44 protein-coding genes and 1 pseudogene (1 of these 45 running past the window's edge) are annotated in these 57671 nt (G+C 72.0%); 16 read left to right on the forward strand and 29 right to left on the reverse strand.

What is annotated here, in order from left to right; genetic code table 11:
- The 3 genes from IIE03_RS24085 to IIE03_RS24095 all read right to left on the reverse strand — a co-directional run.
- A partial coding sequence (locus IIE03_RS24085) for a DUF1684 domain-containing protein (RefSeq protein ID WP_192863259.1) occupies window positions 1-801 on the reverse strand: 801 nt, incomplete at its 3' end.
- A gap of 131 nt (window positions 802-932) precedes the next feature.
- A complete protein-coding gene (locus tag IIE03_RS24090) occupies window positions 933-2342 on the reverse strand; it encodes an MFS transporter (protein WP_192865343.1) in 1410 nt (469 codons plus the stop codon).
- 231 nt (window positions 2343-2573) lie between these two features.
- Complete coding sequence (locus IIE03_RS24095) at window positions 2574-3425, reverse strand: oxidoreductase (protein ID WP_192865344.1); 852 nt, start codon at window positions 3423-3425, stop codon at window positions 2574-2576.
- Window positions 3426-3576: 151 nt separating this feature from the next.
- Here IIE03_RS24095 and IIE03_RS24100 point away from each other — a divergent pair, with 151 nt between their 5' ends.
- Window positions 3577-4494 (forward strand): helix-turn-helix transcriptional regulator, encoded by a 918-nt coding sequence (locus IIE03_RS24100; RefSeq protein ID WP_192865345.1) that lies wholly within the window; start codon window positions 3577-3579, stop codon window positions 4492-4494.
- Window positions 4495-4522: 28 nt separating this feature from the next.
- On the opposite strand, the gene IIE03_RS24105 is transcribed toward IIE03_RS24100, so the two are convergent.
- The 4 genes from IIE03_RS24105 to IIE03_RS24120 form a co-directional block, all read right to left on the reverse strand.
- Complete coding sequence (locus tag IIE03_RS24105) at window positions 4523-5938, reverse strand: FAD-binding oxidoreductase (protein WP_192865346.1); 1416 nt, start codon at window positions 5936-5938, stop codon at window positions 4523-4525.
- Complete coding sequence (locus IIE03_RS24110) at window positions 5935-6867, reverse strand: class I SAM-dependent methyltransferase (RefSeq protein ID WP_192865347.1); 933 nt, start codon at window positions 6865-6867, stop codon at window positions 5935-5937. Before IIE03_RS24110 ends, IIE03_RS24105 begins: the two co-directional genes overlap by 4 nt.
- Before the next feature lie 35 nt (window positions 6868-6902).
- A complete protein-coding gene (locus tag IIE03_RS24115) occupies window positions 6903-7073 on the reverse strand; it encodes a hypothetical protein (protein ID WP_192865348.1) in 171 nt (56 codons plus the stop codon).
- A 167-nt stretch (window positions 7074-7240) separates the two neighbouring features.
- Window positions 7241-8209 carry a LysR family transcriptional regulator gene (locus tag IIE03_RS24120; RefSeq protein WP_192865349.1) on the reverse strand — a complete coding sequence of 323 codons (969 nt, stop codon included), beginning with the start codon at window positions 8207-8209 and terminating at the stop codon, window positions 7241-7243.
- A gap of 448 nt (window positions 8210-8657) precedes the next feature.
- Here IIE03_RS24120 and IIE03_RS24125 point away from each other — a divergent pair, with 448 nt between their 5' ends.
- Window positions 8658-9596 (forward strand): LysR family transcriptional regulator, encoded by a 939-nt coding sequence (locus tag IIE03_RS24125; protein ID WP_192865350.1) that lies wholly within the window; start codon window positions 8658-8660, stop codon window positions 9594-9596.
- Here IIE03_RS24125 and vanX read toward each other — a convergent pair.
- The 4 genes from vanX to IIE03_RS24145 form a co-directional block, all read right to left on the reverse strand.
- Window positions 9530-10168 (reverse strand): D-Ala-D-Ala dipeptidase VanX, encoded by a 639-nt coding sequence (gene vanX / locus IIE03_RS24130; protein ID WP_192865351.1) that lies wholly within the window; start codon window positions 10166-10168, stop codon window positions 9530-9532. The two genes, IIE03_RS24125 and vanX, sit on opposite strands and share 67 nt — an antisense overlap.
- Window positions 10158-11201 (reverse strand): D-alanine--(R)-lactate ligase, encoded by a 1044-nt coding sequence (gene vanA, locus IIE03_RS24135; protein WP_192865352.1) that lies wholly within the window; start codon window positions 11199-11201, stop codon window positions 10158-10160. Before vanA ends, vanX begins: the two co-directional genes overlap by 11 nt.
- A complete protein-coding gene (locus IIE03_RS24140; RefSeq protein WP_192865353.1) occupies window positions 11189-12154 on the reverse strand; it encodes an NAD(P)-dependent oxidoreductase in 966 nt (321 codons plus the stop codon). The genes vanA and IIE03_RS24140 overlap by 13 nt, the downstream gene beginning before the upstream one ends.
- A 286-nt stretch (window positions 12155-12440) precedes the next feature.
- Window positions 12441-12875 carry a nuclear transport factor 2 family protein gene (locus IIE03_RS24145; RefSeq protein WP_192865354.1) on the reverse strand — a complete coding sequence of 145 codons (435 nt, stop codon included), beginning with the start codon at window positions 12873-12875 and terminating at the stop codon, window positions 12441-12443.
- 118 nt (window positions 12876-12993) lie between these two features.
- On the opposite strand from IIE03_RS24145, the gene IIE03_RS24150 reads away from it, so the two are divergent.
- Window positions 12994-13545, forward strand: coding sequence for a TetR/AcrR family transcriptional regulator (locus IIE03_RS24150; protein ID WP_192865355.1), 552 nt, complete (start codon window positions 12994-12996; stop codon window positions 13543-13545).
- 161 nt (window positions 13546-13706) lie between these two features.
- Window positions 13707-14342 carry a DUF6518 family protein gene (locus tag IIE03_RS24155; protein WP_192865356.1) on the forward strand — a complete coding sequence of 212 codons (636 nt, stop codon included), beginning with the start codon at window positions 13707-13709 and terminating at the stop codon, window positions 14340-14342.
- Window positions 14343-14481: 139 nt separating this feature from the next.
- On the opposite strand, the gene IIE03_RS24160 is transcribed toward IIE03_RS24155, so the two are convergent.
- Window positions 14482-14952, reverse strand: coding sequence for a MarR family winged helix-turn-helix transcriptional regulator (locus IIE03_RS24160; RefSeq protein WP_192865357.1), 471 nt, complete (start codon window positions 14950-14952; stop codon window positions 14482-14484).
- A gap of 166 nt (window positions 14953-15118) precedes the next feature.
- On the opposite strand from IIE03_RS24160, the gene IIE03_RS24165 reads away from it, so the two are divergent.
- The 4 genes from IIE03_RS24165 (at window position 15119) to IIE03_RS24180 (ending at window position 19006) form a co-directional block, all read left to right on the forward strand.
- The gene (locus IIE03_RS24165; RefSeq protein ID WP_192865358.1) at window positions 15119-16222 is read left to right on the forward strand and encodes an LLM class flavin-dependent oxidoreductase; all 1104 of its coding nucleotides are present in this window, start codon (window positions 15119-15121) and stop codon (window positions 16220-16222) included.
- Window positions 16219-16863 (forward strand): NAD(P)H-dependent oxidoreductase, encoded by a 645-nt coding sequence (locus IIE03_RS24170; protein ID WP_192865359.1) that lies wholly within the window; start codon window positions 16219-16221, stop codon window positions 16861-16863. The genes IIE03_RS24165 and IIE03_RS24170 overlap by 4 nt, the downstream gene beginning before the upstream one ends.
- Before the next feature lie 116 nt (window positions 16864-16979).
- Complete coding sequence (locus tag IIE03_RS24175) at window positions 16980-18128, forward strand: epoxide hydrolase family protein (RefSeq protein WP_192865360.1); 1149 nt, start codon at window positions 16980-16982, stop codon at window positions 18126-18128.
- A 176-nt stretch (window positions 18129-18304) separates the two neighbouring features.
- On the forward strand, window positions 18305-19006 hold the full coding sequence (locus IIE03_RS24180) for an alpha/beta hydrolase (protein WP_192865361.1): 702 nt from the start codon (window positions 18305-18307) through the stop codon (window positions 19004-19006).
- A 70-nt stretch (window positions 19007-19076) separates the two neighbouring features.
- Here IIE03_RS24180 and IIE03_RS24185 read toward each other — a convergent pair whose 3' ends face one another.
- The 6 genes from IIE03_RS24185 to IIE03_RS24210 form a co-directional block, all read right to left on the reverse strand.
- A complete protein-coding gene (locus IIE03_RS24185; RefSeq protein WP_192865362.1) occupies window positions 19077-19319 on the reverse strand; it encodes a helix-turn-helix domain-containing protein in 243 nt (80 codons plus the stop codon).
- Window positions 19319-19816 carry a DUF2975 domain-containing protein gene (locus IIE03_RS24190; RefSeq protein WP_192865363.1) on the reverse strand — a complete coding sequence of 166 codons (498 nt, stop codon included), beginning with the start codon at window positions 19814-19816 and terminating at the stop codon, window positions 19319-19321. The genes IIE03_RS24185 and IIE03_RS24190 overlap by 1 nt, the downstream gene beginning before the upstream one ends.
- A 172-nt stretch (window positions 19817-19988) precedes the next feature.
- Complete coding sequence (locus tag IIE03_RS24195; protein WP_192865364.1) at window positions 19989-20747, reverse strand: SDR family oxidoreductase; 759 nt, start codon at window positions 20745-20747, stop codon at window positions 19989-19991.
- 92 nt (window positions 20748-20839) lie between these two features.
- Window positions 20840-21529, reverse strand: coding sequence for an Atu4866 domain-containing protein (locus IIE03_RS24200; RefSeq protein WP_192865365.1), 690 nt, complete (start codon window positions 21527-21529; stop codon window positions 20840-20842).
- 351 nt (window positions 21530-21880) lie between these two features.
- A complete protein-coding gene (locus IIE03_RS24205; protein ID WP_192865366.1) occupies window positions 21881-26011 on the reverse strand; it encodes a S8 family serine peptidase in 4131 nt (1376 codons plus the stop codon).
- Window positions 26012-26374: 363 nt separating this feature from the next.
- A complete protein-coding gene (locus IIE03_RS24210; RefSeq protein WP_192865367.1) occupies window positions 26375-27151 on the reverse strand; it encodes an SDR family NAD(P)-dependent oxidoreductase in 777 nt (258 codons plus the stop codon).
- A 144-nt stretch (window positions 27152-27295) separates the two neighbouring features.
- Between IIE03_RS24210 and IIE03_RS24215 the strand changes: the two genes are divergently transcribed.
- Entirely contained in the window at window positions 27296-28195 is a 900-nt protein-coding gene (locus IIE03_RS24215; protein ID WP_192865368.1) for a helix-turn-helix domain-containing protein, read from the forward strand.
- A 156-nt stretch (window positions 28196-28351) separates the two neighbouring features.
- On the opposite strand, the gene IIE03_RS24220 is transcribed toward IIE03_RS24215, so the two are convergent.
- Window positions 28352-28765, reverse strand: a complete 414-nt coding sequence (locus IIE03_RS24220; RefSeq protein ID WP_192865369.1) for a winged helix-turn-helix transcriptional regulator — start codon at window positions 28763-28765, stop codon at window positions 28352-28354.
- Between the two features lie 112 nt (window positions 28766-28877).
- On the opposite strand from IIE03_RS24220, the gene IIE03_RS24225 reads away from it, so the two are divergent.
- On the forward strand, window positions 28878-29558 hold the full coding sequence (locus IIE03_RS24225; RefSeq protein WP_192865370.1) for an SDR family NAD(P)-dependent oxidoreductase: 681 nt from the start codon (window positions 28878-28880) through the stop codon (window positions 29556-29558).
- Window positions 29559-29783: 225 nt separating this feature from the next.
- On the opposite strand, the gene IIE03_RS24230 is transcribed toward IIE03_RS24225, so the two are convergent.
- Complete coding sequence (locus IIE03_RS24230) at window positions 29784-31031, reverse strand: multidrug effflux MFS transporter (RefSeq protein WP_192865371.1); 1248 nt, start codon at window positions 31029-31031, stop codon at window positions 29784-29786.
- A 74-nt stretch (window positions 31032-31105) separates the two neighbouring features.
- Between IIE03_RS24230 and IIE03_RS24235 the strand changes: the two genes are divergently transcribed.
- Window positions 31106-32056, forward strand: coding sequence for a helix-turn-helix transcriptional regulator (locus IIE03_RS24235; protein ID WP_192865372.1), 951 nt, complete (start codon window positions 31106-31108; stop codon window positions 32054-32056).
- 74 nt (window positions 32057-32130) lie between these two features.
- Here IIE03_RS24235 and IIE03_RS24240 read toward each other — a convergent pair whose 3' ends face one another.
- On the reverse strand, window positions 32131-33069 hold the full coding sequence (locus tag IIE03_RS24240; RefSeq protein WP_225998278.1) for an AraC family transcriptional regulator: 939 nt from the start codon (window positions 33067-33069) through the stop codon (window positions 32131-32133).
- A 122-nt stretch (window positions 33070-33191) separates the two neighbouring features.
- Between IIE03_RS24240 and IIE03_RS24245 the strand changes: the two genes are divergently transcribed.
- Window positions 33192-34166 carry an SDR family NAD(P)-dependent oxidoreductase gene (locus IIE03_RS24245; RefSeq protein ID WP_192865373.1) on the forward strand — a complete coding sequence of 325 codons (975 nt, stop codon included), beginning with the start codon at window positions 33192-33194 and terminating at the stop codon, window positions 34164-34166.
- Between the two features lie 103 nt (window positions 34167-34269).
- Window positions 34270-34404 (forward strand): hypothetical protein, encoded by a 135-nt coding sequence (locus IIE03_RS26525; RefSeq protein WP_264158635.1) that lies wholly within the window; start codon window positions 34270-34272, stop codon window positions 34402-34404.
- 176 nt (window positions 34405-34580) lie between these two features.
- Here the strand turns inward: IIE03_RS26525 and IIE03_RS24250 are convergent, their stop codons facing one another.
- The 5 genes and pseudogenes from IIE03_RS24250 to IIE03_RS24270 all read right to left on the reverse strand — a co-directional run bounded on the left by IIE03_RS24250 (window position 34581) and on the right by IIE03_RS24270 (window position 47428).
- A complete protein-coding gene (locus tag IIE03_RS24250) occupies window positions 34581-38024 on the reverse strand; it encodes a S8 family peptidase (protein ID WP_192865374.1) in 3444 nt (1147 codons plus the stop codon).
- A 65-nt stretch (window positions 38025-38089) separates the two neighbouring features.
- Window positions 38090-41077, reverse strand: coding sequence for a M4 family metallopeptidase (locus IIE03_RS24255; protein ID WP_192865375.1), 2988 nt, complete (start codon window positions 41075-41077; stop codon window positions 38090-38092).
- 382 nt (window positions 41078-41459) lie between these two features.
- Window positions 41460-46148: a S8 family serine peptidase gene (locus IIE03_RS24260; RefSeq protein ID WP_192865376.1), complete on the reverse strand. Its 4689-nt coding sequence runs from the start codon at window positions 46146-46148 to the stop codon at window positions 41460-41462.
- A gap of 274 nt (window positions 46149-46422) precedes the next feature.
- Window positions 46423-46568 (reverse strand): annotated as a pseudogene (locus IIE03_RS27100) (helix-turn-helix domain-containing protein); the annotation flags it as partial.
- Window positions 46529-47428: a LysR family transcriptional regulator gene (locus IIE03_RS24270; protein ID WP_192865377.1), complete on the reverse strand. Its 900-nt coding sequence runs from the start codon at window positions 47426-47428 to the stop codon at window positions 46529-46531. The gene IIE03_RS24270 and the pseudogene IIE03_RS27100, both read right to left, overlap by 40 nt.
- Before the next feature lie 394 nt (window positions 47429-47822).
- On the opposite strand from IIE03_RS24270, the gene IIE03_RS24275 reads away from it, so the two are divergent.
- Entirely contained in the window at window positions 47823-48842 is a 1020-nt protein-coding gene (locus IIE03_RS24275) for an MDR family NADP-dependent oxidoreductase (RefSeq protein WP_192865378.1), read from the forward strand.
- 239 nt (window positions 48843-49081) lie between these two features.
- Here the strand turns inward: IIE03_RS24275 and IIE03_RS24280 are convergent, their stop codons facing one another.
- Both IIE03_RS24280 and IIE03_RS24285 read right to left on the reverse strand, forming a co-directional pair.
- Window positions 49082-55369, reverse strand: coding sequence for a carboxypeptidase regulatory-like domain-containing protein (locus tag IIE03_RS24280; protein WP_318843154.1), 6288 nt, complete (start codon window positions 55367-55369; stop codon window positions 49082-49084).
- Window positions 55370-55553: 184 nt separating this feature from the next.
- Window positions 55554-56270, reverse strand: a complete 717-nt coding sequence (locus IIE03_RS24285; protein ID WP_192865379.1) for an SDR family oxidoreductase — start codon at window positions 56268-56270, stop codon at window positions 55554-55556.
- Window positions 56271-56358: 88 nt separating this feature from the next.
- On the opposite strand from IIE03_RS24285, the gene IIE03_RS24290 reads away from it, so the two are divergent.
- The gene (locus IIE03_RS24290) at window positions 56359-56736 is read left to right on the forward strand and encodes a winged helix-turn-helix transcriptional regulator (protein WP_318843155.1); all 378 of its coding nucleotides are present in this window, start codon (window positions 56359-56361) and stop codon (window positions 56734-56736) included.
- A 119-nt stretch (window positions 56737-56855) separates the two neighbouring features.
- Here the strand turns inward: IIE03_RS24290 and IIE03_RS24295 are convergent, their stop codons facing one another.
- Entirely contained in the window at window positions 56856-57266 is a 411-nt protein-coding gene (locus IIE03_RS24295; protein WP_192865381.1) for a RidA family protein, read from the reverse strand.
- A gap of 118 nt (window positions 57267-57384) precedes the next feature.
- Here IIE03_RS24295 and IIE03_RS24300 point away from each other — a divergent pair, with 118 nt between their 5' ends.
- Window positions 57385-57671, forward strand: the 5' portion of a protein-coding gene (locus IIE03_RS24300) for a winged helix-turn-helix transcriptional regulator (RefSeq protein ID WP_192865382.1). It continues 100 nt past the right edge of the window; 287 of the gene's 387 nt are visible here — the first part of the coding sequence; its start codon is at window positions 57385-57387; the stop codon falls past the right edge of the window.

Genomic DNA, 57671 nt, shown 5'->3' on the forward strand with positions numbered 1-57671 from the left:
CTTGCGCGGGGTCTTTTCGCCGGCTTCGATGCGGAAGGGGTAGCGGTTGCCGGCCGGTGGCGTGGGGCAGATCGGGAAGTAGTCTGCGAACGCGCAGGGCAGGTTCAGCGCCCGGTTGAAGTCGAGCGTGACGGTGCCGTCCGCGGCGGGCGCGGGGACGTCGAGGGACCGGCCGGCCGGGTAGGTGGTGTCGCCGCTGGTACCGTCGGTGAAGACGGTGGTGTACCGGCCGGCGGCGACGATGACCTGCATCCGGTAGGCGGCGCCGTCGTGCTCGAAGTGCACGACGCCGGGCGAGAGGTACTCGTGCTCGCGCCAGCCCACCGTGTCCAGCGCGAGGGACCGCTCACCGTCGTGCGCCTCGAACCTTCCCGTGACGATCCAGGCGGGATCCGGATCGTGGACCGGCACGCCGTCGAACACCGCCCGGGCGGGTGCCGCCGGGTCGTAGACGTTGATGTGGTAGCCGTCGCGGTAGGTGATCCCGATCTCCAGGTCGCCGACGGCGATCCGGCGGTCATCGGGGCCCTCGGCCAGGTCCAGGGCGGCCACCTGGGCGAGCTCGGCGCCCTCGAAGGTCATGGTGGCGCCGTCGAGATCGATCATCAGGGTCTCGCCGCTCTGCCACCAGCGGCCGGGCACGCCGTCGTAGCTGCGGGGCGTGTCGTCGAGCCAGTGCACGGCCACGGCGGCCAGCCAGCCGTGGGGCTGGGCGAGCCACTGCTGCCAGCCCGCTCGCCAGGCCCTCCACTCGGCCTCGTAGACGTTCCGGCCGGTAGCGTCGGTCACGGGGTGTGTCATGGCGTACTCCTCGGGGTATCGGGCGTCCGGAACGGACGCATGTCAGGTCGCGCGGGACGCAGGGCCGCCCAGCATGCGGAACCGTGCCCGGCGGGACGGCACGGGACGGCCGTCCCGCCGGGTGTGGCAGCTCAGTCCGGGGTGATCGGGCGGGCCCAGACGCTGAACAGCACCAGGGCGACAAGGGGGAAGCCGACCGCCGCGGTGAGTGCCGTCGAGATGCCGGCCGCGGTGCCCGACGTGGCGGCCGTGGCGGCGAAGATCGTGGACAGGACGGCCAGGCCGACGGCCCCGCCGAGCTGCTGCATGGCCTGGTTCAGGCTGGAGGCGGCGCCGACGTGCTCGGATGGCGCGCTGTGCATGATCACCGCCGTGAGCGGCGCGACGGTGAGGCCCGCGCCCACGCCCAGCAGCAGGAACGGCCCGAACAGTCCGTCGAGGTAGCCGGACTCCGGTGTGAGGCGCGACATCCACAGCAGCCCGGCAAGCAGGCCGGTCATGCCGGCCGACCCGACGACGCGCTCGCCGAACCTCGGCACGAGCCGGCCGGTCAGCAGGTTGCTGGTGATCATGCCCGCCGTGAACGGCAGGACCGACAGTCCGGTCTCCAGCGGCGTGAAGCCGAGCACGTCCTGGGTGTACAGGGCGGCGAAGTACAGGAACCCGAACTGGCCGGCGGGGATGAGCATCATGGCCAGCAGCGGTGCGGCGCCGGACGGGCGAGCGAAGAAGCCGAGCGGGACCACCGGCGAGACGTGCCGCCGTTCGAGCACGACGAGTGCGGTCAGCCCGGCGGCGGCCAGCGCGAAGGACCCGACGACGGCGGGACTCGTCCAGCTCTCATCGGCGGCGACCGTCAGGCCGTAGACGAGTGCCGACATGCCCACCGTCGACGCCGTCGCGCCACCGAGGTCGAGCCGGGCGGTGTGCCGCTCGGTCTCCGTGATCAGTGCCCGGACGCCGAAGAACACGACGGCACCGATGGGCACGTTGACGAACATCACCCACTCCCATCCGAGTCCGGTGGTCAGCACCCCGCCGAGGAAGAGACCGAGCCCCGCGCCGAGCCCGATCGACAGCACGAACAGCGACATCGCGCGGGCTCGCTGCGGGCCGGGCCGCGTGATCGACATCAGCAGCACCAGCGTGCTGGGGGCGGCGAGCGCCGCGCCGACGCCCTGCACGACGCGGGCCCCGACCAGCATCTCCGGCGTGACGGCGAATCCACCGAACGCGGAGGCGGCGACGAAGATCGCGATGCCGATCAGCAGCGCGCGACGCGGGCCGATGATCGCCCCGATCTTTCCGCTGACCAGGACCAGGCCCCCGAACACCAGGGCGTAGGAGGTGACGACCCAGGACAGCCCTGCCGGTGTGAAGCCGAGCTCACGCTGGATCTCGGGCAGCGCCACGTTGACCACGCTGTTGTCGATGACGAGCGTCACCTGCATCAGGGTGAGCACCAGCACCGGCAGGTAGCGCAGCCGAGGGACCTCGGCGGGTGGTGCGTCCGCGATCGCGGGCGCGGGCTGTGCGGTCATCGTCGTTCCTCTCTCGTTCCCCGCCGGGGGCGGGCCTCGGAGAGGGTCAACCGCGCGGCACCGGGATCGATCCGGAAGTTGCCGATGTCGCAAGTTCGCCGCGTTCGGCCCTCCGGCGGCCGGGCACGAGCCGGCTGCCGGAGAGCTGACGGCGGGCCGCCCCGGTGGCGGGGCCCCGCCACCGGCCGGCGGAGGTCCGGAGGGCCGTCGCGTGGGGCGACGGCCGCCCGGCTAGGCCTGAGCCGCCCCCTGGGCGCGCTCCGTCAGTTCGGCCCAGTCCGACCACTCGGCGAGCCGCCGCTCGTAGGTGTCCCGGGCGATCTCGGTGACCGACCTGCCGAACAGGGTGCCGAGCAGGATGCGCAACGGTGGCTTCTCGGCGTCGACGATCTCCAGCAGCGCCTGCGCGGCCGCCGCGGGGTCGCCGGGGACACCCGCGCCGCGCCGGGCGGCCATCTCGGTGCGCATCGGGTCGTACGCGGCGAGCGGGTCACTGCGCCGGGCGGACGATCCCGCCCAGTCGGTGCCGTACCCGCCGGGCTCGACGAGCGTCACGTGGATGCCGAACCGCCCGACCTCGGCGGCCAACGACTCGCCGAGGGCCTCCACGGCGAACTTGGACGCGCAGTAGGCGCCCAGGTTCGGGGCGGCGAAGACGCCGCCGATCGACGACACGTGCAGGACGTGCCCGCGGCCCCGCTCGCGCATGCCCGGCAGGACCGCGCGGGTGACGTAATGCACGCCCAGGACGTTGGTCTCGAGCTGGTCGCGCAGTTCGTCGTCGGTCGTCTCCTCGACGGCGCCGAAGTGCCCGTACCCCGCGTTGTTGACGACGACGTCGAGCCCGCCGAGGGCCCGCTCGGCCTCCGCGACCCGGGCGCGGACGGCCGCGGCGTCGGTCACGTCGAGCGTGAGCGGCACGAACGTGTCGGGATACGCGCCGCGGAGGTCGTCGAGCGTCGTGACGTCGCGGGCGGTCGCGGCGACGCGGTCGCCGCGGGCGAGGGCCGCCCCGGCGAACTCGCGGCCGAAACCCCGCGAGGCGCCGGTGATGAACCACGTCTTGGTGGTGTTGTCGGTCATGGTCTCTTCCTTCTCTGATCCGAGGAACGCCGGCTCGGGAGAACCCGGCCGCCTCCGATCACACGCCACGGCGCGCGCCCCGGGGAGTCCCCGCTCTTCCAGGCACTGGCAGACCCTCCCTGCGTCGTACCCGTGCGCCTACCGTGGGGCCATGGACGAGAAGGCCGAGGTCCGGGAGTTCCTCACCACGCGCCGGTCGCGCATCGGCCCGGCGGCCGCGGGCCTGCCGGCCTACGGAGGCAACCGCCGGGTGCCCGGACTGCGCCGCGAGGAGGTCGCGATGCTCGCGGGCGTGAGCGTCGACTACTACACGCGCCTGGAGCGGGGAAACCTCGCGGGGGTCTCGGAGAGCGTGCTGACGAACGTCTCCCGCGCGCTCCAGCTCGACGACGCCGAGCACGAGCACCTGTTCGACCTCGCCCGCCGCGCCAACTCCGGTGCCGCGCCACGCCGGCGGCCGCCCAGGGGCGGGGTGCCGTCGTCGATCCAGCAGGTGCTGGACGCGATGGACAACGCCCCGGCCTGGGTGCGCAACGGCCGGCACGACGTGCTCGCCACGAACCGGCTGGGACGCGCCCTGCTCGCACCCCTCCTCGCCGGCTCGGAGCCGGTTCCCGGACGGACCGGTGCGCAGGCCGCGGCCGCCCGGCGCCCCGCGAACAGCGCGCGATTCATCTACCTGGACCCCGCGTCCCGGGAGTTCTGGGGGAACTGGGAGCGCGCCGCCGACGACACGGCCGCCTATCTGCGCACCGAGGCCGCCCGCAACCCCCACGACAAGGAACTCGTCGAGCTCATCGGCGAGCTGTCCACGCTCAGCGAGGAGTTCCGCCGCCGCTGGGCGAAGCACGACGTCCGCTTCCATCGCACGGGCACCAAGGTCATCAACCACCCTGTCGTCGGAGCCGTGGAGCTGAGCTTCCAGGCGATGGCGTTTCCCGCCGATCCCGGGCTCGTCATGGTCGTCTACACCGCCGCGCCGGGCAGCCTTGCGGCGGACAGCCTGAAGGTCCTGGCGTCCTGGGCCGCCACGCAGGACGCGCACGAGGCCGGTCGCCTCACGAGCTGAACCCGCCCCGGCACTCGACCCCTGTGCTTCACAGCCCCTTCGGATCGCGGACGTCCAGGCGGAACAGGCCCCGCGGGTCCACGTCGCGCCGCACGTTCTCCACGTACGCCTCGGTCTCCAGGCCGAACGTTCGCCGAGGGATGCCCGGGTCGTCGATCATGGTCGGCACGGTGCGGTTGGTGATCCATCGGCGCAGGTCGCCCCGGATCCGCAGCAGGTCGCCCCGGGACGCGTCCGTCGCCGCCGGCGAGCTCGCCGAGCCGGCGTTGAACGCGGCCAAGGGCTCGGCCACCGCGCCGAACGCCCCGGCGAACACGGGATCGTCGGCGAACGCCCCGCCGAGCTGCCGCAGCTCCGCGACGACCAGCTCGCTGCCGGAGGCGGGCCCGGCCGATTCCACCCAGCGATCGATCATGTCGTGGCCGCCCTCGCGGAGGAGGAAGGCGTCGGTGACGGTGCGGCCCCGTCCCCGCGGATCCACGCGGGTCGTCGTTGTCGCGGTGAGGCCGTCGAGACGCCACGTGTCGAGGATCGGCTCGGCCAGCCGCCGCAGCGGCTCGAGCATCCGGCGGGCGACGGACCGGGCGCGATCGACGTCGTTGCCGTAGGGCAGCACCGCGCCGTCGAGGGCGAGCACCTGGCGTCCGACCATCGGCTCGGGGACCCCGGGCAGATCCGGCAGGTCGAGCAGCCGCAACGACGTCGTCGCCTCGCGCGGCGCGGTCCTCGTCCACTCCCACCAGGCCCGGGCGACACCCGCTCCCGCGGCGTCCGCGTCCCAGACCGTCATGCCGGTCATGACGCCGGTCGCGGGGACCGCCAGCAGCTCGACGGCAAGGACCACGCCGAGCCCTCCCCCGCCGCCTCGCAGCGCCCAGAAGAGGTCCGGGTCGTGCTCGCTGTCGACCGTTCTGACGGACCCGTCCGCGAGGGCGACCGTCGCCGAGACGACATTGTTCGCCGCGACACCGAACAGGCGGCCGTAGGGGCTGAGCCCTCCGCCGAGCAGGTACCCGACGGCGCCGACGGACGGGCTCGACGCGTGCGGGACGGCCAGGCCCACCGCACTGGTCACCTCGACGACGTCGGCCCACCGCGCGCCGGCGGGGATCCTGACGAGGCCGCGAGCGGGGTCCACCGTGACCGGCTCGTCGAGCGCGACCCTCAGGGCGTAGGCGTCCTCGGCGACCGGCGCGATCATGCCGGCCGAGTGGCCGGTCGACAGCACGAGGAGGGGACGGCCCGACCTGACGGCCTCGGCGATCGCCTGCCGGACCTCCGCGGCGGTCCGCGCGGTGGCCGCGGCGGCCGGTCGCAGAGTGGTGGCCGCGAGATCGGACGAGCGCGCGGCCTCGGCGTAGGCGGGGTCGTCGGGACCGGCGAAGATTCCCCTCGCAGCGGCGATTCCGGACCGGCGTTCCCCGTGTGCGCCGACGACCGTCACGTGGTCCACCGGCCGGCGGCCGCGGAGCGCAGCCGGCTGGTCGTCGCCACGAAGTCGCTACCGTGGTCGTGCTCGGCGTGACGGGCGGTGACCGTCCAGGTGCCGGCGCCGAGCCGGACGCCGTCGGCCGACGCCCGGGAGGAGAGCAGGGCGGTCAACGCCGTACGCACGGCGGACCTCTCCCCCGGGGTCAGCGTCTCGAGCAATGCCCGGGCCGGGACCATGCCCAGGACGAACTCCGCGGCGTCGTCGGGTTCGTGTCCCATCCAGAACGTCGCCGCCGAGTCCACGACCTCGACGTCCGCGAAGCCCGCGGCGGCGAGAAAACCGCGGATCCCGTCCGGTTCGGCGAGGAAGGCCGGACCCGACTCGTCCGGACCGTCCAGCTCGGGGACGTCCCGGTCGCCCAGGACGGTCGCCACGGCGGACCGGAGCAGCACGAGGTACTCGCTGGACGCCAGGTCATGGAAGCAACTGAAGGCGAGGCGCCCGCCCGGGCGCAGCGTTCGCGCGACGTTGGCCCAAGCGCGGCCCGGATCCTCGGGGAACGTCATCCCGAACCTGCTCAGCACGACGTCGAAACCGGCGGCGGGAAGCCGGTGCACCTGGACGTCGGCGTTCTCGAACCGCACGTTGGCCGCCCCGGCGTCCCTGGCTCGCTCCGCGGCCACGGCGAGGAGCGGCGCGGAGATGTCGGCACCCACGACCGACCCCGATCCCACACGACGGGCGGCCGCCAGCGCCGTGGCGCCCGCCCCGCATCCGACGTCGAGCACCAGGTCACCGTCGCCGAGCCGCGCGGCGACGACGAGTTCCTCCGTGATCTCGGCGAACATCAGGTCATGCCGGTCGACGCGCGACGCCCACGCCGCTCCCCCGCTGCCGTCGGCGGCGCCCGGCACCGCGGTCCCGGACCATCCGTCGTCCACGGTAGGGCCGCCGCCGGCCCTCGTACCCGCCCCGCTCACCGTGCTCGCGCCGATGCGCTGCCTGTCGCCGCTGCCCCGCCCGGCAGCGGCCGGAGCCCGCGGATCCCCGGGTCGCCGTCGTGGACGGGCTCGTGCCGGCCGGAGAGGACGTCCCGCAAGAGCGAGGTGCCGGACACGGCCTGACTGACGACGACGGACGTGGGCATCGTGTGCTCCTTCACGAATGTTCGGGGCAGGCGGCCCCAGCGACGACCCATTCGAACAAGGCTCCCGGCGCGCGGGAACTACCCGTCGGGCATCGCGTCCATGCCCGCTCGGCATGGCCGGCGCCGCGCCCCGTCGCGGACGACAGCGCTGGCAGCCATGGTCGGCGTCAGCTCGCACGCGCTGACGGCTCCATCGGCGCCCGGCCCGTGCCGGCGGACAGGGCGTTGTTCGGTTCAGGACTGCCGGTGTCACGCAGTGCGTCCTCCGCGTGGGCCACCAGGCGCGCGAGGTGGGGCGACGTCGACGCCCGGTTCCACACCACGGACAGGGGCGACGGCGAGAGCCCGTCCACCGGCCGGCCGACGAGCCCCGGGAACATTCCGCCGGGGCCGAGTTCGGCCCTGCTGACGAAGGCCACCGCCTGCCCGAGCCGCACCACGGCCATCACGTCGGTGGGGTTCGACACCTCGGGCCCGTACCGCCAGCCGTGCCCGTCCAGGTCGGCGCCGGCCCAGTGCCGCGCCTCCGCGTCGTTCATCCACGAGTACCGGGGAACCGGGTCGTCGTGCAGGTCGGCCACGGTGATCCGGGGCACCCTCGCCAACCGGTGCTCGGTCGGCAGCAGAACGATCCGGGGCTCGCTCCGGACGACCTGGTGATCGACACCGGTGTCATCGAACGGGCCGCGGACCAGAGCGACACCCGAGGTCTCCGCGCGGGCCGCCCGCGCCGCGGAGCTCGAGTCGTCGGGAACGATCTCGATCTCGGTCCGGTCATCGGGATGGGCGCGGCGGAACGACGCGACGAGGTCGACGGCGGTCGGCACGTCACAGGTCCGGACCGTCAGGGTGATCCTCGCCCTCCCCCGCGCGGCCTCCCGGGTGTCCGCCACCGCCGCAGCGGCCCGCACCTCCAGGTCCCGCGCCGACCTGAGCAGCACCTGTCCGGCCGGCGTGAGGTCGACCCGGTGGGGCAGGCGCACCAGGAGCTCCACGCCGATGGCACGCTCCAGCGAGCGGATCGCCCGCGACAGCGCCGGCTGGGTCATCGTGAGCCGGGCGGCGGCCTTGGTGATGCTGCCCTCCTCGGCCACGGCCACGAAGTATCGCAGCAGCCGAAGCTCGACGTTCGACATGGTTTCCACGTTCACTCTCCGATCCGATGGACCTGTCCGGCGTCGCACGCCGCATCACGACCCAGCAACCCGTACGACGTATTGCGGGCCACGACGGTTGTGGTGAATCACGCGACGCCTGCCGCTCGGGAGGACCGCCTGCCGCTCGGGAGCACTCGCACGGGATCCGGCCGCCGTTCCGTCGGCGCCCGCTGCCGGCGGACCGGACGGGCCCGCACCCGGACACGGCGTCATCGTGGCCGTGACGGTCGGCCGCGACAAAGCGGAAGCGGGCATTTCTGTGATCGCCGTCGTCGATATATCGCGCGGACGCGCCGATCCCGGAGGGGCGGCCCGGCCGAGGGTAGGTGTATCAGTACCACCCTGGGGCAACTCACAGCCTCCACACTGGTGACCTGCTGTCGGACCCCCGGCCGCCCCAGGAACGTCCTCCGCGATTGGCGCGAGCATGGATATCCACCGTCTTCAGTACTTCGTCGCGGTCGCGGACGAAGGCGGGTTCACCCCTGCCGCCCATCGCCTGCGCACCTCCCAATCCACCGTCTCCGCCGGAGTCCGGGCACTCGAGCGCGAGCTGGGCACACGGCTCTTCGTTCGTACCACGCGTCACGTCGAACTCTCGGTCGCAGGTGCCTCGGCTCTCCCCGCCGCCCGGGCAGCCCTCAGGGCCGCAGCCCAGGTCAGGGACGCCGCCAGATCGGCCACCGGGCTACAGGGCCGACTCCGGCTCGGCGTCTTCGGCGCCTCGCCGCTCGTCGACGTGCCCGCCTTCGCCGGGCGGTTCCACGCGCGTTACCCCGCGGTGTCGCTGATCGTGGAGTCGTCTCCCACGGGTTTCGCCGGCCTTGCCGACGACGTGAGATCGGGACGGCTCGACCTCGCGTTCACGGGCCTGCCCGTCGCGGACCTGGAGGGACTCAGGTACAGGGAGCTGGTCGTCGACGAGTTCGTCGCGATCCTGCCGCCCGGCCACGACCTCGAGCATCACGAGGCCGTCGGTCTCGAGGACCTGGTCCGCCATCCGTTCGTGGACAACCCGGCCGGGTTCGGCAACCGCCTGGTCCTGGAACGCGAGCTCGCCGCCCGCGCCCTGTGGCGCGACGTCGTGGTGGAGGTTCCCGAGACCGAGTCCGTCCTGCGGTTCGTCGGCGCGGGACTGGGGGTGGCGGCACTCCCGCGCTCCGCCGCCGGCGCGATGCCCGGGACGAGCCGCCGCCCGCTCACCGAGCGCCTTCCCTTCGCGTCCGCCGTCGTCAGCCGGTCCGAGCCGACCCGGCTGGTCGGCGCCGCCCTGCGGCTCCTGGAGACGTCGGTGAGGCCTCAGGAGGCACCGCCGAGCACGCCGACGACCGAACCGACCGGGACGTCGAAGTACGTGTCCGGGTAGGGCTCGTCCTTCAGGGTGTAGTGCCACCACTCCCGCTCGTACGCGACGAAACCGCTCGACTCCATGATCCGGCGCAGGTGCTGCCGGTTGGCGGTGGCACGCGGCGAGATGCCCTCGGCCCCGTGGTGCGAGACCGGGTCCATGAGGTCGTGGTGGCCCCCCATCGACACCAGCTCTCCGGTGGACACGTGATAGAGCGTGAGGTCGACGGTGCTGCCCCGGCTGTGACCGGACCTGGTGGCGACGTAGCCGTGCTCGAACATCTGGGCCCGGTCGATGTGCGGATGGTGGCGCTCCTTCGCCAGCCCGTCCTCCGGTTCCCGCGACCAGCGCACGAAGTGGTCGACGGCGCGCTGCGGCCGGTAGCCGTCCCAGAGCAGCAGGCCGTACCCGAGGCTCGCCGCGCCGTCGCGCGCCTCCTCCAGGGCCGCGCACAGCGCTGTCGTGCCGACGATACGGTTCACGAGATAGCCGTCCACGGGCCCGCGGGTGAAGTTGTCCCAGGTGGCGTACTTCGCGTCCCAGCGGATCCCGGTGACGTGCTCGTCGACGAAGACCAGGTCATCCGTCATGGCTGCCTCCGGCCAGCGCTGCCGACACCGTCCGGTCGATCACGTCCCCGAGCGTCAGCCCCGCGGCGGCCATCATCCGCGGGTAGCGGCTGTAGGACGTCATGCCGGGGAAGGTGTTCACCTCGTTGAGCACGACCTGCCCGTCCTCGGTCAGGAACATGTCCACCCGGGACAGGCCACGGCACCCGAGGGCGCGGTACAGCCGCTTCGCCGTCTCCTGGACCAGCGCGCGCGACGTGGCCGGGATGTCCGCGGGCACGGTGACCGTCGAGTTGTCGGACCCGCTCTCGGGCGTCTCCTCCTGGTGGATCCTGAAGAAGCCGTGCGACAGGCTGATCTGGTCGACCTCTCCCACGATCAGGTCCTCGCCGTGTCCCAGGACCGCGCAGCCGATCTCGCTACCCGTCACGGCCTCTTCGACGAGCACCTTCGAGTCGTACTTCCGCGCCGCCTCCACCGCGTCGCGCAGGTCCTCCTTGCCGCGGACCTTGTTCACGCCGAACGAGGAACCGGAGCGCGCGGGCTTCACGAAGACGGGATACGTGAACTCGTCCGGATCGATCGCCTCACCGGCCGAGAAGCTCCAGAACCTCGGGGTCGGGACGCCCGCGGCCTGTGCGACGAGGTACGCGAGGGACTTGTCCATGCACAGCGCCGAGCTCTGCACGTCGCAGCCGACGTAGGGGATCCCGGAGAGCTCCAGGAGGCCCTGGATCGCGCCGTCCTCGCCGAGCGTGCCGTGCAGCACGGGAATCACGACGTCCAGCCTGACGGTCGTGTACCCCTCCTGCTCCAGGACCATCAGGCCGTGCACGCTCCGGTCGGGCGACAGCAGCACCGGGACGCCGGTCTCCAGCCACGGCCCGTCCGGCTGGTCGCAGAGCCGCCACTCACCACCCGGGGTGATCCCGACGTAGTACGGCTCGTACTTCGCGGGGTCGAGGTTCTTCGCGACCTCGGTCGCGGATTTCACGGAGATCGGATGCTCCTCGGAGGCACCTCCGAAGACGATCCCGACTTTCAGCCTGTCCATTCTTCCTCGCTCTCGAACTTCAGACAGTTGACGATGGAGTGCTCGACGGTGTCGCTGAGCGCACGTTCCGTGTAGTACGCGGTGTGCGGGCTGATCAGCACGTTCGGCAGTCGGTGCAACCTCGACAGCAGGTCGCTGCCGGCCGTCCCGGCACTGTGATCGGCGTAGAAGATTCCCTTCTCGTCCTCGAGGACGTCGAGCGCCGCGCCACCGAGGCGACCGGCCTCCAGGGCCGCGACGAGGGCCTTGGTGTCCACGAGCCCGCCCCGTCCCGTGTTGACGATGATCGCGCCCTGCTTCATCCGGCCGATGCGTTCGGCGTCCAGCAGGTGGTACGTCTCGGGATCGAGCGGCGTGTGGAGCGTGACGACGTCGCTCCGCCGGAGCACCTCGTCGAGCGAGACGTGACCGGTACCGGCGCCGACCCGCCTCCCGTGGGTCAGCACCTGGCAGCCGAAGCCCCGCAGCCGCTCGATCACCGCGGAGCCGATGCGTCCGGTCCCGACGACCCCGACGACCAGGTCCCGCAGGTCGCGCCCGCGCGTGGGGTTCAACCGGTAGTCCTGGACGTCCGCCCTGCTGATCACCGAGCGCGCGTCGCGCACGACCATCAGCAGGAGCATCACCGTGTAGTCCGCGACGCCGTCGGGCGAGTAGTCGACGTTCCCCACGGAGATGCCGAGGCTCTCCGCGTGATCCACGTCGATGTGGTCGTACCCCACGCTGCGGGTGGAGATGTACCGCACCCCCGCACGACTGAGCGCGAGCAGGGTCGAACCGGCGATCTCGGCCTTGTGGCCGACGCTGATGCAACGGTTTCCCTGCGACAGGTCGGCATTCGCCGTCGACGCCGGCAGCCCGGTGACGACGGGCCGGACGCCGTAGCGTGGTGCCAGTTCGTGGAACAGAGCGGCTTCGTCGTGCTCACAGCCGTACACGGTGATTCCGGTCATGCCGCCGTCCGGACGTCACGGGCAGGAACGACATCGACGATCGGGCCGCGTGTCGGATATTCGGTGCTCACGTCGCAACTTCCTTGGCAGGCTTCTCGTCGCCCGTTTCGCGACGAGAGGGGGCATGATGCCGATCTCACCATCTCGGTCTTACGGCGCGAACTGCCCGTCAGGCATGCCTCCCATAGCAGACACGCATGGCCTGCTCGGCCCCCTCGCCGACCGGCCCGCCCGCCCGGCGCCGCGAGGCGCCCCCGGGGGACCGCAGCGGCGTGCGGGCGCCGCCTCAGGGGTTCACCAGTGCGGCGCAGAGGGCCTCGATCGTGTTGGTGGCGCGTGCGAGTCCGAGGTGGTCGACGTAGTCCCGGGACTCGACGATCAGCCCGTCGCGGATCCGGAAGACGACGATGCACGGGGCTTCCCAGTCTGGGTCGCCGCGATAGGTGAACTCGCCGATGACCACTTCTGGGTCGGCTGTCCGGTGGACGCGGACGTCCTCGACACGCACGCCGGCCAGGCCCGACCGGCCCGCGGCCGCGAAGTGCCGGCGGAGTGATTCACGGCCGTGCAGCGGCACGTCGCCGAGCGGAGCCATCGGGTGCCGCACGTCGGCGTCCTCGGCGTAGAACTCGGCCAGCTTGTCGATCCAGCTGCGGTCGCCGTTCTGGAGCCGGCGGGCGCCGTCGAGCATGGCGTGGAAGGTCTCTTCGGGGGTTCGCATCGCACTTGCCTCTCTAAGCGGAGTGATTGACTCCGCATCATACGGAGTCGGCACTCCGGAACGCAAGACGGGTGTCCGCAGCAGCCCGGCCCGGCGATCCAGGAGGGAGAATGGCGGGATGCGAAGTGACGCGCAGGCGAATCGGGAGAAGGTGCTGGCAGCGGCTGAAGAGGTCTTCGGCGAGACCGGAAGCACCGGTTCGACGGAGGAGATCGCGCGTCGGGCCGGCGTGGGGATCGGCACCGTGTTCCGGCACTTCCCGACCAAGCAACTGCTGGTCGAGGCCGCGGTCGTAGGGCACCTCACGCGGCTCACCGACACGGTGCGAGAGCGCATCGGGGGCGGTGAGCCCGGAACGGCCTTCCGCGCGACGTTCCGCGAGATGGTCTCGGACGCACCGGCGAAGCTCGCGCTGGTCGCGCTGCTGGAGGAGCCCGCCGACCCGACGGACGCGCCCGATGACGCGGAGGCCGCCGCTTCCGCGTTGCGAGACGCCGTCGGGGCGTTGCTGTCCCAGGGACAGGACGCCGGTGAGGTGCGCGCCGACGCGACGGTGGACGACGTCTACGTGCTGATCGGCGCGCTGGTCAGCGCCCAGGCGGACCGAACCCTCGTGGACCGGGCGGTCGACATCGTGCTGGACGGGTTGTCTCCGAGACGCTCCGAGTGACACGACTCGCGGGGCCGCGGCGCGTTCATACGGCGCCACCGCACTCTGCGGCGATCCTGTACCCCGGGCGGGCGAGGTGGTCCTCCGGGAGGACGGCAGCGGCGTGCGGGTCAGACCGTGGGACGACGCGCACCGTCGCGGAGCTGCGATGTCATGGCGTCATGACCGACACCGTGACCGTTGGCCATCCCCGCACGCCCGTCTCGTCGTGGCTCATGGCGACCTCGAGCCTGATCGCTGCCTTCTGGCTCGGCGTGCTGACGGAATGGGCACAGGGCGTCCTGCGGGACCCGTTCGCCATGCTCGCCAACTCGGTCGCCTGGTGGGTCGTCGTCGCCTTCGCGGCGGGCGCCCTGGTGCGGCGCCGGGCCGCGGCGGTCGCCACCGGCATCGGGGTGGAGCTGCTGCTGGTCGCCGGCTACTACGTCGCCCGGACCGTCGGCGGCGTGCCGTCCGCCCCGGCCACTCTCCTGGTCTGGCTGGGGGCGGCCGTGGTCGGCGGCGCCGCCTTCGGCCTGGCCGGGTCGTGGTGGCGCGAGGGCGCCACCTGGCAACGGGTCGTCGCCCTCGCGACCCTCGGCGGTGCCTTCGTGTCGGAGGGCGCCGTCCGGTGGGTGAGCATGCCGTGGCAGGGCGCCACCGGCGCGGTTCAGGTCGCGGTCGGCGTCACGGTGACGATCGGGTTGGCGCGCGGATGGCGGCAGCGGTTGCTGGTCGCGGGAGCCCTCGCGGTCGCCACCGGCCTGGGCTTCGTCGGCACCTGGGCCGTCAACGAGCTGCTGGCCGCCGAGGTCTGAGCACGCGGCGGCGGACCAGGTCGCCGGCAGCCGTTGCGCTTTCAAGGCCGTCATCACCAACGGCGGCACCACTCGGACCAAGGGGGACGTCCATGTCGTCCCCATCACGCATCTCGCCCCCTGAACGCCGGCCGCTCTCTCAGCCTCGGCCACCATCGATCGGGTCCTCGTGGTCCGGGTCGAGCTTCGTCCAGATGCGCGCCAGGTCGCGCAGGTCGTCGTCGTCCAGGCGGTCGAGGAACAGCGTCCGCAGGTCGCCGTACTGCTGCTGCCACGCCTTGCGCAGTACCGCGCGCCCCTCCCCCGTCAGCACCGCCACGTATCCGCGCCCGTCCTCGGCGGCCCGGCGGCGCTCGATGAGTCCCCGGCGCTCGAGCCGGTCCGCCATCCGGGTGAAGCCTCCCGTGGACATCACCCGGCGCCTGGCGAGCTCGGACATCCGCATCCCAGTGCGCCCCGCCCGGGCCAGCAGCGACATGACGCTGTACTCGGCCATGCTCACGCCCAGGGGCGCCAGGCCGGCCTCGATCTCGCGCCAGATCCGGTCGTGCGCGTACAGGAAGCCCTGCCACGCGTCGTCCTCGAGCGTCGTGAGGCGCGGTGTCGTCATACGGCGAACCGTATCTCTCCGACGAGGACCGACCAACCGCTGAGGATGCCTGCGCAGGCAGCGGATCACCGGGAATATTTGCATGTGCAGACAGTTTTAATCGATCGAGGCGCTCCGGCGAGGGCTCGTCCGAGCCCCACCCGGCGCCTCGGAAGGGAAATCCACCATGAGTGACAGCAACGTCTCCACGGAACAGACCCCGGGCCGCTCGTCGTTCGAGATCGGCCACATGACCTTCGTCGAGATCACGGAGGACCCCCGCACCGGGCGGCTCCCCTCGGCGCACCAGCGGTCCCGGGAGACCATCGAGCAGGCCCGGCTCGCCGACCAGGTCGGCCTGGACCTGTTCGCCGTCGGCGAGCACCACCGGACCGACTTCGTCGGGTCCGCTCCGGCGATGGTGCTCGCGGCCGCCGCCGAGGCCACCGAGAACATCCGCCTGACCAGCTCGGTCACGGTACTCAGCTCCGAGGACCCGGTCCGCGTGTGGGAGCAGTTCGCCACCCTGGACCAGTTCTCCGGCGGCCGTGCGGAGATCATCGCCGGCCGCGGCTCCTACACCGAGTCGTTCCCCCTGTTCGGCTACGACCTGGCCGACTACGCGGACCTCTTCCGCGAGAAGCTCGACCTGCTCCTGAAGATCCGCTCCCGGAACCCGCTCACCTGGAGCGGCCGGTTCCGCCCCGCGCTCGACCACGCCGACATCGGCCCGCGCGCCGTCCAGGACGAGTTGCCGATCTGGGTCGGGGTGGGGGGCACACCGGCCTCGGCCGTCAGCACGGGACGGCTCGGCCTGCCCATGGCCATGGCGCTGCTGATGGGGCCGATCACGTCCCACGAGCAGACGATCGAGATGTACCGCGCCGCCGCGGAGCAGGCCGGGCACGATCCGGCCGCCCTGCGCACCAGCATCAACCTGCACGGCTACGTCGGCCGCACCAGCCAGGGCGCACGCGACACCATGTACCCCTACTTCGCCAGGGGCATGATGGACAACAACCACCAGCGTGGGCAGGGTTTCCAGCTGCCGCGTGCCGCGTTCGACGCCCAGACGTCCCCGAATGCCGGCCTCGTCGTCGGCAGTGCGCAGGAGGTCATCGACAAGCTCCTCGCCTACCACGAGATCTACGGGCTGGACCGCGCCCTCATCCAGATCGGGTTCGGCGGCATGCCCCAGAAGGACGTGCTCGAGTCCATCGAGATCCTGGGCACCGAGGTGGCCCCGGTCGTGCGGCGAGAGGTCGCCGCCCGGAAGGAGAAGGCGGCATGACCACCCGGACCGACACCCTGGCAGACGTACCCGAAGCCCTCGCCCGCCCGGCGGACACCTCCCCGCGCACGTTGCGCGTCGCCGTCGTCAACGGCAGCCCCAGCGAGAGGTCCAAGACCATGGGCCTGGTCGACGTCGTCCTGCGGACCCTGCGGACCGCGCTCACCCGCGAGGGGATCGAGGTCGAGGAGAACCGGGTGGACGTGTACCGGCTGGGCCCGGAGTTCACCGGGGCCCTCGAACGGGAGGGCGTCGCCCCCGGCGTCGAGCACGCGTTGCGGGTGGTCGAGCAGTCGGACGTGCTGATCGCGGCCACGCCCGTGTTCCGCGGGTCGTACACCGGGATGTTCAAGCACTTCTTCGACCTGATCGACCAGTACGCGCTCGCGAACAAGCCGGTGTTCCTCGCCGCGACGGGCGGCGGCGACCACCACGCGCTCGTCCTGGAGCACGCGCTGCGGCCGTTGTTCGGCTTCTTCCAGGCGATGACCTTCCCGGTCGCGGTGTTCGCGTCGTCGGGCGACTTCGACGGCACCACCCTGCTCAACCCCCGCGTCCACGGACGCATCGAGATGGCCGTCACGGACGTCACGGACCTCCTCGTGACGCGAGCCACGAGCAGACCGCAGCCACCGCGCTGAACACCGCGCAAGAAGGCCGGTCGTTCCGCGACGAACGGCGAGGAACGACCGGCCCACGGCCAACCATGAGAACCTGCACCGAGACCGGTGCGGCGGTCCCCGAGAGGAGAAACGAGATGGCGAATCGGAAGTCCCTGCCGGTCGTGACCGACAAGGAGCTCGCGGACCTCCGGGCACGGCTCGGCGCCACCCGCTGGCCGGAGCCGTGGCCGGATCAGGTCCCCTGGGAGGCGGGAGTCGACCCGCGCGAGCTGCGCCGCCTGGTCGAGTACTGGGCGGACGGGTACGACTGGCGCGCCCACGAGGCCGCGATCGGCCGGCTGCCCCACCACGAGGCGGACGTGGACGGCACGCCCGTCCACTACCTGCGGTTCGACGGCGAACACCCCGGCGCCCTGCCGATCGTCCTGACCCACGGATGGCCCAGCACGTTCCTCGAGCTCGTCACCCTCGCCCGCCACCTCGCGGAGCCGTCCCGCCACGGCGGGGAGCCCGCCGACGCGTTCACGGTCATCGTCCCCTCGCTGCCCGGCTACCCGTACTCACCGCAGCGCCCCGAGCTGCCCCCGGCCGGCCAGACCCACGAGCTCTGGCACCGCCTCATGACGGACCACCTCGGCTTCGACCGGTACGCCGCCCAGGGCGGCGACCTCGGCGCCGGCGTCACCTCCCGCCTGGGCGAGGCCTACCCCGACGCGCTCGCCGGCATCCACCTGCTCGCCGTCGCCGCGCCCGCCCAGCACGACACGGACACGCTCACCGCGGCCGAACGTGCCTACCTCGACGAGGTCGCCGCCTGGAGCGCTCACGAGGGCGGGTACCAGCACCAGCAGAACACGCGCCCGATCACCCTGGCGCACGCCCTGTCCGACTCCCCGACCGGCATGCTCGCCTGGATCCTGGAGAAGTACCACGCCTGGACGGATCGCACCGGTACCCCCGACCGAGCGCTGCCCGCCGCATTCACGGACGACTTCGCCCTCACCCAGGCTTCCCTCTACTGGTTCACGGGCTCGATCGCCACGTCCTTCCGGCCCTACTACGAGTACACCCGCGGCCTGACCCGCCGCGTCGAACGGGTCCGGGTGCCCACGGCCCTCGCCGTCTTCCCCCATGACCTCACCCGGCCGCCGCGCGAATGGGCCGAGCGCACCTACAACCTCACCCGCTACACGAGCATGCCCCGCGGCGGCCATTTCGCCGCCCACGAGGAACCCGCCCTCCTCGCCCACGACGTCACCGAGTTCCTGCGCGACCTGCGCTGACGATCCCTCCGGCGGTTTTCGGAGCACGGGCACCGTGCCGGGCACGACACATCGCGTCCCGAGAAGGAGCTCCACGGGGCGCCGATCGGCCCGCCTCACCTCTTGCTGCTGTGAGCAGATCCGACCCTCCGGCGAGCTCAGGGCCGGTACGTTCTCAGCAATGGAAGGGGCACGTGATGGAACTGATCTTCGTCCACGGCGCTTTGGTGCGTGACGGGCAATGGTGGTGGCAGCCGACGGCAGACCTGCTCCGAGAACGCACAGGCATGCGGAGCCGAGCCGTCGCGCTGCCGTCATGCGGCGAGACCACCCCTGAGCAGGTCGCCGGTGGTCTGGCCGCCGATGCAGAAGCGCTACGTGCCGAGCTCGATGACGTGGACTCGGCGATCGTCGTCGGGCATTCCTACGGCGGCACCGTCATCGCCGAGGCCGGGCGGCACCCCGCAATCGCGCACCTGCTCTACGTGTCGTCCTACCTGCCCGACGTGGGACAGTCGCAGGCGGCAATCATGAGCGGCGAGAGCGACCCGGTTGCGATCAAGGACAACGGTGCCGGTACGCTCGGTCTGGCCGGCTACGACGCGGCCTCGTTCGGCCGGCGGTTCCTGCAGGATGCGGACGAAGCGACCCGGCGCCAGGCCTGGGCACGGGTCACACCGCAGTCGGCCGCGGCATTCGTGACACCAACCAGCGCTTCCGGCTGGCAGGGGACCGACTCGACATATGTCGTCTGCGCCCAGGACCGCAGCACGTCGGTCGAACTCCAGCGCGTCCACGCTGCCCGGGCGACACGTTCCGTCGAGGTGCAGACCGGTCATCACCCGTTCCTCTCGCGTCCCGACATCATCGTTGAACAGGTGCAAGCCTTCCTGTCGTAAGACCTTGCCGGGTTCCTCCGCGACCTGCGCCGAACAGGTCGCGGAGGAACGAGCCCGACGACGTGCCGGGTCAGCGCTCGGGCCGGTGCGCACCCGGTTCGGCGCCGTCGTCGGGGACCCACCGCAGCACGTCTCCCGGCTGGCAGTCGAGCGCCTTGCAGATCGCGTCGAGCGTCGAGAACCGGACGGCCTTCGCCCGGCCGTTCTTGAGCACGGACACGTTGGCCGGGCTCAGGCCGATCGCGTCGGCGAAGTCGCCGACCGCCATCTTCCGCTTCGCGAGGAGCACGTCGATCTCGACGACGATCGCCATCAGAGCACGCCGTCGAGCTCGATCTGCGCGCTCGTCGCCCGCTCGACGAGCCGGTGCCCCACGAACGCCACGCCGAGCAGCGCGACGCCGATCAGACTGCCCAAGCCGCTCGCCATCCACAGCCCCAGCGTGTCCATCCCGTCGCCCGGTGACGGGAACTCGAAGAAGGTCAAGAACACGAAGAGGCCGATGGTGAGCAGCGTGGCGGCGCCGATCGCCGCACCGATCGTGATCACCCAGGGCCGTGACCCGGGCCGGAAGAACACGCCCGTGTGCGCGCGGAAGAGCAGCACCCAGAGAGCCCCGAGCGCGACCTGCGCGCAGGCGATGAACGCGATCCCGGCGGTCAGCAGCGGGGTGCGGTACGGCTCGTACGGCGGGAAGTGCTCGACCTCGGCGTCCGCGATCCCGGGCAGGATCACGGCCTGGGTGAACAGGCTGATGGCCAGCCCGAGCAGGATCAGGAGCGTGAGCATGACGAAGACTGTGCGATTCATGCATCGATTATCACTCGTGATCGCTCGATAATCAATAGATTCCGAGCGATATTCGCTCGGGCTGGCCGTGTGCGGTCCCGCGGCCCGTCGACAGCGGCGCGCGGACCATGGCCAGCGGCCCGCAGGCCACGGACCACGGACCACGGACCACGGACCACGGACCACGGTCGTGCTATCGGGCGTGTGGGTCGGCGGCGTTGAGGATGCCGACCACCTCCGCGTAGTCGCCACGCGCCTCGGCGTGGCGCAGGAAGCCGACTCGCTCCACGAGGATCTCGTGCGCCTCCGGGTTCTTCTCGAGGAGGTCCATCACCTCGTCCGCGAAGTCGTCCAGCGGCATGGCGAACTCGCTGGTCTCCTGGCCCGGCAGCAGGGCGGTGCGGACCGACGGCGGGACGAGCTCGACCACCTGGACGCCCACCGGGGCGAGCTGCAGCCGCAGGGACTCGCTGAGCTGGTGGATCGCCGCCTTGGTGGCGTTGTACGACACCGTGGGCCGCAGCGGCACGTGCGCCAGGCCGGAGGACACCGTGACGATCGCGGCGTCGGGCCGGGTCTGCAGGTGGGCGGTGAACGCCGCGACGAGCCGGACCGTGCCGAGCAGGTTGGTGGTGATGACGTCCTCGGCGTCGGCCAGGAAGCCGGGGCTGGTCCAGTCCTCCACCCGCATGATGCCGGACATCGTGACGAGGACGTTGGTCGCGGGATAGCGTGCGACGACGTCGGCCGCGGCCTCGGTGACCGACGCCGCGTCGGCGACGTCGATCCGGACCGTGCCGAACCCGTGCTCGGCGGCGAGCTGATCGAGGAGCTCGGCGCGGCGCCCACCGATGACGACGGTGTTGCCGCGGTCGCGCAGCCGCATGGCGAGGGCCAGCCCGATGCCGGACGTCGCTCCGGGGATGAAGATCGTGTTACCGGTGATGTTCATGCCATCGACTCTGCCGCGGCCCGCCGACCCGCGGGAGAGACCCGCCGATCGGGGGACCGGCGATCCCTGCCTCGCGCGCCGGCAGCGCCGCTTCACGTGCGGCGGAGGATGAAGCCCGCGTGGTGCAGGACGCCGTCGACGAGCTGCCCGAAGGCCCAGAACCCGGTGTCGTCGAAGTAGGTGATGCGGTCCTCGCACACCCAGTAGCTGCCGGTCCAGGCGTCCCGGCGGCCGTCGCGCGTCTCGGTGTAGCGGCCGCCGGGCAGCAGGTGCTGGGTCATGTCCCGGCCGGGGTCGTGCCACGCGCCGTGCCACCGCCGGGCGTCGTCGTCGGAGACGCCGGAGCCGGCCGGCCGCGTCGGCCTGCCTCGCCGGGCCTCCACCTGCCCGGCGACGACGGCCGCGAGCAGGTCGCCAGGCTGGACGACGAGCATCCGCCGGATGCGGCTCTCGGTGACCCGGTCCCCGATGACGGCGAACGTCGCGGGGTTTCCCGGGACGAGGTCGAACGCGCCGCGCCTGCCCTCGGGAAGTGCCCGCACCGCGCTGTCCACGAGCAGAGGCACCACCGCCGCGCCGCCGGCCGGGATCACCTCGGCGTCCGGCTGCACCGCACCGACCTGTGGGCCGGCGTGGGTGATGCGCCCCCGATAGGCCCACAGGTCACCGCGGATCGTCCGGGACGGTGTGGCATGGATGACGGCGTCGGTGACGACAAGGTCGCCGGCCGGCGCATCCCGGGGACCGGCGGCCGGATCGGATCCACTCGTCACGGCGTTCATGGCTGCTCCGTCGCTCTCGCACCGTCGTCCTCGTCACGACGGCTGCTGCACCACCAGGGTGCGAGGCGCCGACTCCCGCCGCCAGGCCCCACCCGTCCTGGGTGCGCCGCCCCCACCTGACTCCCCGTGATGGCCTGTGTTCCGGTGGTGTCCATGATGAACTCCAGTGGGTCGAGTGACGACACCGGGCCTGCGCGGCCCGGCACCATCAAGCGTGTGCCCGGTGACGTACCGGTGGAAGTTGAGTCCTCATCGGGAGACCGGCAGTCCTATGCCCGGTCCGTCGACGTACGGGGCAGACGGATGCCCCGTCGCTTCCGGCGGGGCATCCGTGCGATGTCGCGACTGCCGTCAGTGCCGGTGACGCCCGCCGCCGGACTCAGTGGTCAGCACCATCGGCACCCGCACCAGCGGCCTGCGCCCGGCGTCCGAGTGGAGCGCGAGGTCGAGCTCCTGCCGTTGCACGCTCCGGTCTGACGTACGCCGGTCCCGGCCGCGCTCGTCGTCGGTGTCGTACCGCACGTGCACGGTCGCCGTCCTGCCGGGCCTGATCACCGTGGGGGCGGTGATGGTCAGGCCGTCGACCCGGTCGAACTGCGGGTCGTCCAGGTCGGTGAGGTCCAGGCTGGTCAGCGGGTCCCGGGAGCCCGGGACCGGCGTGAGCCGGATCACCCACAGGGAGCCGGACCGGTCGGTGTCGAAGGACGAACCAGAGATCTGGACCGACCGCTGCACCGAGCAGTCGGCGGGGTCGATCGCGAGGGCCGCCTGGATGCCGTGCTCGTAGTAGTACCCGGCCCACAGCGTGTTCGACGTCTGGTTGAACGCGAGCGTCTGGAGGCCTGCGTGGTCCGTCTCGCACCAGCCGAGCTGGTCGCCGGGCACGGGGTGGGTGGTCCCGGCGATGGCGAGGATGGCGCGCTGGTTCGTGTCGGAGATGTAGAAGACGTCGCCCTCCTCGTCGTAGGCCAGCGAGCTCCAGGGCACGACCCGCCACGACGGGTGGGACAGGGTGGCCGCGACGGAGCCGTCCTCGTCGAGGCAGACGATGCCGTACGCGTCGTGCACCTGACACATGCGGTCCGTGGCGCTGTCGTAGGCGAGGTCCCGCCCGCCGTTGCCGAGCGCCGAGGCGTCGACCTGGCGAAGCGGCGTCCCTTCCCGGTCGTATACCTGGAACACCCGGTTGACGAGGTCGGTGACCCATACCTCGTCGTCGCCGTAGCCGACGGCGCTCGTGCGGGAGAGCGCGGTGTCCCAGCCGCCGGTGACGACGCCTACGGTGTCCGGGAGCGGCAGCTGCGGGCGCAGCCCGATGCCGCGGTCGAACTCTGCGGCGGTACCGGAGGCGTGCCGACCCGTGCGGTCGTCGCCGTGATCGGCGCCCGGACCCTGCTGACCGACCCGGTAGCCGTCGTGCCGACCACCCGGTGCCGCGGGCTCACCAGCGGGAGCCATCGCCCCGGCCTCCAAGGTCAGGGCGGCCGACCCGGTGTTCCGCACCGTGATCGTCTCGTGTGCCGGAGCACCGTCGCGGCTGGTGAGGCGTAGCTCGGGAGGCCGCTTTCCGCGGGAGACCACGGTGACGACGCCGGTGGCGAGCGACGGCGACCACCGGTCGGCGCGGGTGCTGGGCCGCCTGCTGCGTACCGCGGTGCTCTCCGTCCGGTAGCCCCGGGCCTCGACACCGACGGTCGCCCGGCCCACCGGGACGGCGACGGTGTATGAGCCGTCGGCGGCGGTGCGGACCTCGGGCGCGGCCTGCTCGCCGTCGGCGGTCACGCGCACCTTGGCGTTCTCGACCGGCTTGCCGTCGTTCCGGTCGGTGACCGTTCCCGTCACGTAGGTGACGGGGGGCCGGGAGAACTCGATCGTCTGGCCGGAACGGAGCAGGACCTCCACGCCGTCGTCGTCCAGCCCGTACTCCTGACGCAGGCCGGCGGTGCCGGTCTCGTTCTCGGTGCCGATGATGCCGCCCAGGCCGCGCAGGCTCGGCGACCGTGGCAGGTCGCCGAACGCGACGGTGACGGTGCCGTCGGCACGTAGCGTCGCCGAGAACGACACGCGACCGGGTTCGGAGCCGTTGCCGTAGCCGACGTTGCGCCATTCCACGACGACGGCCGGCGTGCCTTCGACGGTGGTGCGCCGGGTGTAGACCCCGGCGTCGTCCCCGAGGTGAAGATTCGTCCAGTACGCGTAGAGCGCCGCGTTGGGTCCGTTCAATGACGGCATCCCGTTCGCGTACGGGTCGGACAGGCCGTCCTGGAACGAGATGTACCCGTTGGACGAGACGTAGGCCGTGCGGTACGTGCCGTTGTAGAACGGGAACGTGAACGGCAGCCTCAGCGGCGTGAGCTTCTTGTCGCCCTCGTCCGCCCATTCGTCGTCGCCCGGGATCAGCACCTGGTTCCCGGTCCGGTAGCCGTCCTGGCCGCCGGTGCACATGTAGCCGGCGGTGTCGATCGCGTTGTCGACCACCGACTGCAGCGACTCCGGTCCGTCCACGTGGACGAGGGTCGTATCGGTGCCCACGCACAGGTCGGCGGTAACGCGCGCCAGATAGTTACCGCGCGGGGCCGTGAGAGCGAACCGGCCCTGCGACGTGGTCGCCGCGGCGGGCCGGGCGTCGTCGGCGAGCAGGGTGACCGTCGCCGCGTCGAGCGACCGGCCGGTGGCGTCCTCGATCCGGCCGCTGACCGTCTCGGTGGGGGTGGCGGCGAGTGACAGGTCCGCCGTCGCCCCGGCGTCCGTGACCCCGACGGTGCTGCTCGCGCCGGCGTGCCCGTGGTGGGTGGCGGTGACCGTGTACCTGCCGGGCGTGACGTCGACGGAGAACCGGCCGTCGGCACCGGCGACGATCTCGCGGTCCACCGGCCCGTCCACCAGCACGCGCGCCGCCAGCGGCTCGCCGTCGGCGTCCGAGACGGCTCCGGAGACCGTGGCCGTGGCGGTGCCGCCGCGGGTGGCCGCGATGAGGGCCGCCGCGTTCAGCGCGCCCTCGCCCCACACGTTGTTGTCGGCGGCGGTGCCGCCGCAGGAGGTGTCCTCGACGTCGGCGGCGGTCTGGTCGAGCAGGCGCTTGGTGCCCTCGATGTCGCCGATCAGGTGCGGGGACGCGGACCAGAGCAGCGCGACCGTCCCCGTGACGTGCGGGGCCGCCATCGAGGTGCCGGACAGGATGCCGTACTTGCCGCCGGGGAGCGAGGAACGGACCAGGTATCCCGGAGCCGCGATGTTGGGCTTGGTCTCACCGCCCGCACCCGGCCCGCGCGACGAGGCCCAGGCGATGGAACCGTCCTCGCCGTATGAGCCGACCGAGTACGCCTCGGGGGTGCTTCCCGGCGCGCCCGCCGTGCGGCACTGCCCGCCGGCGGCGTTGTTGCCGTTGGACCACACCGAGAAGATCCCGGCGGCGTCCCAGCTCCTGATGATGTCCGAGAACCATGGGTTGTCGCTCGGGATGAGCGTGCCCCACGAGTTGTTCACGATGTGCGGGCGCATCGCGGGGTCAGGATCCGAGCCGTCTGCCCGGGTGGGCTGGAGGATCCACTCGCCGGAGGCGATCAGGTCCGCGTCGCTGCACGTCGCGCAGCCGTTGGCGGCGATCCACCGGGCGCCGGGGGCCACGCCGACCTGGTTCCCCTGGTGGTCGTCGCCCACGATCGTGCCCATCGTGTGCGTCCCGTGCCCGTGCGGGTCGCACGGCGTGCCGCCGCACTCGCCGGTCAGGTCGAGGAAGCTGTAGTCGTTGTCGATCGTGCCGTCCGGCTGCGTGCCGCGGTACGACCAGGCGAGGGTGGGGTGCAGCGCCTCGACGCCCGAGTCGATGTTGGCGATCACGATGCCTCGGCCGGTGATGCCCTGGGACCACACCGCGGGAGCGCCGATACTCCGGACGCCCCACTCGGGGCCCTCCGTCGCGGCGTCCGACGCGGTCGGCTCGGTGGCCTCGTCGGTGGTGCCCGCGCCGTTCGGGTCCTCGTCCGTGCGGTTGGTGTCGGCCTCGTCTCCCGGGGCCGGGTCGCCGGTGGAGAACGTCTCGGTGTGCCGAATCTGCAGCACCGCGGGCTCCGCGGCCAGACGCTCGGCAAGTGCGAGGTTACCGTCGCGGACCAGCACCGCGTTGGTGAGCCAATAGCTCTCGTAGCCGACCCCGGCGGCCTCCAGTTCGGCCACGACGTCCGCCTGGCTCGCCTGGGCGGTGTCTTGCAGCGCGGCGACGACGGCGCGCCCTCGCTCGCCCCAGTCGCGCACGCTCGCGGCGGCTGACAGGTCCGGCTTGTCGGAGAACCGCACCCAGAAGTCGGACCGGGGGGTCTCCTCCAGCGTGTGCTCGACCTGTGCGGTCAGCTTCTGGTGGTGCGCGGGCTGCGGCGGGCGGGCCGCGGCCGGCTGCGCGACGACGCCGACCGTGGCCACGAGCCCGGCAAGCGCGAGAGCCGCGGCAGCCCGACGTCGAGCAGGAAGATGAGTGAGATGCATGGTTCCTCCGGCGGCCAAGGCAACTGGCCGCTGACGCATGGTGGTTCGTGCCGGTTCGCCACCTTGCGCCCCGTGCATTGACGCCACGTTGACCCACGCAGACGTTCGCTGACAAGCGAAGAACCCTGTGTCAATTGCGCAATTGCGCAGACCGGCAGCGATCCCGGCGGCTCAGGTGAGCGCAGCCTCGCTCCCCCGCCGCCGGGCGACGCCACATGCCGTCGGTCGAGGCGGCGAAGGAGGCCATGCTCATGTCGGACCGCCGAATCCCCGAGGTACGTGCGGCACCCGGCTCGACCAGGAGTACCGGCCTCGGGCGCTGCTCGACACCGCCCTCAGGCGTCGTCCCGCGGGAGACCGGCGTCAGCCGACGTAGCGGGACGCGAGGTTCGGGCTCTGCCCGCCGAATGCCGCCAGGTCCGCGGCGAAGACGGCGTCGAGCAGGGAGGTGTCCTCCACGCCGGGGGCGGTGACGGTCTCCCCGAGCTCGAGCCCGCGCAGGCTCGCACGCACGACGTCGTCCGCCGACATCCGCGGCACCGCGCTGAGATCCATGCCCTGGCGGGTGTGGAACTCGGTGGCGACGACGCCGGGCAGCAGCGCCTGCACGCGCACGCCCGTGCCCTCCAGCTCGGCACCCAGGGTCTGGGAGAAGGCGAGCAGGTCGGCCAGCGCGCCGGCGTAGACGGCCCGACGCGGCATGACCGACGACGGCGCCGGGCCGCTGAACGCGATCATCCCGCCCACGTTGACGATCGCGCCGCTGTCGCGTTCCAGCATCCCGCCCAGCGCGGCACGGGTGAGCAGCGTGGGGGCGAGGACCTTGACGTGGACCAGCTCGGTGGCCCTCTCGGCGGGCAGCTCGGCCAGGGCCATGTAGTGGGCGACGCCGGCGTTGTTGACGAGCAGGTCGACCGGCTCGGCCGCGGCGACGTCCGCGACCTCGGCGATGCCTTCGGGAGTGGACAGATCCGCCGCGACCGGACGCACCTTCACCTCGGGATGGTCCGCGACGAGCGTGGAGAGCCGGGTGGTGTCGCGTCCGACGGCGATCAGGTCGTGGCCGTCGGACGCGAGGCGGTCGGCGAAGGCCCGGCCGATGCCGGACGTGGCGCCGGTGACGAGTGCGAGCTTGCTCATGGTGTTTTCCCTTCGGTTCCCAGCCCGGGCGCCGGGCTGCCTGTCACCAGGCTCCGGCGCCGGACCGGCCCGCGGCAGGACCCCGCCGATCCTGGGGTCGAGGGGACCAGGCACCCCGGAGCCCGCGGGCTTACGGTCGAGTACATGAGTGACGCACCGAACCTGCTGGGCGAGTACCTGCGGGCCCGCCGCGAGCAGGTCTCGCCGGAACGGGCCGGCATCCCGCGGGCGGGTGTGCGCCGCGTGCCGGGGCTGCGCCGCGAGGAGGTGGCGATGCTGGCCGGCATCAGCGCCGACTACTACCTGCGCCTGGAGCAGGGGCGCGACCGCAACCCGTCGGTCCAGGTGCTCGAGTCGGTCGCCCGTGTGCTGCGGCTCGACGACGCCGGCACCGCCTACCTCCTCGGCCTGGCCGCGCAACGGCCGCGGCGCAGGCGTCCGCGCAGCCGCCGGGAGACCGTCCCGCCCGGGACCCTGAAGCTGCTCGGCGCGCTCGGGCTGCCGGCGTTCGTCGAGGGGCGGTACTTCGACGTGCTCGCCGCCAATTCCCTGGCCACGGCACTGTCGCCGCGGCTGCGGGCCGGCCGCAACCGGCTGCGCGACGTCTTCCTCGACCCCGCCGAGCAGGCACTGTACGCCCACTACGCGGGCCGGGAGGACATCGCCGGACAGCTCGTCGCCGGCTTCCGTGCCTCCGTGGGGAACGAGACGGACGACCCCCGGCTGGTCGAGCTCGTCGGCGAACTCTCCCTCGCGAGCCCGGACTTCCGCAAGGCCTGGGCGCGGCACGACGTCACGACGCGCGAAGGCGCCGTCGTCAGCCTCGACCATCCGGCAGTGGGCCGGATCACGCTGAACCGGGAGAAGCTCGCCATCGGCGGCGCGCCCGGCCTCACGCTGGCCGTCTACCACGCCGACACCGGCTCCCCCGACGCCGACAAGCTGCAGGTCCTGGCCTCCTACGCCGCGTCGGACCACCCGGAGCCGCGCGCCGACACCGAGCACCGCGCCGCGCCGTCGGATCAGCCCTCGCCCCGCGAGTAGACCCCCCAAGGACCACCCGGAGCCCACGCTCGGTCGCACGAAGGCGGTCGCCTCACGCACTTCGATGTGCCTTTTGTAGGCCTCGATCAACACACTCACCATGGTGTTACGCACCAACAGTGAGGTGAAGGATGGAGCAGGACGAGACCGGGACAGCTAAACCGCGCGGGCAGACTTCTGGCGACCGACGCCGGTGCGTTCGTGGTCACGCCGGCTGGCGGCGACGTCCTCGTGATGCGTCGCCGCCCAGTTCGCGAGCGTCATCACGGCGCCCACCAGCGATCGGCCGAGGCCCGTCAGGGCGTACTCGACACGAGGCGGCACCTCCGGGTAGGCGGTTCGGGTCAGCAGGCCGTCCCGCTCCAGGGCCTTCAGGGTCACGGTGAGCATCCGCTGCGAGATCCCGGGGATGCTCGCCTGGAGATCGGAGTAGCGCAGCGGTCCGACGTCGAGCGTGCTGATGACCAGCACACTCCACTTGTCGCCGATCCGGTCGAGCACCTCGCGGATGAACGCGCTCTCGGCGGGCCACGCCTGGCACGGCCCGCCGATCGCCCTCGCCGTCGCCATCTCGTTCGCCTCCCGTCGCCCTCACAGGCCGTCCAGTCCGCTACCACACCAACAGTAAGCACCCGTCCTCGCGGGGCCAACCTCGCCGCGCGCAGCCGAAAGGAAACCCTCCATGCCCACCATCACCATCGTCGGAGCCGGTTCCGGCCTCGGCCTGTCGATCGCCAAGGCGTTCGGCGACAACGGATTCTCGGTCGCACTCGTCTCCCGTACCCAGGAGAAGCTCGACGCCCTCGCCGCGGAGCTGGACGAGGCCGGGATCGAGGCCGCCGGTTTCGCCGCCGACGTCATGGACACGTCCTCGATCGCCGCGGCCTTCGACCGCATCAAGGAGCGCTTCGGGGCCGTCGACGTCCTGGAGTACTCGCCCGCCCCGCACACTCCCGTCCCCGGCCTGAGCAACCCGGGGCCGCTGGAGGCGAACAGAGCCACCATCCAGCCGCAGATCGACTACTACCTCTACGGCGGGATCGCGGCCACCGAGCAGGTGCTGCCCACCATGATCGAGCGCGACAGCGGCACCATCCTCTACACCACCGGCGGCACGTCCCAGGACCCGCTCGCCGGGCCGGCCGAGTTCACCACGACCACCATCGGCAGCGGCGCGCTGCGCAGCTACGCGCTGAAGCTGCACCAGGCCACCGAGGGCACCGGCGTGTACGTCGCGCACGTGCCGATCTTTGCCTGGATCGGGAGCGGCGGTCCCGAGACCCAGCCCGACACCATCGCCAAGCACTACTGGACCGCCCACACCACGCGGGAGGGAGCCGAGCAGCCCTACGCCGCCCTGTGACAGGCGTGGGTCCCCCTGTGACACGGCGTGGCATGCCCTGCGCACGCCACGCCGTGTCACAGCGCGATGTCATAACCGGTCAGCGCGATGTCATGACCGGTCAGCGCGCCGTGACGCCGTCGGGCAGGTGGTCCAAGAGGGCGTCGACGAACGCGGCGTCGGTGGTCGCACCGTCCGGCACCATGAGGCGCGGGGAGGCCAAGCGCCCCGAGCGCGGGCCGCTCGTCAGCGAGCCCGCGATGCCGCGGTCAAGGCCGCGGCCGCCAGCAGGGCCGAACCGGTCATCGCCGTCGCGGTCGCGACACCGTCGTTGCCGAGCACTCCGACCACGGGAGCGACCAGCGCGCCCGTGCCGAACTGGATCGCCCCGACGATCGCCGCGGCGGTACCGGCCGCCTCGCCGTGCCGGGACAGGGCCAGCGCCGTGGTGTTCGGGATGACCAGCGACCCGCCACCCAGCATGGCCATGACCGGGACGAGGAAGCCGGCGAGCCCGCCCGTCCCGGCGGCCTGCAGGGCGATCCCCACCAGACCGGCGGCCACGACGCCCCCGAGCGCGACGCCCGCCACCCGCGACGGGCTGAACCGGGCCAGCAGGACGGGGTTGAGCTGGGCGCCGCCGATCAACGCCACCGCACAGCCACCGAACGCCAGGGCGAACTGCTGCCGGTCGAGACCGAACTTCCCCTGCAGGACGAAGCTCGACCCCGCGACGTAGGCGAACAGCGCGCCGAACGACAGGCCGGTGGCGAGCGCGAACAACACGAACCTCGTGTCGCCGAGGATGGACCGGTAGGCCCCGAGCGTCGCCCCGATCCCGGCGGGCCTCCGCCGGTCGGCGGGCAGCGTCTCGGGCAATCCCGACCCGGCGACCAGCATGACGAGGACGCCGAGCAGCGCGAGCACGCCGAACACCCATCGCCACGAACCGGCGACGAGCACCGCGCCGCCCAGCGCCGGCGCGAGGACGGGCGCGACGCCCATCACCAGCATGAGCCGGGACATCGCGGTGGCCGCGGCACGGCCCTCGAACAGGTCGCGCAGCACGGCCATGGCCACCACGGTGGCGGCCGCCGCGCCCACGCCCTGCAGGATGCGCAGGACGCCGAGCACGGTGATGTCCCACGCGACGGCGGACGACAACGACGCCCCCACGTGCAGCGCGACGCCGGCGAGCAGCGGGCGGCGGCGGCCGAGAGCGTCGGAGAGCGGGCCGACGGCGAGCTGCCCCAGCCCCAGACCCAGCATCGTGCCCGTCAGGGTCAGTTGCACCAACGGTTCGGTGGTCCCCAGGTCGGAGACGATCGCCGGCAGTGCCGGCAGATACATGTCGATGGTCAGCGGCCCGAGCGCGACCAGCGCGCCCAGCACCAGCACGGTGCGCAGGAATCCGGGCCGCGCCGGGGCGCGGCGGGCGGTGGCGCCGGTCGTGGTTGCCTGCTTCTCGGGTCCGGGAGCGAGTTGCTGTGTCATGTCCGACAGCCTCGCGCACGGGAGCCGGACTCTGAATAGTCTCTCGTCCGGTCTACTTGCGTTAGAGTACGGGAATGGCACAAGACCGGCTGTCCGAGGTGTTCGATCTCGTCGAGGTCCGCGGCGTGCTCACGGGCGGCGTCGTCGCGCGGGGGGCGTGGCGTGCCGGTGCGGCGGTCGGGCATCCGCTCAAGTTCTTCGCGATGCTCTCGGGCAGTGCCCGCCTGATGGCGGGCCGCCTCGAGGAGCCGATCGAGCTGGTGGCCGGGGACATCGGCATCCTCAACGGTCCGGCGTGGGTGGAGTGGCGCGGCGGGCCCGACGACGAGATGCCGCACGACGCCGTCGTCCAGGACTTCCCGCCGCTCGCGCTCGACGGCGCGGCCGCCGATGGTGCGGCCGACGTCTTCGTCGGCGGGCGGATCGATCTCAACCCGGCCGGCGAGTCGCTGCTCCTGGCCGCCCTGCCCCCGTTGTGCCACGTCCGTGCCGCGGAGGCGTCCCCGGCGCTGCGGGCCACCGTCGACCTGCTCCTCGCCGAGCTCGCCACCCCGGGGCTGGGTTCGGAGTTCGCCCTCCGCCAGCACGGCCAGTTGCTGCTCCTGGAGATGCTCCGCGCGTACGTCGCGCAGGCCGAGGTGCCGCCCGGCTGGCTGCGTCTCCTGGCGGACCGGCAGCTGCGCCCCGCGCTCGACCTCATGCACTCCGAGCCCGGGCACCCATGGGGTCTGCACGACCTTGCCCGAGCCGCGACGATGTCGCGAACGACGTTCGCCGAGCGCTTCCGGGACGTGGCAGGAGTGCCGCCGCTCACCTATCTCAGCCGGTGGCGCATGATGCTCGCGCAGCGCGCGCTGCGCGACGGCGACACCCGCGTCGCGCAGCTCGCGGCGCAGCTCGGCTACGGCTCGGAGAGCGCGTTCAGCAACGCGTTCAAGCGGGAGACGGGGCTGTCGCCGATGGGCTACCGGCGCGAGGTCCGCGCCCGCGCCGCGGCATCACGGGAACCGGTGCCGGCGGCCTGAGCAGGGTCTGGACGACCTCGCGGATCAGGGCCGCACCCTGCGCGGACGCCCTCCCCTGCATCGCCCCAGGCCAGTCACGCCGGGGCGGGCCGGCGACGCTCAGACCGTTCGCCGCGCACCCGACGCCGGTAGTGCAGCGGGGATTCGCCGATCTCGCGCTTGAACGCGTTGCTGAACGCCGCTTCGGAGGCATAGCCCAGGTCGGCCGCGAGGGCACCGACGCGTACGTCGTCGTGCCGGAGGGCACGCTGGGCGAGGAGCATGCGGTAGCGGCTGAGGTAGGCGACGGGAGGCATGCCCGCCGCGGCGCGGAAGTGGCGGGCGAAGGCCGACCGGGACATGGCGGCGGTGCGCGCCAGCTGCTCCAGGCCCCACGGCGCGGCGGGATCGGCGTGCATGGCGGCCAGCGCCGGCCGGAGCCGTTCGTCGGTGAGCACGCGCAGCCAGCCCGGCGGCGCCTCGGTCTGGTCGAGATAGGCGCGCAGGACCGCGAGGAACAGGAGCTGGCCGTACTGCCGCACGGCGAAGTCGGAACCGGTACGGCGGCCTGCGACCTCGTCGAAGACCTGGTCCAGGAGCGCCCGCAGCGGGGTCGCCGAGGAGGCTCGGACGACCCCTACCGGCGGCAGGGCCCTCAGGAGCAGTTCCCGGCCCGCCGGGTTGAAGTCGACGGCGGTGCCGAGGACGACGTCGTCGGTGGCGCGATCCGCGTCGGCGAGGCCCGTGAAGCTCTCCTCGGGCGCGATCCGGCGACGTGGACCCGGCCCTGGGGGGCCGCCCTCGGCCTCGAGCCAGGTGCGGTTGCTGAGGATGGCGACATCGCCGGGGGCGAGCTCGATCGGTTCGTCGAGGCCGTCGGTCAGCAGCCGGCAGCGTCCCGACACCATGGCGATGAGCTTCATGGCGTCGTGGCACGGTGCGCGTCCCGCCCACGAGCCGCCGGCCGCGAACCCGCCGTACACCGCGCCCCGGATCTCCACGAGGTCGAGCACCTCGGACAACTGATCTCCCATGATCGGGACTTTCGCACAAGAAAGAGACACTGACAAGTATTCAGGGTGTCACTCGTGGTTGCCAGGCTGAAGGCCGTCGCGACGCGCGCCGTCGCGACGACGACCGAGAGAAAGGTACGACCATGGCACCTCAGGACGCGGGCGGGACCCGCACGATCATCATCACGGGAGGCAGCAGTGGCATCGGGCTCGGGGCGGCGACGGCGATCCTCGAGGACGACCGAGGGCCGTGGCACGTCGTGCTGCCCGTCCGCAACGCCGCCCGCGGCCAGGAGGCCGTGGCGGCACTCGCCGCCACCGCCACGAACGGCAACACGGTGGAGGCGATGACGATGGACCTCTCGTCGCTCGCCTCCGTCCGCGAGTTCGCCACGGAGCTGACCGGCCGCGTGACATCCGGCGCGATCCCCCGGATATTCGCCCTGGTGTGCAACGCGGGTGTCCAGATGGGCACGAACCTCACCCACACGACCGACGGGTTCGAGGCCACCTTCGGCGTCAACCATCTCGGTCACTTCGCCCTGGTCAACGCGCTGCTGCCCGTGCTCGAGGCTCCGGCGCGCGTCGTCGTGACCGCCAGCGGGGTGCATGACCCGGCCCTCCGCCTCCCGGGTCCCCCCGCGTGGAACGACGCGGAGGCCCTGGCCCGCGGCGAGCTCGGGCCCGCCGCCGAGTCGGACAACGCGTTCGTCGCGGGCCAGCGCCGCTACAGCACGTCCAAACTCGCCAACATGTACTTCACCTACGCCCTCGCCCGCCGACTGCCCGAGGGCGTCACCGCCAACGCCTTCGACCCCGGCATGGTGCTCGGGACCGGCCTGGGCCGCTCGCTGCCCGCCCCGGTGAAGTTCCTCTCCGACCATGTCTTCCCGCGCCTCACCTGGCTGCTGCGCCGGACGGTCACCTCCGACATCCGAACGGCCGAGGAATCGGGTAGCGCGCTCGCCTGGCTGGCCACCGCACCGGAGCTGGCCACGACCACGGGCACGTATTTCGGCGGCCGCACGGAGATGCGCTCGTCGGACGAGTCGTACGAGGTCGCGCGCGCCGAACAGCTCTGGGCCGACAGCGAGAAGCTCACGGGCGCGCGTGTCTGACCACCGAATCCCGCCCCCGGAGGCGAGCGATGCTCCATGACCCAACGAAGGAGACGACAAAGATGACCGACACCGCTGTGCCGACCCTCTCGACGATCGAGCGATGTCCTTCGTCCTGGAATCGCAGTACGCCTTCGGCGGCCATCTCGCCCGCGTCGGCGGCACCGTGATCGCGACGGAGGACGAGCCGATCGCGCTCAGCCCTCTGACCCGCGAGGTGCTCCGCGCAGGACGATGACCATCCCCGGTCCATGCGGGTCCAACCTCTGGCCCCTGCCGCCGGCGCACCCCTGCGGCATCCCGGCCCTCACCGGACACGATCCCCGCAACCGCCTGGGTCCACGGGGCTGCGGGGATCGTCCGGACCGGCCCGCCGGGCCGGGGATTCATCTCGTCATGGACGAGGACACGTGCCTAGCGCTGCCACCAGCGCCACGGCGGCCGGTGCCCGTCGCCGCTTCGCGAGGAGGGCGCGTCCACGATCTCCCACCGCTTGCCGGGCGTGGCGTTGTGGTAGTGGAGCAGAAGAAGCTCGGCCTCCTCCGCACCCTCCGCGCGGTGCACAGCCAGCGACATACCACCCTCGCTCGCGTACAACACGTCGTTCTCGCCGTCGAACCAGATGGGCGGGGCGTACGGGTCCGCGGTGAACGGCTCGGCGGCGTCGACCAGCTGGCCCTCCCCCGTCGCGTACCAGGAGAACGTCGCCACCTGGAACGTCGGGGTGTCACCGGGAGCAAGACCGAGCAGCCAGGGCTGGACCGGCACGGTGACCACGTTGTTGTCGAACACCCCGGTGTCGACGCTGCCGTCCAGGCCGTTGGCGTACTCGGCCCAGATGTCCTGTCCTGTCCGCAGGTCGAACGTGACGGCGACCGTGACGTCGTCGGTCGCCACCGCGTTCGGGTTGTTGGAGAACTTGACGACGTCGATCTCGTAGTCGAACGCCCCGTCGTCGTCGATGTCGACCAGGACGACCGGGACGGTGCTGAGTCCGAGGGACGCCCACTCCCCCTCGGTGGCGATGCCGATGCCGGCGGCCGCGGAGGACGGGTCGAATCCGGCGGCCTCGTACTGCGGCGCCGTGGAGGCGAAGCCGACCGCCCGGATGTCGCCCTGCCGGATCGCCGACCGCGACGTGCCCGACCAGGCCGACGGCGGGAGCGCCGGGCTGGTCGCCTCGAGCGCGAAGGGTGCGACGATCGACGTCCAGCCGCCCGTGCTGACACCGCGTCCGGTGAGCTCGAGCGTCTCCGTCCCGCCACGGCGGTCACGGACGGTCTTGCCCGCGATGTCGGCGACCGGCCGGGGCGCGGCCTGGACGGGCACCCGCAACGCCTCTCCGCCGGTCCCGCGCACGGGGGTGAGCTGGAGCCGGCCGGTCACCATGGCGAGGTAGTCGCGGGCACCACCGATGGAGGCCGTCTCCGACGAGGCCGGGCCGATCTCCCGGACGAGCGAACGGGCATCGGCGGTGAGCGTCACGCGCACCTTCGCGGTGCGGCCGGGCCGGACGGTGAAGGACTCCGGCCAGACCGAGATCCGCGCGCCGCCCGCGGTCGACGACTCCAGGTACGACGTCCTGTAGGTCGCCGGACGGTGACCGGTGTTGACCACCTTCACCGTGCGTGTGACCCGCGCGGAACGCTCGACGGGGACCACGCCGAAGCCGACGGAGACCAGCTCGGGTGCGTCCGCGGCGTATGCGAGGACGTCGGTGCGCACGGCGCCGACCGAGTCGACTCGTCCGGAGCCGACCCGTTCCGGGCCGTACGCGACGCCCTCGCCCTCCGCCTCGGTGTACACGTCGTGCGTGGCGGTGTTCATGACGGCCGCCTTGACGCGTGCGGGCGACCACGTCGGGTGGTCCTGCGCCACGAGTGCCGCGATACCCGCGGTGTGTGGGGACGCCATCGAGGTGCCGGACATGATGACCGGCTGCGTCCCGTGGCCGGCGCCGGCCGAGGAGATCGCCGTACCCGGCGCCGCGACGTCGGGCTTGACGACGCCCAGCGAACCGTGCACACCCCGCGACGAGCCGGGGTTCAGCGTGTCACCGAGCGAGATCTCCTCGTAGGTGCTGTTCGCCAGGGAGGGGCCTGCCGTGACCACGACCGTGCCTTCCTGGATCGCCGGCAGCAGCGCTTCGGTGGCCGGGCGGGTGAGCTGTCCGCCAGGGATGCCCGCGTTCCCGGCGATGCCGCCGGAGAAGACCTCGAGGTCCGACGAGAGCAGGACCCCGACGGCACCCGCGGCCTCGGCGTTGTCGAACCGCGCCGTGGAGCCGCAGGGTCGTGTGGCGTTGTTGTCGTCCCAGTAGAGGTAGACGAACTTGCCGTCGACGGCGGCTTCCTGCTCGGCGGTGAAGGCCGAGCAACCCGTGAAGTCGTCGGCCACGAACGCGGCCGGCGCCGTGACGTCGTCGCCCGTGTAGTTGATCGAGTTCTGGAAGGGGTACGGGCCCGCCACGTCGGCGGGCTCGGCGACGGCGATCGCGTCGTACGCGGCGTGCGACCCCACCGAGTTCGCGACGGTGATCGCGCTCGCGGCGTTACCCGGTGACCCGCCGATGTCGGTGATGTCGCCGGCGTTGCCCGATGCGATCACGGAGAGCGTGCCGATCTCGGCGAGCTGATCGATGAACAGGCTCTCCGGGTCGTCGGCGGGTGATCCGTCGGAGCCCAGCGACAGGTTCAGGATGTCGAGGCGGTCCGAGACGTCGCCGTCACCGTTCGGGTCGGCGGCGTGGTCGAGGGCCGGGATGACCACGTTCGTGCTACCGCCGAGATCGCCGAACACCTTCAGTGCGTAGATGCCCGCCTCCGGAGCGGTTCCCGGGCCGACTCGCCAGTCGAGCAGGCTCTCCCCGTCGAGGTCGGCGTAGTCGCCCCGGAAGGTCGACCCGTCCGGAAGCACGCCGTATCCGGCGGCCGAGCCCGCGACGTGGGTGCCGTGTCCGCCGCCGTCGTCGTAGGAGTCGATCGGGTTCGGGTCGGGCTCGGGCGTATCGAGGTCCGGGTACCGCGCGTCGTAGGTGTGCCCGGCGAAGTCGTAGCCGCCGAGGTACTTCGCGGAGTCGAAGACGCCGTCCGGTACGGGCAGCGTGCCGTTCTCGGCCGTGGCCGCCTCGAACGCCTCCGCGGTGCCCGGCCCCCCGAACGCGGCGTGGGTGTAGTCCAGGCCGGTGTCGATCACGCCGATCCGGACGCCCTTGCCGGTGCGGCCGGTGTCCCGCCAGGCCTCGACCGCCCGGGTGAATCCGTCCTGACCCTTGTTGACGACCTGCTTGGGAGTGACCTTCCAGACCTTGAGGACGTCCCGCTCCTCCGCGAGCTCGCGCACCTCGCCGGCGCCGCCGGTCACCGTGAAGCCCGCGACGACGTTCGTGGTCACGGCGGTGCGGTCCAGGTCGGCGGAGCGCTCCCGGGAGCGGGGCAGCACGGCGTCGGCCATCGCCTCGACGTCGGCGATGCCGTCGCGCACCTGTGCGCGAGAGCGTCCCTGGCCGTGCAGGTCGACCGCCGACGGTGCGTCGAGCTGGACGAAGGCGGTCACGGTCTCGTCCGGGTCGGCCTCGGCGAGACCCGGAGCGATGGCGGCGCGCTTGCCGTACACCGGCTCCAGGCCGGCGACCGAAGCGAGGTCGGGGGTCGGGGCGCCCGAACGGTCGAACCCGCCGCCGAGTCCCGACGGCGAGCCGGGCGCCGCCGCCGCCGGCATCAGGACGGTTCCCCCGGCCAGCGCGGCGACCGCTACGAGACCGATGGCGCGTGCCGCCCGGCGGGATGCCGCGCTGACGGCGCGGCGCCGGGCCGGTGAGTGTGTCGGTGCGAGTGCACCGAGAGGTCGGTGACGCATTGCTCTCCTTGTGTGGGGGGTGACAGGCGGGTGTGCCTGTATGGATATTACGGATATATACGATGTCAGTGGTGTGTCGAGCAATCCACCTTCCTGCCGTCGCCGACCACCAGGGCGCTGTCCCCGGTCGTGCTGTCGATCCACACGACCTCGCGCCCCGAGACGGCCGCGGGGTACTGCTGTGCGCCGGGGTTGCAGCTCACGGGGCCGAGCAACCTGCCGTCCCACGCGTACTGCGCCAGCCGCGGCACCGTCTCCCGGATGTCACCGCCGGCTCCGGCGTCCCCGGGAGCCGATTCCTGCACGGTGATCACGTCGTCCGACGCCGTGTAGCTCCACACCCGCGACCGCACGTCGCCGTCCTCGCTGGTGATCGCCCGCGAGCCGGTACCGTCGGGCCGCGCGACGCGCAGCGTCTTGAACTCCTCGCCCCACCCGAACGGGCTGTCCGGGAAGAGCAGGTTCGCCGCCCAGACGACGCCGCTACCGGTGAGGACCGGCCCGTCCGCACCGAGAGCCTCCGTGTCGTGCCCGGCCGAGACCGTCTCCCCGGTCCGCACGTCATGGATCCGCACGCCGAATCCTCCGCTGAAGTCGCGCCGCAGGAACGCGATGCGGCCGTCGCGCACGTCGGGCTTGCCCTCGTCGCCGAGGGGGTCGCCGGGCTCGAGCATGTGCGCGGCGGGTTCGTACACGCGCTGGTGGAACACGCGCTCCGCCCAGGCGGACGCGGGATCCGGCTTCGACCACGCCACGACGCCGTCGTCGATGCTCACGCCGGTGATCCCATCGGTCGTGCTGAACAGGACGCGGGGCCGGCCGCCGCGCACGGGGGCGATCATCAGGTCGTAGGTCTCCCCGACCGCCACCCAGGCCACGTGTCGCCCGTCCGTCGCCGGCATGACGTGCGCGCGGCCGTCGTCGGGCGAGACCTGCCGCGGCGTGCCGTGCCCGCGCACCCTCCCGGCCCAGATCGCCAGCGGCGAGATCTCGGTGATCGTCATGCTCGCGCGGGGCACCGCGTACCAGCCGCCGCCCACGTCGTGGAAGCGCCACCTGGCGGGCCAGGTGTTGTATCCGTTGTTGACGTCGTCGACCAGGACCTTCGTGTCCGGGCGCAGCACCGTGCGCTCCCAGTGGGGGGTGACACCGTGCGCGTCGAACGCCCGCGTGATCACGCGCCGCGCGTGCCCCCGGAGCCCCAGGTCCTTCGCCGCCGCCAGCACGGCCGCGCGCGCGTCTGCGAAGCGGCTCAGGGGTGTCAGGTAGTCGCTCAGCGCGCGATAGACGATCCGGTCCGCGAGGCGGCCGCCGAGCGCCTCACGGACGTCCCAGAGCGCGCCGCTGACGATCGTGGAGTTCAGGTGAACGCCACCGTTGTCCATCGTCTCGTCGTCGGGGATGCTCACGAAGTCGGCCGTGGTCATCCCGTCGTTGAGGTCGCGGATCGCGCACTCGGCGGGTTCGAACGTGCGGCACAGGTCCTCACCGACCAGGCCCGCGGTGGGGTCGTCCATCGAGGTTCCGGAGAGTTCGACGTCGACGGCGTTGCCGAAGTAGTCGGCGAACGCCTCGTTCAGCGCACCGGGCTGCCCGGAGTAGACGAGATCGGCGGTGTGCTGCACGACGCCGTGGGTGATCTCGTGGGCGATCACGTCCACGTCCGCCGAGAGGGGCAGGTACTCGGCGTCGCCCGATCCGACCCGCACGATCTGGTGCACCGGGTCCCAGGACGCACCCACCACGGGGTTGCCCCAGTTCGCGACGTCGTTCACCACGTGGATCGCCGAGCCCTGGCCGTCGATCCCGTCGCGCCCCAGGCGCTCGGCGTAGAACTCGCGGGTCGCGACCGCCGCGCGGTGCGCGTCGACGGCGCCCAGGTCGGTGTTCCCGGCGGGCTGCACGGCTTCCGGCGACGACACGACGGGCAGGTACTCGTGCCACCCGCCCGGGTCCGCGAGGCCCGGCATGTCCCACGAGGTCCAGCTGCCGTCGAACATCTGGATGGAGACGCCGTCGCCGTCGTGGGTCGTGACCCGGGGGTCGGTGGCGTCGTCCTGCATCCAGTAGGTGCCGTCGGGGTCGCGGGTCAGGCGCAGCGGTACCAGGTCGCCCTGCAACGTGGTACCGCTGCCGACGGCGTTCTCGCCGGCGATCACCGGAAGACGCGGCACCGAGGGCGTGCCGTCCGCCGGCGGCGTCGAGGGCTTACCCCTCTGCCTGCCGGAGTTCCCGGTGGGCCGCCCCTCGCCCGGACGCTCCCCGGTGGTCGGCGTGGGAGTCGTCCGCAGGTCGTTCCACCCGGTGAGCAGCACACCCGACCCGGCGTCCGCGTAGACCTTGTGCCGCACGGGTCCGCCGGTGACGGGGTGTGTTCCCGTCACCACGACCTCGCGGGTGAGCATCCCGGCCCCCGCCGGGAGGACGACGAGACCGCCGTCCCGCCCCGCGAGCGCGGACCTGTCTCGCGGTGCGAACCCGCTGTTCAGCTCGGCGGCCACCTGATCCACCGCGCGGTCGACGATCGTCGCGGCGGGCAACGTCTCCCGGTTCGTGTCGACGGACAGCCCGGTGAAGAGCGTGCCCGAGGCACCCGTGACCGTCCGTCGCCCGCCGTCCCGCTCCATCCGGACCACGTACTGCGCGCCGAGCACCGGAACGCCTTGGTGGCGCTGGTCGAGGCGCACGGTCTCGCGGTCGCCGTCGGTCACGACCGACGACACCTCGAGGTCCCGCGCCGGGCGCTCGACGCCGTACCGGGCCCGGTGTTCGGCGAGGTGCCGGATCGCCGCCCGCGACGCGGGAACGTGTGCGTCGACCGGCTCGTCGAGGCCTTCGACAAGGGTCGGGGTGTCGGTGTCCGGAACGGGGAGACCGCCGGGGGCCGCGGGAACGGTCTCCGCGACGGCGGCCCGGCCGCTCGGGGCGGCCCAGGCCGCCTGTGACGCCGGGATCATGGTGGTCCCCAGTGCCACGGCCGCGACGAGCGCACCGAGCCGGGCGGGCGCTCTGTGACGCGAGGACGGATCTCGCCGGATGCGTGGAGTCGACATGGATCACCTTTCCGTGGGACGGGGCACGGAGAACCACCCGGAGCTCCGCTACGGGTGGGCCGCGGTGAGCGGCGCACCCTGTCTTGTTGCCCTGCCTGTTTCTCGGACTTCAGTTCCAGCGAATTATTGGACACCGGAGCTGGCCATATGGAGCATTGGACACGGAAACCCGGTGGGAAATTGCGCAATGCGCATATGCGCAGCATCAAGACGTAACCCACAGGCCGCCTAACAGGCTGCTGAACAGCCACAGCGCGGCATGAAATCGGTGCCCGACGCGTTTCTCGCGACCATCGATCGCGTTTCCCGAATGTTTCACGAACGATCGTCGGAGGCGTTCCGCGAAACATTCTTCGGCCCCGGCGCATGAGGGGGGCCTCGGTCAGGTCGCGCGTTGCGCCAGGTGCAGCGTCGCCAGGCCGGGGGCGTGCGGCGAGGGACGGCCGTTCCCGGGCCGGTCGAGGTGCTCGTGATGCCGGTGGCCACCCCGACCCGTGGCGTGCGGGCGGACCTCGATGTCGAGGTCCCCGCCGCCGTGCCGCACCGACACCGTGCGGCGGAGGGCGGAGTACCCGCCGGCCTCGCGCGCCACGTCCAGGCCCCGGAGCACGACCTTCCCGTCGACGACCACGTCCACCAGGCCCGCCCCGGGCCGCGGGTGCCGCTTGTGCACCACGAGGCCGAGAGCGATGTCGTAGGTGCCCTCTGGGACCGCGCGGAACCGGTATGCCACCGGATCCGACCGGCCGGCGGACCGTACGGTACGGAAGAGGTCGTCGTCCTCGGTACCGGTGATGGCCCGGCGCGTGGTCTCCACGACGGAGTCACCGACCCAGCCCCAGTCAGGCGTTCCTTCCGGCGCCGCCTCGTCGGCGAGCGCACGATCCGCGGTCCATTCGACCCCGCTTCCGTCGACCAGACCCGGCCCGCCGACGTCGATCGCCGCCTCGTACGGCGCGACCACCTCCACGGTCAGCGGGATCCTGGAGACCGGGGCGCGGCCGGCCGAGGACACGACCGCCAGGTCCGTGGTGTAGGTGCCCGGCGCGAGCCCCGATGTGTCGACGACGACCTCTGGCGACGCGACCTCGCCGGGTGCCAGCCGTATGGCGTCGTCGGCGGACCTCACCCAGTCCACGGGGTACATCTGCGGGTCGCCGACGTCCACGAGACGCAGCCGGCTCGTGGAACGGTCCACGACCCAGAGGTCGCCGCCGGGGTCACTGCCGAGCCCCCACGCGGCCCCGTCGATCATGCCCGGGGGCGCGGAGACGATGCGCAGGGTCGAGCAGTCCGCCGGATCGAGCTGGACGAGCGCCCGCTCGGCCCAGTTGGACGAGGTCCACAAGGTGCCCGACGTCGGGTTGTACGCCAGGCCCAGCGCGTCGCCGATGTCCGGGGAACACTCGCCGAGCGTCGCGCCGGCGTTCTCGTGGCTCGTTCCCGCCACCCGGACGATGTCGTGCGTCCGCGCCGTCGTGAGGTAGAAGACGTCCGCCCGCGGGTCGTGCGCGACACCGTAGGCTCCCATGCCCGACCATTCGCCGGAGAGCTCGTGCGTGACGCCGTCGTCGTCGTAGCACCGGATCACGCCCTGACCCGATTCGCGCACGACCGCCTGACACATCTGACCGAGCGTGGCGTTCCATGTCAGCCCGCGGAGCATGTCTGACTCGTCGACCCGGGTATCGCGATCACCGAGGCGCTCGCCGGAGCGGGAGTAGACCAGGTTCCACGGCGTCCCGGCCGCGTTCAGGGAACCGCGGCTCACGTCGGAGGACCACACCTCGCCGTCGGGCGTCACCGCCACCCCCACGGGAGCGCGTGCGTGTGTGTAGATCTGACCCACGGGCCGGCCACGGCTCGACTCGGGACGCTCGGCACCGGGGGGCGACTCCTGGCGCGGGCTCCGGGTGTACCGGTCGTGGGCCGAGGGGCGGGGCGGTGATGCCAGCTCGGTGGCCGGGAGCATCGTCCCGGCGCGGATCGAGAGCGGCGCTCCCCCGACGTTGCGAACGGTCAGACCGAGGTCGGCGCTCTGTCCCTGGACCAGGCGCAGCGTCGGGTCGTCGCTGCCCAGTGCGGCCAGCCCGGTGCGCAGCCCCGGCGAGATCGCGACGTCGTCGAGGTCGTCGTCGAAGACGACGCGCTCGGTCACGCGTCCGTAGCGAGGCTGCGCGATCGACAGGTCGTACTCGCCGAGCGGGGCGGCGAGCGCGTACGCGCCGTCCGCGCCGGTCCACACGGTGTAGGAGGGTCCGCCGTCGATCGGTACGAGGCGGACCTCCACGTCGGGCAGCGGGTGGTGGTCGTTGCCGTCCGTCACGGTGCCCGAGACCCGTCCCCAGGCCGGGCGCTCGAACATGACGGAGAGCCCTTCGTGGACCGCGTCGGACGCGGAGTAGGAGAACTCGAACCCGTCGCTGCCGGTTGCCGCTTCCAGCCCGATCGGAGCCATGAGACCCGTGAGTTCCTGGCTGGTCTCCCCGTAGCCGAGTTCCACTCGTCCGTCGGAGTAGAGGGTCACGGAGAACGTCATGCGGCCCGGGAGGTACGGCCGGGTGACGTTCCGCCATTCCACGACGAACGCCTCCGTCCCGTCGATCGTCGTGTGCGCGGTGTAGATCCCGGAGTCGGCGTCGAGCGCGAAGGTGCTGTAGTACCCGAACACGGCGGCGTCGAGCACGTCGACGTCGCGGGGGATCCGGTACGGACCGCCACCGCCCGGACGATTGGGCCACGCGCCCTTCTGCGGGAGGAAGGAGAGCCAGCCCGACTCCGACACCGTCAGGTCGCGGTAGCGCTCACCGTAGAAGGGGAAGGCGAACGGGAGCTCCGTGGTTCCGAGCTGTCCCCCGAACTCGGCGGTCCGTGTGGCCAGGCTGTCCTGCCCGGTCCGCGCGCCCGACTCCGACACGTAGCAGGTGTACCCGGCGAGATCGGTGCGGCGCTCCAGGGTCACGTCGTGCCTGGTGTCGTCGTCCATGGACAACAGGTCCGAGGCGGGCGCGGTACAGCGACTGCCCGCGACCTGCACCGTGTACCCGCCGACGGGTAGACCCGGCAGGCGGTAGTGCCCCTCCCCGTCGGAGTAGGTGGTCAGCGTGGGGGCACCGGGCGCCGACACGACGACGGGCTCCCCGACGAGCGGGAGTCCCGTGCTGTCGGCGACCGTGCCACGCAACATGTGTCGCGGCGAGGTGGCCAGCGCGAGGTCGAGCCGGGCGGTCCCGCCATCGGTCACCGTGACCGCGCCCGCCGCGGGCGCGTATCCGTACGCCCGCACCGTCACCTCGTGCCGGCCCGGTGCGACCCGGAGGGTGTAACGCCCCTGGGCGTCGGTGCCCACCGCGCGAGCCGTCGCGCCCGTGCCGGCGGTCACCGTCGCCGCTTCGACCGGTGCGCCGTCCGGGCCGCTCACGACCCCCTCCACGGTCGCGGCGGCCGTGTCCGCGGCGGCTACCAGGGCCGCCGCGTCCAGCTTTCCCTCTCCCCAGACGTTGTTGTCGTGCGGGGAGCCGCCGCACTGGTCGTCCGGCGTGTCGACGGCGGTCTCGTCCAGCAGGTCCCGGGTCGTCGCGACGTCTCCGACCAGCCCCGGAGCCGCGCTCCAGAGCAGCGCGACCGACCCGGCCACGTGCGGGGACGCCATCGACGTGCCGCTCCAGCCCTGGGCGCCGTCCGCGTAGCCGCCGCCCGGCACCGACGACAGCACGTCCACGCCGGGTGCGGCGATGTTCGGATTGGTCTTCCCGTCGGCACTCGGTCCGCGCGAGGAGAACGGAGCGATCTCCCCCGACTCGTCGTACGCTCCGGTCGAGTAGACGTGGCCGTACCTGCCGGGCATGTTGCCGCTCTGGCAGGCCGGGCCGGAGTTCCCCGCCGACCACGACCCGAAGATCCCGGCGGCTTCCCACGCCTTCGTCTCGGCGACCATCCAGTCGTCCGGTACCTCGAACTCGGCCTGGCGAGGGATACCCCAGGAGTTGTTGATCACGTGCGGCCGCATCGCCGGGTCGGCGGCCGTGCCGTCGGCACGGGTCGGGGCGAGCAGCCACTGTGCGGCCTCGAGGTAGTCGTCTCGCTCCCGGCACATGTCCACACAGTTCACGGCGATCCACTGGGCTCCGGGCGCGACGCCGATGTGGTGCTCCTCGCCGTCGTCGCCGATCATCGTCCCGGTCGTGTGGGTGCCGTGGCCGATGCGATCGCACGGCGCGCCCTCGCATGCCCCGGGGATGTCGAGCCAGTTGTAGTCGTTGCTGAGCGCACCGTCCGGCCCCGCGCCCCGATAGTGCCCGCGGAGGGCGGGGTGGGAGACGTCGACGCCGGTGTCGAAGCTCGCCACCGTGATGCCCTCACCGGTGTGGCCCCGCTCCCAGACCTCAGGGGCTCGGACGGCGTCGATCCCCCACGGCACGTCACCGGCGCGGTCGGCGGAGTCGTCACCGGAGGACGCCTGGGCGTCCGGTCGCCCGGACGCGGGTTCGACATGCTCCATGTCGACCTGCTCGTGGATCCCCGCGACGGCAGGGCTCGTCGCGATGCTCTCGGCGAGGTCGAGAGTGCCGTTGTCGACGAAGACGGCATTGGTGATCCAGAACGTCTCGTAGTCCGCACCCGCCGCGTCCAGTTCCGCGATCAGCTCCGCCTGAGACTCGCGTGCCGTACGGGTCAGCGCGTCATACACGAACCGCCCGCGCTCCGCCCAGTCCGTGATCCGCGTTGCCTCCGCCAGGTCTGCCTGTTCGGAGAGCTGTACCCAGAAGTCTGTCTCGGGCTTCTCCTCGAGGAGCTCCCTCACCTCGGTGGTGAGCTTGCGTTCCGGAGGCACGGCCGCGGCCTCGCCGTCCGGTCCGGCGGGCCCGTCCGGTCCAGCAGGCCGGACGTCGCCCGCCACCGGCCCGCCGCCATGGGGCTGAGCGGTCCCCGATCCCGCCTGCGGTGGTGCCGCGTCGGCCGGGCCCGAGCCGGTGACGAGTCCGGACGCCACCAAGGCGATCACGGCGGGAAGCACGCCGAGCCAGGTTGCGAGTCCGCCGTGGGGGTGCGGGACCGTGCGAGAACGCATTGCTCTCCTCCAGGAGGTGTCGACTGCACGGTCGCTTCTTCGCGCCCGACGGCTGAGGACACTGTGGAGGCCACGTCGGGAGCGAGACAAGCCACAGCGCCTGCGCACATGGGCATCGGCGCAGACGGGAAGCCGTTCACCGCAGGCCTCGAAAGGCGCCCGGCGCGGTGCGGTGCCGCGGGCCGCCGCGGACCGATTCCGGCGGTGCGGGTCCCCGCACCCGCCCGTTGGTCAGCGCGCGGGCTGCTGCGGCCCCGGTTCGGCGCCGTCGTCGGGGACCCCACCGCAGAACGTCTCCCGGCCGCCAGTCGAGCGCCCTGCAGATCGCGTCGAGCGTCGAGAACCGGACGGCCTTCGCCGGCCGTTCTTGAGCACGGCCGTCAGGACACCGGCGACAAGGAGTCGGCGCTGTCGTGCCACGTCTCCTGGCTCAGGAGTTCGAGGAGGGCCGCCTCCGCCGGTCCGGCGCCGGACCGGACCACGGCGATGACGGGCTGGAACACCGCCGGGGACACGGGCCGCACGAGGTCCTCGTATCCGGAGGGCACCGCGGAGGCCGGGACAAGCGTCACCCCGAGCCCCTGGCCGGCCCAGCGCACGGCCGTGGCCGCCTGGGACACCCGGGCGGCGGTGATCGGGGTGACCTCGTTGTCCCTCAGCACACCCGTCAGCACGCCGTCGAGCGCGCTGTCCCGGTCGAACCTCACCCACGGCTCCCCGTCCAGGTCACGCAGATCGACCCGGTCGGCGGCGAGCTGCGGGTGCCCCGCGCGGAGGGCCACGACGAACTCTTCGTCGCCGAGGTGGTGGGCATCGGCGGGAGTCCGGTCGCAGGCCGCCATCAGGACGAGGTCCAGGACGCCACGGCGGCACAACCGGTCGAGCTCGGCGGAACTCGGTTCCTCGAACACGCTGACCTCGAGCCGCGGGAAGCGGCGGCGCAGCGTGCCCAGCGCACCTGGCAACTGCTGCGTGCCGAATCCCACCTGCGCCGCGACCATCAGCTCGCCCACGAGTTCCTCGGCACCGTTCCGCGCCGTGGCCCTCGCCCGCCGTGACGCGCGCACCGCGACCTCCGCCTCCCGCAGGAACGCCCGGCCGACGACCGTCGGCACGAGGCCGGTCGGCGTCCGGTCGAAGAGCGTCACGCCGAGATCCCGTTCCAGGCTGCGGATCTGCTGGGACATCGACGGCTGCGCGACGTGCAGCTGCTCCGCCGCGGCCGTCACCGAGCCTTCCTCGGCGACCGCGAGGGCGTACTCGTACTGGCGAAGGCTCATCGGCTGTCGTCCCTTCCCGTGGTGACCGCGCACCGGATCGTTGCCTACGCTGCAACAGGGTGGTGGCGCACCTTCTTCCCCCAAGGAGCGCCGCGCGACCACCGCGGGTGACGCCTCGACCATGCCCTGATCCAGGCGACATAGGAAATGCCTATGGTCCCCGCTGACATTCCGTCTTTGCTTTCCTTGTTCTCGCGGCCCTACCGTCATATCGCTCCGCGGATTGCGCGACAGAATTTCCGAATTCGCTCGCGCGGTGGCGCATTTCCGCCGAGCGGCCAAGAACGTGACCGAGAGAGGCGCCACCCAGCTCTGAGCCACCCCGACATCCGCCGTTCCGATCGGATCATCCCCGGCGACAGCTCGCCACGACAACCACCCACGAGGAACAGTCATGACCGTTCACGGAAACTCCGCAGTCGTCCTGCGCGCGCACCGGACGAATCGAGACCAGCCGCCGAGCTCCCTGCTGGAGGTGACCACGCTTCCGCCGCAGGAACCGGCCGCCGGTCAGGTTCGGGTACGCAACACCTACCAGCACCTCATCGCGGCCACCGGCGATCTGATGTTCGAGACCACCCCGATCCCGGTTCCCCCGTTCCGGGTGGGGGAGCCGCTCTACGGGGTCGCGATCGGTGAGGTCGTCGAGTCGCGCTCCGACGACCTGCCCGTCGGCGCCGTCGTGCAGCACATGGCGGGCTGGCGCGAGGAGAGCATCCTGGGGCCGGGCGAGGCGTTCCCCGTGCCCGACGGCGTCTTCCCGGGCCCGGAGTACCTGCTCAACCAGGGCGTGCCCGCCTACTACGGCATGGTCGACGTCGCCGGCGTCGGAGAGGGCGACGTCGTTCTCGTCAGCGGAGCCGCCGGCAGTGTCGGGTCGATGGCCGCGCAGATCGCCAAGGCACGCGGGGCCGCGACGGTCATCGGCGTCGCGGGCGGGCCCGAGAAGGCCCGCTACCTCGTCGACGACCTGGGTCTCGACGCCGCGATCGACCACCGCAACAGCGACCTCGACGACAGGCTCACCGAACTCGCGCCCGGCGGGATCACGGTCTTCTTCGACACGGTCGGCGGGCCCCAGTTCGAGGCGGCACTCCGGCACGCGGCGCCCGGCGCGCGGTTCGCGCTGGCCGGCACGCTCGCCGGACAGGTCGGCGGCGGCGACGGCGGGCACCCCCGGCTGGACATCATGACCGCCCTCGTCCGCGAGGTGCAGATCCGCCCGTTCAGCACCCGGCACACACCCGAGCAGGTACAGGCCTGGAACACCCACTACGCGCAGTGGTACGCCGAGGGGCGGATCACGTTCGCGCACACGCTCCTCGACGGCGACCTGCACCGCGTCATCGCCGCCCAGGACGAACTCCTCGCCGGCGTCCACCGTGGGAACGTCATCGTGCGGCTCGCCGGTTGAACGACCACGCACCGTGGTGACGAAACGCCCGCGCGCTCCGCGGGCACGTCACCGCCGCGTGGCGCGAGCTCGAACGCACCACCGCCGGCGACCTCACCGGCGCCGGCCGATCTGGAGGCCGTTGCCCGGCACCGCCCCGGCGGAGCCGGGGGCGCGGTGGGCGTCAGGGAACATCCGTGTCGTGACGAGCGGCGGCCCTCCCGGGATTCCACCGGAGGAGCCGCCGCCCGCCGCCTCGCTCAGCCGCGCGGGTCGTCCTGGACGGTCAGCGCGTTGAGGATGGGACCGCGTTCTCCGGCCTCCCCGACGAACTCGATCTCTAGATCGCCGCCGTCGTGCCGGACGACGACATCGCGCGGGGCCGCCGCGAACCAGCCCGCGTCCTCGCGCACGTCGTGCTCGTAGAGCAGCGCCTCGCCGTCCACCACGACGTCGAACGTGCGTCGACCAGGACCCACGTGCTCGATCTCGGCGAACCCGAGGCCGATCCGGTAGGTGCCGGCCGGCACGTCCCGGAACACGTAGGAGAACTCCCGCCCGGTCCGCTGGGTCCGGTACAGCCGGTCGTCCTCGGTGCCCGCGATTCCGGCGCGGGTCGACCGGGTCCGGCCCCCCGTGTGGCCCCAGTCGGCGCCGCCGCGCAGCGGCCGGTCCGCCGCCCAGGTCACGCCGTCGCTCCCGGTCAGGCCACGACCGCCGGCGTCGACCGCCCGCCAGTAGTCGGACACCCCGAGCCGAACGGGGACGCGGCGCTCCGGGTCCCGGCCGGCATCAGCCGTGATCAGCAGATCCGCGGTGTGCCGGCCCGGCCCGCTCGCCGCGGCGTCGAGGGTCGCCGTCACGGTCGTGGACTCCCCGGGGGCCAGGGCGACGCCGCCGGTGGCGTCGCCCGAGAGCGTCAGCCACGGCAGGTCGATCGCTTCTCCGCCGTCGGCTCCGGCCGTCGTGACGGAGACCTCCATCGGCGCGGAGCCGGTGTTGGTGATCGTCACCTCGCCGGAGTCGGTGCGGCCGGGCGCGACCAGCCGGTCGAGGCCGTCGGCCTCCACCTCGGCGATTCCGGTGGCGAGCGCCGCGTCGAGCGTCCGTTCCTCCTCCGGTTCGGTGAACGTGACGTCCCGGGTGTCCGCGACGTAGCCCGGGGCGGTGACCTCGACCGTGTGCTCGCCGAGGAGCATCTGCGCCTTCCACCGGCCCTGCTTGTTGGTGGTGACGGCCCGGGCCGTGCCCTCGGCGTCGGTCAGGGTGACGACCGCGCCGGCCAACGGCTCGCCGTCGTTCGCGTCGGTGACGGTCCCCTCCAGCATGCCCTGGCCGCGGCGGGCGTACTCCAGCGCCATCCCCTCGGAGATGACCGGCTCGTCGTAGGAGAAGAGCCACGCCTGGCTCGGGTCGTCGCTCTGGATCCCCACGGTGGCTCCGGCGCCCTGGGTCAGGGGGTGCTCACCGCCCATGCCCGGCCCGTAGCCGATCTGGATCCGGCCGTCCTCGATCAGGGTGATCGAGTAGCTGAACCGTACGTCCCGCTCTTCCCAGACCGTCAGGTTCCGGTACTCGACGACGATCGCCTCCAGGCCGTCCACCTCGGTGCTCGCGAGGTAGACCCCGGACTCGTCGTCCGCGTAGGTCGTGTCCCAGAACGGGAAGATCGCTGGATGCACGGCGTACCTGAACGGCAGGGTCCGGTTGACGCAGCCGGTCGAGTTCCGCTCGAAGTCCAGGACCCCGCAGTCGTAGAGCCACAGGCTGTCGTAGGACCGGTCGTAGAACGGGAAGTCGAATCCCAGGTTGAGCCGGACCGCGAACTCGTTCCGGCCCTCGCTGTTGCCGAGCGGCGTCAGTGTCGTACCTTGCCGGTACATTCCCGTGGAGACCCGCTGCTCGTAGTTGCTGAACGCCGGAGCGACCGGGACCCTCTCCGGTTCCTCCGCGGGCACCTCCGGCTCGGTGACCGTGATCTCGGGACGAGAGTCCAAGGTCACGCGCAGGGACGCGAGGCTCGGTGGACGCAACCCGTTCGTCCCGCGCAGCTCCACCTCGAGCGGGCCGCTGTCGTGCTCGACGACGACGGACCGCACCTCGGCCGTCCGGTTGCCGGCACGCCCGGCAGGGTCGTAGGCGTAGCTCATCAGGTCGCCGTTCACCAGCACGTCGAAGACTCGCTTGCCCGGCCTGGCCCCCTCGATCTCCGCGAAGCCGAGGTCCACGACGTACGTGCCCTCCGGGGCGTCGCCGAACTTGTACACGAGGTTCTTGCCCCGGGTGACCCTCTGTGTCCGGAACAGGTCGTCGTCCTGCGTTCCCTCGATACCCCACCGGGTCGACGCGGTCCCGGTGCGGCCCGTCCAGCCCCAGGCCGTCCGGTGCCTTCCGGAGCGGAGTTCCTGGTCCGCCGCCCAGGTGAAGCCGACACGGTCGGTGTAGGCCCCTCCGCCGGCGTTCACCCCCACCTGGTACTCGGAGGTCGTGACGGTGACGGGAACGTATTGCTTGGAACGCCGGCCCGCGTCGGTCCGCACCACGATGTTCGCGCCGAGCACGTCCTTCGGATCGGTGTCCGCCGACATCCTGACGGCGACCTCGGCCGATTCACCGGGCGCGAGCATACCTTCGGTGCGCGACAGCGACAGCCACGGCAGGTCGATGTACTGGTCGTCCTCCACCTCGACGAGCAGGACCTCGTCCTTCATCTGGTCCACGGCCCACAGCGCCCCGGTGACATCGGCCTCCAGGCCGCCGCCCTGCATGTCCCGCGCGTCAGGGAACCACCATGCCTTGACGAACGAGCAGTCGGGCCGGACCTGGATCAGACGGGTCCGGCGCTCCTCGGCACGGTCCACGTACCAGATCGTGTCCGACGAGGTGTTGTACGCCAGGCCGATCACCTCACGCAACGGCGGGACGCAGTGGTCGATCATCTCTCCGGCGTTCTCGTGCGAGCTGCCGGCCACGGTACCGATTCTGCCGTTGAACCAGCCGCCCACGTAGTAGACGTCGCGGTTCGCGTCGTAGGCCAGACCGGTCAGCGGGATCTCCGACCACTCGCCCTTGACCTCCCGGGTCTTCTCGCCCGTCTCGGTGTCGAAGCAGTGGATCACCCCGGTGGGGCTGTCCTCCATCTGGCACATGTCGCCCATGCGGGAGTCGAACGCCATGTCGAAGGCGCCGTAGGCCGGGTCCTGCGTGTTCCATTCGGCGGCGAACTCCTTGCCGGTGTTCTGGCCGGTGACGGTGTACGCGGTGTTCGTCTCGCGCATCGCGTCGTGGATCCACACGTCGCCGTCGTACCCGATGCCCGTCGGCTCCTTCTCCTCGATGGTGCCGGGCAGGCTGATCCTGGCCAGCACCCCACCTCCCGCGTAGGGATCGCGGCTCGGCGTCAGCGCGTCGGACACGTCGGTGGCGGACGGCGCCTTCCTGGTCCAGCCGGACATGCCGACCTCGCGCCCGTCGCCCGCCGGCGAGACCGTCTCGGCATCGAGGCCCGCGGCGTCGGCGCGGTCCAGCTCCGGGTGCCTGGCCATCTCTTCCAGGTCGTAGCTGAGCGGCCGGCTTCCGCTGTTGGTCAGGGTGAGCGTGCCCTGGCCGCCCTGCCCCGCGCCGAGCACGGCGTCGAGCCCGCTGACCGCGACATCGGCGGCCCCGGTCCGCAGCGGCACATCCAGCTTGACCGCCGAGTACAGCTCGTCGAGTGTGAACTCGCGGGTCTGGGCCTCGTAGTTCGGCGCCGTGACCGTCATCGTGTAGCTGCCCGTATGCAGCTGACGGCGGAACTCACCGGCGTCGGTGGTGGTCAGGCTCTCCACCAGACCGCCGGCGTCGGAGATCGCCACGGTCGCGCCCGCGACCGGCCGGCCGTCGTTGGCGTCGGTCACGTCGATGTCCGCGTACCCGAAGTCGGGCATGTCGTAGGTGACGATCATCCCGTCGCGGAGCACCGGCTGGTTGCGGGAGAACCGGATGCCCTCCTGCCCTTCCCAGCCCTGGATGCCGGTGGTCGCCGTCGATCCGCCCGTCAGCGGGTCCTCGCCGCCCACGCCGTCCCCGTAGCCCATCACGATCCTGCCGGACCGGGTGATCGTCACCGAGAAGCTGATCGGAGCGGAGCGATGACCCGGCTGCGCCGACCCGCCACGGACCCGCACGTCGCGGTACTCGACCACGAACGCGTCCTCGCCGTCGAGGGTCGTCACCGCGGTGTAGATGCCACCCTCGTCATGGTCCAGCAGCGAACCGTTCCAGAACGGGAAGATCCCCGCCCCGCCGGTACCGGGACCGGGGATGCCGTTCGTCGGACCTGGCGGCACCGGGGCGATCACGCCGCGGGCCCCGACGTTCAGCGTGGTGTGGCTGCCGTTGTACAGGGCCACCGGGAACGGCAGCTCCACCTGGGCCGCCGGCGCGTCGTCCCTGGAGAACTCCAGCCGGTCCTCGCCGCGCAGGTGCTCGCCCTCGGTCACCTCGCAGGTGTAGCCCCATTCGTCGACCACGAGCCCGACCGGCACGGTCAGCTCCTGGGCGCCGTCGACGACCATCGGGAGCGTGGTGGGCGAGAAGCACCCGTTCGGCCGCACGACCAGCACGTACTCGTCGTCCTCCGGGACGTCCGGGAGGGTGAACGTGCCGTCCTCGCCGGTGCTGACGGTGTCCAGCGGGGTGCCGCGAACGCTCACGTCGGCACGCGCCACCGGCTCGCCGTCGGGGTCGACCACCGTGCCGGTGACCGTGTGCCGCGGGGCGACGTCGAGGTCGACCTCCAGCGCCGTCTCCTGATCCCTCGTGATCGTGACCGTCGTGGTCTCGCGGACATGGCCGAAGGACCGGGTGGTGATCTCGAACTCGCCCTCGGGCAGGTGCGCCGAGAACGTGCCGTCGTCGTCCACCCCCAGGGTGCGGCTGAACGGGCCGTCGATCTGGAGCGACGCGCCCGGGACCGGCTCACCGCCGCTGGTGACCCGGCCGGTGATCGTCCCGCCGTCGCGCGGGGCGAGCTGCAGCAGCCGCACCAGATCCAGGCGCCCCTCACCGTACTTGTTGTTGAACGCGGCGGTCCCGCCGCACTCGGTGTCGTCGACGTCGACGGCGGACTCGGCGAGCAGCCGGCGGGTCAGCTCCACGTCGCCGACCAGCGTGGGGTCGTAGCTCCACAGCGCTGCCACGGCACCCGAGACGTGCGGGGCCGCCATCGACGTGCCCTCGATCGCGTTGTATCCACCGCCTGGCCAGGCGGATTCGACGTCCACGCCGGGCGCGGAGATGTTCGGCTTGATCGCGCCGTCCTCACCCTCGCCCTTGCGTGAGAACGCCCCGAGCACGCCGTCGGAGTCGAAGGCCCCGACCGAGAACTCGCTGGCCTTGGCTCCCGGCGAGGACACGCTGTCGCAATCCGCCCGGGGCGGCGTGTTGCCGGCCGCCCAGACACTGAAGATGCCCGACGCCGTCCACGCCTCCTCGATCCTGGCGAAGAAGTCGTCGAAGACACCCTCCTCCTGGATGCCCCACGAGTTGTTGACGATGTGCGGACGCTTCGAGACGTCCGGGTTCTCCCCGTTCCGGTCCGTGGGTGCCAGCAGCCACCAGCCGGAGTCCAGCAGCGGGGTGACGTCGTTCGTCACACAGCAGCCGTTGGTCGCGATCCACTGTGCTTCCGGGGCGACGCCGACCCGATGCCCTTCGGCGGAGCCGACCATGGTGCCCATCACGTGGGTGCCGTGCCCGGCGGTGTCGCAGGGCTCGTCAGCACAGCCGCCGCGCGTGCTGAACCAGTTGTAGTCGTGGTCGTAGGTGCCGAACCCCGCGTTGCCGCGGTAGGAGCCGGCCAGGGCCGGATGGTCGAACTGCACCCCGGAGTCCAGGTTGGACACCGTGATGCCGGCACCGGTGGCGCCCATCTCCCACGCCTCCGGGGCGTGGATGTACTCCAGGCCCCAGGTGAGGTCCTCACCGGGCTCGCTCTCCGCTGCCCGCTCGTCGACCGGCTCTCCCGGGACATCGGGGTCGTCGCCGACCGGCCTCACCGGCTCCACCGGCTCCACCTCGACGTCCTCGTGCACCTGGATGACGTCACGGCTCGCCGCCACGCCGAGCGCCAGGTCCTCGCTGCCGCCCTCGACGCGGATCGCGTTGACGATCGGGAAAGACCTGTACTCGACGGCGGCGGCGTCCAGCTCGCTGACGACGTCGGCCTGGGAGGACTCCGCCTGGTTCTCGAGCGTGTCGACGACGAACCGGCCGCGCTCCGCCCAGTCGGCGATCCTCGTGGCCGGGCTCAGGTCGGCGTGGTCGTCGAACCTGATCCAGAAGTCCGTGCGCTCGTCCTGGTCGAAGGCCTCGGTCACCTCCTTCGTGACCTTCTCCTCCGGGCTCCCTCCGGGGACGCGTCCGGTGGGTTCGTCGACGGCGGTCGGTTCCGGACCCGGCTCGTGCGCCGCCGCGGGCGGGATCACCGTCGCGGTGGTGGCGAGGACGGCAGCGGCGGACAGTACCGCCGCCAGCGCCCTCCTCCGTAGGAATCTCAGGGATGACACAACAGTCTCCTGTGCTCGGTGAGGTTCGTGCGGTCCGTGCGCTCCCTTGCGCCGGATGTCCGCCCACCCTCACCGACGCCCCCAGGCGTCACAAGGCCTCGGGTGGTGCGCAGCTGAGCAACTTCGCAGATGAGCCCGCGTCATGCGCCGCCGCGGCAGCGGCGTCCGCGGCGGCGCGACACGCCTACCAGGGCACGACGCCGGCGTCGTCGAAGAACCCGCCACGCGGGCCGTCGTCGGGCAGGGTGGCCAGGCGGACGGCGATCGCGGCGCCCTGTTCCGGGGTGCGGTCTCCGGCGTGGCCGGTGAAGTCGGTCGCGACGTAGCCGGGGCAGGCGGCGTTCACGATGACGTTCGTGTCGGCCAGCGCGCGGGCGTACTGGGTGGTGATGGCGTTGAGCATGGTCTTGGACGGCGCGTAGGCGGCGAGCACCGGCCCGGTCCGCAGCTCCAGCGATCCCATGTTGCTCGACATGTTGACGACGCGCGGCGAGTCCGCGCGCCGTAGCAGCGGGAGCATCGCGTTCGTCACCCGCACGACGCCGAACACGTTGGTCTCCAGCACCGTGCGCACGACGTCGAGGTCCAGCGTGGTGGGATCCTGCGCTCCGTCGTCGAGCTTGCCCCCGATGCCCGCGTTGTTGACGAGCACGTCGAGCCGCCCGGCCGTGCGCTCGATCTCCTCCGCCGCGGCGGCGGCGCTGTCCGCCGAGGTGACGTCCAGGGCGACCCCGAACGCGTCGATGCCGCCCGCGCGCAGCTTCCCGACGGCCTCCTCGCGCCTGGCCTCGTCACGGGCGCCCACCGCGACCGTGAACCCCCGGGCTCCGAGGCCCTGGGCGATGGCGAAGCCGATTCCCTTGTTCGCGCCGGTGACCAGCGCGGTCTTCGTGTCGTTCATGGGCACCACTATCGGTGCCTTACTCTCTTTCGGGAAGACGGCACTTCAACGTGCCGAGGGCACCCGGAGGTACGTCATGGAGATCCGCGTGGAACCAGGAATGTCGTGCGCGTACGACGCGTTCACGGCCAACTGCCCGAGCCGGCGCCTGCTGGAGGCGATCGGGAACAAGTGGGTCAGCCTGTCGATCGTCGCGCTCGGCGTGCACGGGACGATGCGGTACAGCGAGCTGGCGGCGCAGATCGAGGGGGTGAGCCAGAAGATGCTCACCCAGTCGCTGCGGCGGATGGAACGCGACGGGCTCGTCACCAGAACGGTCACCCCGTCGGTCCCGGTCCGCACCGACTACGAGCTGACGCCGTTGGGACGCTCGCTCCTGCCGCTGCTCCACGACCTCAAGGAGTGGGCGCAGGAACACATGCCCACGGTCGACGCCGCGCGGGCGGAGTACGACTCCGCCCGCTGAACGGGACCGGACGGCGGGCCGCGGCCGTGGAGCGCCCGGCGACGGGCCCGCCGACCACGCCGCCATGCGTGGTGGCCGTGCTTCCACCGCGCATGGCGGCGTGGTCGCCGAGGTCGCGCTCAGTCGAGGACGGCGTACGCCTCGACCTCGACGAGGACGTCGGGCTCGAAGAGGAAGTCGACACCGATCGCGGAGAGCGGCGGCAGTGGGTCGGGGAGCCCGATCTCCTCGGCGACCTGCTCGATACCGGCGACGAAGTCGGCGTACTTCTCGGGCTGCCAGTCCGTCACGAAGAAGCGCAGGCGCACGACGTCCGCGAACGTCGCCCCGGCTCCGGCCAGGCCGCGCGCGGTGTTGCGCAGCGCGGCCGCGAGCTGACCGGCCAGGTCTCCGGGAGCGAGGGGACTGCCCTGCCCGTCCCGGGCGATCTGGCCGGCGACGTGGACATGCCGGGTGCCCGTGGCGACGGAGACGTGATGGTACGGGACGGGCTGGAACATGCCGTCGGGGGTGGAGAGCTGTACGGCCATGGGAATTTCCCTTCGTCGGTGGGGTTCGGACGGTGATCCATCCGGTCGATCCGCCGGCCGGACCAGGTATATGATGAATACCTTGTATCCAGAGGGAACTTCAACGAGACTAGGTGTCGTGAAGGAGACCACCGCTGCGACACCCACCCCGCACCGGCTCACCGCAGAGCACCGCGAGCTCCTGGACCGGGTCCTCGACAAGTGGTCCCTGCAGGTGCTCGACACGCTCTGCGAGGGCCCGCGCCGCTTCAACGAGCTGCGCCGGGAGATTCCCGCGGTGACGCAGAAGTCGCTCACGGCGGCCCTGCGGCGCCTCGAGCGCAACGGGATGATCGAGCGCGCCGTGATCAGCACCCGCCCGGTGGCGGTCGAGTACCGCATCTCGGACGTCGGGGCGAGCCTCCA

Source organism: Myceligenerans pegani, assembly GCF_014892515.1.
GTDB lineage: Bacteria > Actinomycetota > Actinomycetes > Actinomycetales > Cellulomonadaceae > Myceligenerans > Myceligenerans pegani.

Coding starts and splice junctions, on each gene's coding strand:
- IIE03_RS24090 (WP_192865343.1), bottom strand. CDS start 2,342: ATGACCGCACAGCCCGCGCCCGCGATCGCGGACGCACCACCCGCCGAG.
- IIE03_RS24095 (WP_192865344.1), bottom strand. CDS start 3,425: ATGACCGACAACACCACCAAGACGTGGTTCATCACCGGCGCCTCGCGG.
- IIE03_RS24100 (WP_192865345.1), top strand. CDS start 3,577: ATGGACGAGAAGGCCGAGGTCCGGGAGTTCCTCACCACGCGCCGGTCG.
- IIE03_RS24115 (WP_192865348.1), bottom strand. CDS start 7,073: ATGCCCACGTCCGTCGTCGTCAGTCAGGCCGTGTCCGGCACCTCGCTC.
- IIE03_RS24120 (WP_192865349.1), bottom strand. CDS start 8,209: ATGTCGAACGTCGAGCTTCGGCTGCTGCGATACTTCGTGGCCGTGGCC.
- IIE03_RS24125 (WP_192865350.1), top strand. CDS start 8,658: ATGGATATCCACCGTCTTCAGTACTTCGTCGCGGTCGCGGACGAAGGC.
- vanX (WP_192865351.1), bottom strand. CDS start 10,168: ATGACGGATGACCTGGTCTTCGTCGACGAGCACGTCACCGGGATCCGC.
- vanA (WP_192865352.1), bottom strand. CDS start 11,201: ATGGACAGGCTGAAAGTCGGGATCGTCTTCGGAGGTGCCTCCGAGGAG.
- IIE03_RS24140 (WP_192865353.1), bottom strand. CDS start 12,154: ATGACCGGAATCACCGTGTACGGCTGTGAGCACGACGAAGCCGCTCTG.
- IIE03_RS24145 (WP_192865354.1), bottom strand. CDS start 12,875: ATGCGAACCCCCGAAGAGACCTTCCACGCCATGCTCGACGGCGCCCGC.
- IIE03_RS24150 (WP_192865355.1), top strand. CDS start 12,994: ATGCGAAGTGACGCGCAGGCGAATCGGGAGAAGGTGCTGGCAGCGGCT.
- IIE03_RS24155 (WP_192865356.1), top strand. CDS start 13,707: ATGACCGACACCGTGACCGTTGGCCATCCCCGCACGCCCGTCTCGTCG.
- IIE03_RS24160 (WP_192865357.1), bottom strand. CDS start 14,952: ATGACGACACCGCGCCTCACGACGCTCGAGGACGACGCGTGGCAGGGC.
- IIE03_RS24165 (WP_192865358.1), top strand. CDS start 15,119: ATGAGTGACAGCAACGTCTCCACGGAACAGACCCCGGGCCGCTCGTCG.
- IIE03_RS24170 (WP_192865359.1), top strand. CDS start 16,219: ATGACCACCCGGACCGACACCCTGGCAGACGTACCCGAAGCCCTCGCC.
- IIE03_RS24175 (WP_192865360.1), top strand. CDS start 16,980: ATGGCGAATCGGAAGTCCCTGCCGGTCGTGACCGACAAGGAGCTCGCG.
- IIE03_RS24180 (WP_192865361.1), top strand. CDS start 18,305: ATGGAACTGATCTTCGTCCACGGCGCTTTGGTGCGTGACGGGCAATGG.
- IIE03_RS24185 (WP_192865362.1), bottom strand. CDS start 19,319: ATGGCGATCGTCGTCGAGATCGACGTGCTCCTCGCGAAGCGGAAGATG.
- IIE03_RS24190 (WP_192865363.1), bottom strand. CDS start 19,816: ATGAATCGCACAGTCTTCGTCATGCTCACGCTCCTGATCCTGCTCGGG.
- IIE03_RS24195 (WP_192865364.1), bottom strand. CDS start 20,747: ATGAACATCACCGGTAACACGATCTTCATCCCCGGAGCGACGTCCGGC.
- IIE03_RS24200 (WP_192865365.1), bottom strand. CDS start 21,529: ATGAACGCCGTGACGAGTGGATCCGATCCGGCCGCCGGTCCCCGGGAT.
- IIE03_RS24205 (WP_192865366.1), bottom strand. CDS start 26,011: ATGCATCTCACTCATCTTCCTGCTCGACGTCGGGCTGCCGCGGCTCTC.
- IIE03_RS24210 (WP_192865367.1), bottom strand. CDS start 27,151: ATGAGCAAGCTCGCACTCGTCACCGGCGCCACGTCCGGCATCGGCCGG.
- IIE03_RS24215 (WP_192865368.1), top strand. CDS start 27,296: ATGAGTGACGCACCGAACCTGCTGGGCGAGTACCTGCGGGCCCGCCGC.
- IIE03_RS24220 (WP_192865369.1), bottom strand. CDS start 28,765: ATGGCGACGGCGAGGGCGATCGGCGGGCCGTGCCAGGCGTGGCCCGCC.
- IIE03_RS24225 (WP_192865370.1), top strand. CDS start 28,878: ATGCCCACCATCACCATCGTCGGAGCCGGTTCCGGCCTCGGCCTGTCG.
- IIE03_RS24230 (WP_192865371.1), bottom strand. CDS start 31,031: ATGACACAGCAACTCGCTCCCGGACCCGAGAAGCAGGCAACCACGACC.
- IIE03_RS24235 (WP_192865372.1), top strand. CDS start 31,106: ATGGCACAAGACCGGCTGTCCGAGGTGTTCGATCTCGTCGAGGTCCGC.
- IIE03_RS24240 (WP_225998278.1), bottom strand. CDS start 33,069: ATGGGAGATCAGTTGTCCGAGGTGCTCGACCTCGTGGAGATCCGGGGC.
- IIE03_RS24245 (WP_192865373.1), top strand. CDS start 33,192: ATGGCACCTCAGGACGCGGGCGGGACCCGCACGATCATCATCACGGGA.
- IIE03_RS26525 (WP_264158635.1), top strand. CDS start 34,270: ATGTCCTTCGTCCTGGAATCGCAGTACGCCTTCGGCGGCCATCTCGCC.
- IIE03_RS24250 (WP_192865374.1), bottom strand. CDS start 38,024: ATGCGTCACCGACCTCTCGGTGCACTCGCACCGACACACTCACCGGCC.
- IIE03_RS24255 (WP_192865375.1), bottom strand. CDS start 41,077: ATGTCGACTCCACGCATCCGGCGAGATCCGTCCTCGCGTCACAGAGCG.
- IIE03_RS24260 (WP_192865376.1), bottom strand. CDS start 46,148: ATGCGTTCTCGCACGGTCCCGCACCCCCACGGCGGACTCGCAACCTGG.
- IIE03_RS24270 (WP_192865377.1), bottom strand. CDS start 47,428: ATGAGCCTTCGCCAGTACGAGTACGCCCTCGCGGTCGCCGAGGAAGGC.
- IIE03_RS24275 (WP_192865378.1), top strand. CDS start 47,823: ATGACCGTTCACGGAAACTCCGCAGTCGTCCTGCGCGCGCACCGGACG.
- IIE03_RS24285 (WP_192865379.1), bottom strand. CDS start 56,270: ATGAACGACACGAAGACCGCGCTGGTCACCGGCGCGAACAAGGGAATC.
- IIE03_RS24295 (WP_192865381.1), bottom strand. CDS start 57,266: ATGGCCGTACAGCTCTCCACCCCCGACGGCATGTTCCAGCCCGTCCCG.